Annotated in this window: 52 protein-coding genes and 1 tRNA gene (1 of these 53 only partly in view); 27 read left to right on the plus strand and 26 right to left on the minus strand. The window is 72.4% G+C overall.

Annotated features, from left to right (window positions below; genetic code table 11):
* Positions 1 to 428: 428 nt before the first annotated feature.
* Positions 429 to 1,175: a GntR family transcriptional regulator gene (locus tag ABZ915_RS19420; RefSeq protein WP_361804122.1), complete on the minus strand. Its 747-nt coding sequence runs from the start codon at positions 1,173 to 1,175 to the stop codon at positions 429 to 431.
* Between the two features lie 27 nt (positions 1,176 to 1,202).
* Positions 1,203 to 2,528 carry a homogentisate 1,2-dioxygenase gene (gene hmgA / locus ABZ915_RS19425; RefSeq protein ID WP_361804125.1) on the minus strand — a complete coding sequence of 442 codons (1,326 nt, stop codon included), beginning with the start codon at positions 2,526 to 2,528 and terminating at the stop codon, positions 1,203 to 1,205.
* A gap of 191 nt (positions 2,529 to 2,719) precedes the next feature.
* Here hmgA and ABZ915_RS19430 point away from each other — a divergent pair, with 191 nt between their 5' ends.
* Together ABZ915_RS19430 and ABZ915_RS19435 are read left to right on the plus strand one after the other, a co-directional pair.
* Complete coding sequence (locus ABZ915_RS19430; protein WP_361804128.1) at positions 2,720 to 3,292, plus strand: hypothetical protein; 573 nt, start codon at positions 2,720 to 2,722, stop codon at positions 3,290 to 3,292.
* A gap of 78 nt (positions 3,293 to 3,370) precedes the next feature.
* Positions 3,371 to 3,991, plus strand: coding sequence for a TetR/AcrR family transcriptional regulator (locus ABZ915_RS19435; RefSeq protein ID WP_361804131.1), 621 nt, complete (start codon positions 3,371 to 3,373; stop codon positions 3,989 to 3,991).
* A 50-nt stretch (positions 3,992 to 4,041) separates the two neighbouring features.
* On the opposite strand, the gene ABZ915_RS19440 is transcribed toward ABZ915_RS19435, so the two are convergent.
* The gene (locus ABZ915_RS19440) at positions 4,042 to 4,257 is read right to left on the minus strand and encodes a hypothetical protein (RefSeq protein ID WP_361804134.1); all 216 of its coding nucleotides are present in this window, start codon (positions 4,255 to 4,257) and stop codon (positions 4,042 to 4,044) included.
* Between the two features lie 112 nt (positions 4,258 to 4,369).
* Here ABZ915_RS19440 and ABZ915_RS19445 point away from each other — a divergent pair, with 112 nt between their 5' ends.
* The 8 genes from ABZ915_RS19445 (at position 4,370) to ABZ915_RS19480 (ending at position 15,920) form a co-directional block, all read left to right on the plus strand.
* Positions 4,370 to 6,610, plus strand: coding sequence for a molybdopterin oxidoreductase family protein (locus ABZ915_RS19445; RefSeq protein WP_361804137.1), 2,241 nt, complete (start codon positions 4,370 to 4,372; stop codon positions 6,608 to 6,610).
* 121 nt (positions 6,611 to 6,731) lie between these two features.
* Positions 6,732 to 8,135 (plus strand): CitMHS family transporter, encoded by a 1,404-nt coding sequence (locus ABZ915_RS19450; protein WP_361804140.1) that lies wholly within the window; start codon positions 6,732 to 6,734, stop codon positions 8,133 to 8,135.
* A gap of 29 nt (positions 8,136 to 8,164) precedes the next feature.
* On the plus strand, positions 8,165 to 9,412 hold the full coding sequence (locus tag ABZ915_RS19455; protein WP_361804143.1) for an MFS transporter: 1,248 nt from the start codon (positions 8,165 to 8,167) through the stop codon (positions 9,410 to 9,412).
* Positions 9,413 to 9,514: 102 nt separating this feature from the next.
* Positions 9,515 to 10,249 (plus strand): hypothetical protein, encoded by a 735-nt coding sequence (locus ABZ915_RS19460; protein WP_361804146.1) that lies wholly within the window; start codon positions 9,515 to 9,517, stop codon positions 10,247 to 10,249.
* Positions 10,236 to 10,880 carry a class F sortase gene (locus ABZ915_RS19465; protein WP_361804149.1) on the plus strand — a complete coding sequence of 215 codons (645 nt, stop codon included), beginning with the start codon at positions 10,236 to 10,238 and terminating at the stop codon, positions 10,878 to 10,880. The genes ABZ915_RS19460 and ABZ915_RS19465 overlap by 14 nt, the downstream gene beginning before the upstream one ends.
* A 1,096-nt stretch (positions 10,881 to 11,976) precedes the next feature.
* The gene (locus ABZ915_RS19470) at positions 11,977 to 13,317 is read left to right on the plus strand and encodes an ATP-binding cassette domain-containing protein (RefSeq protein ID WP_361804152.1); all 1,341 of its coding nucleotides are present in this window, start codon (positions 11,977 to 11,979) and stop codon (positions 13,315 to 13,317) included.
* 116 nt (positions 13,318 to 13,433) lie between these two features.
* Positions 13,434 to 14,822, plus strand: coding sequence for an aldehyde dehydrogenase family protein (locus ABZ915_RS19475; RefSeq protein WP_361804155.1), 1,389 nt, complete (start codon positions 13,434 to 13,436; stop codon positions 14,820 to 14,822).
* Positions 14,823 to 14,837: 15 nt separating this feature from the next.
* A complete protein-coding gene (locus ABZ915_RS19480) occupies positions 14,838 to 15,920 on the plus strand; it encodes a zinc-binding dehydrogenase (RefSeq protein ID WP_361804158.1) in 1,083 nt (360 codons plus the stop codon).
* A 4-nt stretch (positions 15,921 to 15,924) separates the two neighbouring features.
* Here ABZ915_RS19480 and ABZ915_RS19485 read toward each other — a convergent pair whose 3' ends face one another.
* From ABZ915_RS19485 to ABZ915_RS19495, 3 genes are all read right to left on the minus strand, one after another.
* On the minus strand, positions 15,925 to 16,869 hold the full coding sequence (locus tag ABZ915_RS19485) for a DMT family transporter (RefSeq protein WP_361805105.1): 945 nt from the start codon (positions 16,867 to 16,869) through the stop codon (positions 15,925 to 15,927).
* Positions 16,870 to 16,934: 65 nt separating this feature from the next.
* Positions 16,935 to 17,645, minus strand: a complete 711-nt coding sequence (locus tag ABZ915_RS19490; RefSeq protein ID WP_361804161.1) for a winged helix-turn-helix domain-containing protein — start codon at positions 17,643 to 17,645, stop codon at positions 16,935 to 16,937.
* A gap of 61 nt (positions 17,646 to 17,706) precedes the next feature.
* A complete protein-coding gene (locus tag ABZ915_RS19495) occupies positions 17,707 to 18,348 on the minus strand; it encodes a TetR/AcrR family transcriptional regulator (protein ID WP_361804164.1) in 642 nt (213 codons plus the stop codon).
* Between the two features lie 93 nt (positions 18,349 to 18,441).
* On the opposite strand from ABZ915_RS19495, the gene ABZ915_RS19500 reads away from it, so the two are divergent.
* From ABZ915_RS19500 to ABZ915_RS19510, 3 genes are all read left to right on the plus strand, one after another.
* Positions 18,442 to 19,593, plus strand: coding sequence for an acyl-CoA dehydrogenase family protein (locus ABZ915_RS19500; protein WP_361805108.1), 1,152 nt, complete (start codon positions 18,442 to 18,444; stop codon positions 19,591 to 19,593).
* A gap of 61 nt (positions 19,594 to 19,654) precedes the next feature.
* The gene (locus ABZ915_RS19505; RefSeq protein ID WP_361804167.1) at positions 19,655 to 19,900 is read left to right on the plus strand and encodes a YiaA/YiaB family inner membrane protein; all 246 of its coding nucleotides are present in this window, start codon (positions 19,655 to 19,657) and stop codon (positions 19,898 to 19,900) included.
* Between the two features lie 103 nt (positions 19,901 to 20,003).
* Positions 20,004 to 20,627 (plus strand): TetR/AcrR family transcriptional regulator, encoded by a 624-nt coding sequence (locus ABZ915_RS19510; protein WP_361804170.1) that lies wholly within the window; start codon positions 20,004 to 20,006, stop codon positions 20,625 to 20,627.
* Positions 20,628 to 20,642: 15 nt separating this feature from the next.
* On the opposite strand, the gene ABZ915_RS19515 is transcribed toward ABZ915_RS19510, so the two are convergent.
* Positions 20,643 to 21,104: a MaoC family dehydratase gene (locus ABZ915_RS19515; RefSeq protein WP_361805111.1), complete on the minus strand. Its 462-nt coding sequence runs from the start codon at positions 21,102 to 21,104 to the stop codon at positions 20,643 to 20,645.
* A gap of 117 nt (positions 21,105 to 21,221) precedes the next feature.
* On the opposite strand from ABZ915_RS19515, the gene soxR reads away from it, so the two are divergent.
* Complete coding sequence (soxR, locus tag ABZ915_RS19520; protein ID WP_361804173.1) at positions 21,222 to 21,686, plus strand: redox-sensitive transcriptional activator SoxR; 465 nt, start codon at positions 21,222 to 21,224, stop codon at positions 21,684 to 21,686.
* A 51-nt stretch (positions 21,687 to 21,737) separates the two neighbouring features.
* On the opposite strand, the gene ABZ915_RS19525 is transcribed toward soxR, so the two are convergent.
* The gene (locus ABZ915_RS19525) at positions 21,738 to 22,805 is read right to left on the minus strand and encodes an RNA ligase (ATP) (protein ID WP_361804175.1); all 1,068 of its coding nucleotides are present in this window, start codon (positions 22,803 to 22,805) and stop codon (positions 21,738 to 21,740) included.
* Positions 22,806 to 22,962: 157 nt separating this feature from the next.
* Positions 22,963 to 23,565, minus strand: a complete 603-nt coding sequence (locus ABZ915_RS19530) for a hypothetical protein (protein ID WP_361804178.1) — start codon at positions 23,563 to 23,565, stop codon at positions 22,963 to 22,965.
* Between the two features lie 260 nt (positions 23,566 to 23,825).
* On the opposite strand from ABZ915_RS19530, the gene ABZ915_RS19535 reads away from it, so the two are divergent.
* Positions 23,826 to 26,609 carry a penicillin acylase family protein gene (locus tag ABZ915_RS19535; RefSeq protein WP_361804181.1) on the plus strand — a complete coding sequence of 928 codons (2,784 nt, stop codon included), beginning with the start codon at positions 23,826 to 23,828 and terminating at the stop codon, positions 26,607 to 26,609.
* 22 nt (positions 26,610 to 26,631) lie between these two features.
* On the opposite strand, the gene ABZ915_RS19540 is transcribed toward ABZ915_RS19535, so the two are convergent.
* Complete coding sequence (locus ABZ915_RS19540) at positions 26,632 to 27,945, minus strand: serine-threonine protein kinase (RefSeq protein ID WP_361804184.1); 1,314 nt, start codon at positions 27,943 to 27,945, stop codon at positions 26,632 to 26,634.
* 81 nt (positions 27,946 to 28,026) lie between these two features.
* On the minus strand, positions 28,027 to 29,256 hold the full coding sequence (locus tag ABZ915_RS19545) for a DUF1343 domain-containing protein (protein ID WP_361804187.1): 1,230 nt from the start codon (positions 29,254 to 29,256) through the stop codon (positions 28,027 to 28,029).
* A 122-nt stretch (positions 29,257 to 29,378) separates the two neighbouring features.
* Here ABZ915_RS19545 and ABZ915_RS19550 point away from each other — a divergent pair, with 122 nt between their 5' ends.
* From ABZ915_RS19550 to ABZ915_RS19560, 3 genes are read left to right on the plus strand one after another with little or no spacing between them, the layout of a single operon-like run.
* Positions 29,379 to 30,152, plus strand: a complete 774-nt coding sequence (locus ABZ915_RS19550) for an SDR family oxidoreductase (RefSeq protein WP_361804190.1) — start codon at positions 29,379 to 29,381, stop codon at positions 30,150 to 30,152.
* Positions 30,149 to 31,816: an AMP-binding protein gene (locus tag ABZ915_RS19555; RefSeq protein ID WP_361804193.1), complete on the plus strand. Its 1,668-nt coding sequence runs from the start codon at positions 30,149 to 30,151 to the stop codon at positions 31,814 to 31,816. Before ABZ915_RS19550 ends, ABZ915_RS19555 begins: the two co-directional genes overlap by 4 nt.
* A gap of 25 nt (positions 31,817 to 31,841) precedes the next feature.
* Positions 31,842 to 32,435, plus strand: a complete 594-nt coding sequence (locus ABZ915_RS19560) for a TetR/AcrR family transcriptional regulator (RefSeq protein WP_361804196.1) — start codon at positions 31,842 to 31,844, stop codon at positions 32,433 to 32,435.
* A 66-nt stretch (positions 32,436 to 32,501) separates the two neighbouring features.
* Here the strand turns inward: ABZ915_RS19560 and ABZ915_RS19565 are convergent, their stop codons facing one another.
* Both ABZ915_RS19565 and ABZ915_RS19570 read right to left on the minus strand, forming a co-directional pair.
* Entirely contained in the window at positions 32,502 to 33,725 is a 1,224-nt protein-coding gene (locus ABZ915_RS19565) for an acyl-CoA dehydrogenase family protein (protein WP_361804199.1), read from the minus strand.
* A 5-nt stretch (positions 33,726 to 33,730) separates the two neighbouring features.
* Positions 33,731 to 34,753: a phosphotransferase family protein gene (locus ABZ915_RS19570; RefSeq protein WP_361804202.1), complete on the minus strand. Its 1,023-nt coding sequence runs from the start codon at positions 34,751 to 34,753 to the stop codon at positions 33,731 to 33,733.
* A gap of 280 nt (positions 34,754 to 35,033) precedes the next feature.
* Between ABZ915_RS19570 and ABZ915_RS19575 the strand changes: the two genes are divergently transcribed.
* Positions 35,034 to 35,993: an NADP-dependent oxidoreductase gene (locus ABZ915_RS19575; protein ID WP_361804205.1), complete on the plus strand. Its 960-nt coding sequence runs from the start codon at positions 35,034 to 35,036 to the stop codon at positions 35,991 to 35,993.
* Positions 35,994 to 36,014: 21 nt separating this feature from the next.
* Here ABZ915_RS19575 and ABZ915_RS19580 read toward each other — a convergent pair whose 3' ends face one another.
* Genes ABZ915_RS19580 through ABZ915_RS19595 form a run of 4 tightly spaced genes read right to left on the minus strand, consistent with a single transcriptional unit; the run spans position 36,015 to position 38,212 of the window.
* The gene (locus ABZ915_RS19580) at positions 36,015 to 36,329 is read right to left on the minus strand and encodes a DUF202 domain-containing protein (RefSeq protein ID WP_361804208.1); all 315 of its coding nucleotides are present in this window, start codon (positions 36,327 to 36,329) and stop codon (positions 36,015 to 36,017) included.
* Positions 36,326 to 36,718 carry a DUF202 domain-containing protein gene (locus ABZ915_RS19585; RefSeq protein ID WP_361804211.1) on the minus strand — a complete coding sequence of 131 codons (393 nt, stop codon included), beginning with the start codon at positions 36,716 to 36,718 and terminating at the stop codon, positions 36,326 to 36,328. The genes ABZ915_RS19580 and ABZ915_RS19585 overlap by 4 nt, the downstream gene beginning before the upstream one ends.
* Before the next feature lie 21 nt (positions 36,719 to 36,739).
* Positions 36,740 to 37,255, minus strand: a complete 516-nt coding sequence (locus ABZ915_RS19590) for an NUDIX domain-containing protein (RefSeq protein ID WP_361804214.1) — start codon at positions 37,253 to 37,255, stop codon at positions 36,740 to 36,742.
* A 45-nt stretch (positions 37,256 to 37,300) separates the two neighbouring features.
* Entirely contained in the window at positions 37,301 to 38,212 is a 912-nt protein-coding gene (locus ABZ915_RS19595; RefSeq protein WP_361804217.1) for a DMT family transporter, read from the minus strand.
* Positions 38,213 to 38,760: 548 nt separating this feature from the next.
* Here ABZ915_RS19595 and ABZ915_RS19600 point away from each other — a divergent pair.
* The 3 genes from ABZ915_RS19600 (at position 38,761) to ABZ915_RS19610 (ending at position 41,149) form a co-directional block, all read left to right on the plus strand.
* Positions 38,761 to 39,699: a hypothetical protein gene (locus ABZ915_RS19600; protein WP_361804220.1), complete on the plus strand. Its 939-nt coding sequence runs from the start codon at positions 38,761 to 38,763 to the stop codon at positions 39,697 to 39,699.
* Between the two features lie 114 nt (positions 39,700 to 39,813).
* The gene (locus ABZ915_RS19605; protein ID WP_361804223.1) at positions 39,814 to 40,539 is read left to right on the plus strand and encodes a molybdopterin-dependent oxidoreductase; all 726 of its coding nucleotides are present in this window, start codon (positions 39,814 to 39,816) and stop codon (positions 40,537 to 40,539) included.
* Positions 40,523 to 41,149, plus strand: a complete 627-nt coding sequence (locus ABZ915_RS19610) for a cytochrome b/b6 domain-containing protein (protein ID WP_361804226.1) — start codon at positions 40,523 to 40,525, stop codon at positions 41,147 to 41,149. Before ABZ915_RS19605 ends, ABZ915_RS19610 begins: the two co-directional genes overlap by 17 nt.
* Here ABZ915_RS19610 and ABZ915_RS19615 read toward each other — a convergent pair.
* Complete coding sequence (locus tag ABZ915_RS19615) at positions 41,146 to 42,069, minus strand: NAD(P)-binding domain-containing protein (RefSeq protein WP_361804229.1); 924 nt, start codon at positions 42,067 to 42,069, stop codon at positions 41,146 to 41,148. The genes ABZ915_RS19610 and ABZ915_RS19615 overlap by 4 nt on opposite strands.
* A 59-nt stretch (positions 42,070 to 42,128) precedes the next feature.
* On the opposite strand from ABZ915_RS19615, the gene ABZ915_RS19620 reads away from it, so the two are divergent.
* A complete protein-coding gene (locus ABZ915_RS19620) occupies positions 42,129 to 42,575 on the plus strand; it encodes a MerR family transcriptional regulator (protein WP_361804232.1) in 447 nt (148 codons plus the stop codon).
* Between the two features lie 63 nt (positions 42,576 to 42,638).
* On the opposite strand, the gene ABZ915_RS19625 is transcribed toward ABZ915_RS19620, so the two are convergent.
* From ABZ915_RS19625 to ABZ915_RS19635, 3 genes are read right to left on the minus strand one after another with little or no spacing between them, the layout of a single operon-like run.
* Positions 42,639 to 43,403 (minus strand): SDR family oxidoreductase, encoded by a 765-nt coding sequence (locus tag ABZ915_RS19625; protein WP_361804235.1) that lies wholly within the window; start codon positions 43,401 to 43,403, stop codon positions 42,639 to 42,641.
* Between the two features lie 10 nt (positions 43,404 to 43,413).
* The gene (locus tag ABZ915_RS19630; RefSeq protein WP_361804238.1) at positions 43,414 to 44,811 is read right to left on the minus strand and encodes a gluconate:H+ symporter; all 1,398 of its coding nucleotides are present in this window, start codon (positions 44,809 to 44,811) and stop codon (positions 43,414 to 43,416) included.
* Between the two features lie 60 nt (positions 44,812 to 44,871).
* Positions 44,872 to 45,393, minus strand: a complete 522-nt coding sequence (locus ABZ915_RS19635) for a gluconokinase (protein WP_361804241.1) — start codon at positions 45,391 to 45,393, stop codon at positions 44,872 to 44,874.
* Positions 45,394 to 45,534: 141 nt separating this feature from the next.
* Between ABZ915_RS19635 and ABZ915_RS19640 the strand changes: the two genes are divergently transcribed.
* Positions 45,535 to 46,236 (plus strand): FCD domain-containing protein, encoded by a 702-nt coding sequence (locus ABZ915_RS19640; protein WP_361804244.1) that lies wholly within the window; start codon positions 45,535 to 45,537, stop codon positions 46,234 to 46,236.
* A 5-nt stretch (positions 46,237 to 46,241) separates the two neighbouring features.
* Here the strand turns inward: ABZ915_RS19640 and ABZ915_RS19645 are convergent, their stop codons facing one another.
* The 4 genes from ABZ915_RS19645 to ABZ915_RS19660 form a co-directional block, all read right to left on the minus strand.
* Positions 46,242 to 46,439 carry a hypothetical protein gene (locus ABZ915_RS19645; RefSeq protein WP_361804247.1) on the minus strand — a complete coding sequence of 66 codons (198 nt, stop codon included), beginning with the start codon at positions 46,437 to 46,439 and terminating at the stop codon, positions 46,242 to 46,244.
* Positions 46,436 to 46,816 (minus strand): YchJ family metal-binding protein, encoded by a 381-nt coding sequence (locus tag ABZ915_RS19650; protein WP_361804250.1) that lies wholly within the window; start codon positions 46,814 to 46,816, stop codon positions 46,436 to 46,438. The genes ABZ915_RS19645 and ABZ915_RS19650 overlap by 4 nt, the downstream gene beginning before the upstream one ends.
* Positions 46,817 to 46,840: 24 nt before the next feature.
* Entirely contained in the window at positions 46,841 to 48,184 is a 1,344-nt protein-coding gene (locus ABZ915_RS19655) for a M1 family metallopeptidase (RefSeq protein WP_361804253.1), read from the minus strand.
* A 74-nt stretch (positions 48,185 to 48,258) separates the two neighbouring features.
* Positions 48,259 to 52,125 (minus strand): Pls/PosA family non-ribosomal peptide synthetase, encoded by a 3,867-nt coding sequence (locus ABZ915_RS19660; protein ID WP_361804256.1) that lies wholly within the window; start codon positions 52,123 to 52,125, stop codon positions 48,259 to 48,261.
* Positions 52,126 to 52,411: 286 nt separating this feature from the next.
* Here ABZ915_RS19660 and ABZ915_RS19665 point away from each other — a divergent pair, with 286 nt between their 5' ends.
* Positions 52,412 to 53,527 carry an NADAR family protein gene (locus tag ABZ915_RS19665; protein ID WP_361804259.1) on the plus strand — a complete coding sequence of 372 codons (1,116 nt, stop codon included), beginning with the start codon at positions 52,412 to 52,414 and terminating at the stop codon, positions 53,525 to 53,527.
* A 35-nt stretch (positions 53,528 to 53,562) separates the two neighbouring features.
* Here ABZ915_RS19665 and ABZ915_RS19670 read toward each other — a convergent pair.
* A tRNA-Leu gene (locus ABZ915_RS19670) sits at positions 53,563 to 53,650 on the minus strand.
* Positions 53,651 to 53,849: 199 nt separating this feature from the next.
* On the opposite strand from ABZ915_RS19670, the gene ABZ915_RS19675 reads away from it, so the two are divergent.
* Positions 53,850 to 55,175 carry a M20/M25/M40 family metallo-hydrolase gene (locus ABZ915_RS19675; RefSeq protein ID WP_361804261.1) on the plus strand — a complete coding sequence of 442 codons (1,326 nt, stop codon included), beginning with the start codon at positions 53,850 to 53,852 and terminating at the stop codon, positions 55,173 to 55,175.
* A 146-nt stretch (positions 55,176 to 55,321) separates the two neighbouring features.
* Positions 55,322 to 55,532, plus strand: partial view of a chaplin ChpH gene (chpH, locus tag ABZ915_RS19680; protein ID WP_320773918.1) — the 5' portion only. It continues 23 nt past the right edge of the window; the window shows 211 of its 234 coding nt (coding positions 1-211); the start codon lies at positions 55,322 to 55,324; its stop codon lies beyond the right edge, outside the window.

The raw sequence follows: 55,532 nt of genomic DNA on the forward strand, positions 1-55,532 counted from the left end.
TTCGCGCGGGCGCGGCCCGTCACGACGATCCCGCGGGCGGCTGAGGGCCCTCGCGGCCTGCGCGCGGGCGCCACCGGCGTGACGAATCCGTAGGCGGCCGACGGCCCTCGCGGCTTCTGAGCGGCGTGACCCGGCGTGATGGATTCGCAGGCGTCCGACGGCCCTTGCGGCCTCCGTGCGGGCGCGGCCCGCCACGCCGAACCCACAGACGTCCGACGGCCCTCGGGCCTCTGCGTGGGCGCGACCCGGCGCGACGAATCCGCAGGCGGTGGACGGCCCTCGCGGCCTCCGTGCGGGTGCGACCCGCCGCGCCGAACCCACAGAGGTCCGACGGCCCTCGGGCCTCCGCGCGGGTGCGACCCGGCGCGACGAGCCCGGTGAACCCGCAAGGCGGCCGGCGGTACCTCGCGGCCCCGTCAGCGGAGCGCTTACGCGTCCAAGGTCACCGTGAAGGAGAAGCGGTCGCCCCGGTAGTGGATGACCGCCACGTCGAGGGCGCGGCCCTCGGTGTCGTAGGTGATGCCCGTGTAGTGCAGGATCGGGCTGAGCAGGGGGACTTGGAGCAGGCGCGCGGTGTCGGGGTCGGCCAGCCTGGCCTCCACGGTGTCCGTGATGCGGCTGATGTCCACCCCGACGACGTCCCGCAGCACCTTGGTCATCGGCCAGCGCACCAGGTCGTCCACGTCGATGCGCTCGGCCAGTTCGGGACGGATGTGGTTGCGGGCGTGGTTGGTCGGCTCGCCGGTCTTCTCGTCGCTGCGCAGCCGGTGGTACGTCGCCACCTCGGCGAGATCCGGGAAGTACTCGGCGAGTTCGGCCGGCACGGGCGTCCTGCCGTGGTCCAGCAGCTCGGTCGTCATGCCGGACTGCTGGGCCACGATCGCGTCCACCGAGCCCAGCAGCCGCACGGGAGCACCACGCAGGGCGTCCGGCTCGATGAACGTGCCGCGCCGGCGGTGCCGGGTGATCAGCCCCTCGTCCTCCAGCTCCTTCAGCGCCTGTCGCATGGTCAGCACGCTGACCCCGTAGTGCTCCGCCAGCCGCTCCTCCGTGGGCAGACGCAGCGGGTCCCGGGGCGAGCGGCCGAGGATCGACGCGCGCAGCGACTGCGACACCTGGTACCAGAGCGGCAGCTTGCGGTTCAGGACGATGGAGTCGGGGGCGAAGGAGGTCACGGGGCCATCCGTACCTGGAGCAAATCCTCAGTGCAAGGGGCGGAAGTGCCGCTCGAGGCCCTGCCACACGTCGTCGTACCCCTGCTGGAGGTGGTCCGCCCGCTCCGCGTGGGGCGTGAGCGTCACCGGCCAGCGCGTCTCGAACATGAACGCGAGCCCGTCGTCGATCTTCTGCGGCTTCAGCTCGGCCGCGCTCGCCCGGTCGAAGGTCTCCCGGTCCGGGCCGTGCGCCGACATCATGTTGTGCAGCGAGCCGCCGCCCGGCACGAAGCCCCCTTCTCCGGCCGTCTTCGCGTCGTAGGCGCCCTCGATCAGGCCCATGTACTCGCTCATCACGTTCCGGTGGAAGTACGGCGGCCGGAAGGTGTCCTCGCCCACCAGCCAGCGCGGCACGAAGACCACGAAGTCGACGCCGGCCAGTCCCGGGGTGTCCGAGGGCGAGGTCAGCACCGTGAAGATCGACGGGTCGGGGTGGTCGTAGGAGATCGTGCCGATGACGTTGAAGCGGCGCAGGTCGTAGACGTACGGCACGTGGTTGCCGTGCCAGGCGACCACGTCGAGCGGCGAGTGGTCGTAGCCGGTCGTCCAGAGGTTGCCGCAGAACTTGTTCACCACCTCCACCGGCCCCTCGACGTCCTCGTACGCGGCGACCGGCGCCCGGAAGTCCCGGGCATTGGCCAGCCCGTTGGCCCCGATCGGGCCGAGGTCGGGGAGGCGGAAGGGGGCGCCGTAGTTCTCGCAGACGTAGCCCCGGGCGGAGCTGTTGAGCAGCTCCACCCGGAAGCGCACCCCGCGCGGCACCAGCGCCACATCTCCCGGCTCCGCGTGCAGCAGCCCGAACTCCGTGCGCAGCAGCAGCCCGCCGTGCTCCGGCACGATCAGCAGCTCCCCGTCGGCGTCGCTGAAGACGCGCTCCATCGAGGAGTTGGCGCGGTACAGGTGCACGGCCATGCCCGCGCGCTGGGCCGCGTCGCCGTTGCCGCCCAGGGTCCACAGGCCCGCCACGAAGTCCGTCCCGGCCGGCGGCTCGGGCAGCGGGTTCCAGCGCAGCCGGTTCGGGTCCGGCACGGTCTCGGTGAAGGGGGCCGTGCGGATCGCGCCGTTGTCGGTGCGGAGGAAGGAGGGGTGGGCGGCCGAGGGGCGGATCCGGTACAGCCAGGAGCGGCGGTTGTGCGCCCTGGGCTCGGTGAACGCCGAACCGCTGAGCTGCTCCGCGTACAGGCCGAGCGGTGCTCGCTGCGGCGAGTTGCGGCCCTCGGGCAGTGCGCCGGGCACCGCCTCCGAAGCGTGCTCGTTGCCGAATCCGGACAGATAGGTCAGTGCCTCCGCGGTCTTCCGCGCGTCCCCGCTCATGATCGCTCCCTTGCGAACCTGATTCCTATGTATCACCGTAGGATTGCGTTTTCGCGGGCGCAAGGGGAACCGGCGTCCTGCGGGGGTTCCACGTCCTCCGGGGGGCCTACGGGGGTCCTCCCGGAGGGGTAGGGCCGGAACCAGACTTCAGAAGGATCCGCGTTCCGGCGTGCTGTTCTAGAGTCCCGGGCATGTCGTGGAAGCGGGGGCTGCTCGTTGCGCTCGTCGTCTGTGTTCCGCTGCTGCTCGGACCGGCGGCTTGCGGCACGAGTGACGCGAACGAGAGGAAGGACGGGGAGTCGCCATCACCGGTGGGCAGACTCCTCGACGGGACGGACCGGGAGGGACGGCACTACCGTGAGGTCGGCAAGGACAGGGCACCCGAGGTCGGTATCGAGGTGATGCCCGACGCCGGCGGCAGCTGGGACGTCCGGCTGACCGTCCGCAACTTCCGCTTCTCCGCGCCGGGTGCGAAGGCGGAGGCGGTCGCCGGGCGGGGACTGGCCTGCCTCTTCGTCGACGGCGGCCAGATCACCCGGCTGCGCACCCCCGGGTACCGGCTCGCCGCCCGTCTCGTCCCGCGCGGCACCCACCACGTCACCGCCCGCCTGTACGCCGACGACGGCACGGTGTGGGCGGTGCACGGCAAGCCGGTGGAGAGCACGGCCGACATCACGGCGTCCGGGGCGGAGTCGTCGCCGGAGTCGGCACCGGAAACGTCGCCGGAGTCGGCACCGGAAACGTCGCCGGAGTCGTCGCCGTGACCCGGGCGAGATGAGTGCATCGGCCATCCGTCTCCGTACCAGGGGGCGAGGTTCACCGGAGTCCGGCGGGAAGGCATCATGAAGCCCGTGCCCCACGATGCGACATCGCTGCGCCGTGCGCCCGTGCAGCGGCGCAGCGCCGAACGGCTGACCAGGATTCTCGACGCCTGTGCCGACCTCCTCGACGAGGTCGGCTTCGACGCCCTGAGCACGCGGGCCGTGGCGCTGCGCGCCGGTGTGCCCATCGGTTCCGTCTACCGTTTCTTCGGCAACAAGCGGCAGATGGCCGACGCACTCGCGCAGCGCAACCTCGAGCGGTACTCCGAGCGTGTCACCGAGCGCCTGAGGGGCGCGCGCCGGGGGGACTGGCGGACGGCGATGGACGCCGTCCTGGACGAGTACCTGGCCATGAAGCGCACCGCGCCCGGCTTCTCCCTCGTGGACTTCGGCAACCAGATACCGGTCGGCGCCCGGCACGCCGAGCCCAACCACCGCGTCGCGGACCGCCTCACCGACCTCCTCTCCGGCTATCTCGGCCGCGACCCCGACGACGACCTCCGCCGCACCTTCCTGGTGGCCGTGGAAGCCTCCGACACCCTGGTCCAGCTCGCCTTCCGGGTGGACCCGGACGGCGACGAGGCGATCATCGGGGAGATACGGGAACTGCTGAGGGCGTATCTGGGGCGAGTGCTGGACTGAGGTGCCGCCCCCTCAGGGGGGGCGTCCGGTCCGGGCGGGCGGCACGCCGCTCAACGCCGATGCCGCCGTGGACGCAGCGCGCCGAGCGTCGCGCAAGCCAGTGCTCCGAGCAGCATCCAGCCCCACGGCACCCAGCCCCACGGCACCCCGCCCGGCCGACGCGTGAGCGTGGCGTACGCGAAGGTGCCCAGGCTGCCGCCCGCCAGGAAGAACGAGAAGTTACGCAGGGCCGACCGCCATCTGGGGCGGTCCGTGTCCGAGGTCATGCCGCATTGTCCATGCTCGCTCCTTCACCCAGCCCCTCCCCATCGTGCATACCGGTCGGTATGCTCGGCCCAGCCGAGGCGTCAGCGCCGCCGCCACCCATCGGGAGGACCCGTGTCCCGCACCGCCCTGCGAATCTGCCCCCTGTGCGAGGCCACCTGCGGCCTGACGCTCACCATCGACGGGACCCGGGTCACCGGCGCCCGGGGTGACCGCGACGACGTGTTCAGCAAGGGGTTCATCTGCCCCAAGGGCGCCTCCTTCGGTGCCGTCGACGGCGATCCCGACCGGCTGCGCACGCCCCTGGTCCGCAGGGACGGCGAGCTGCGCGAGGCGAGCTGGGAGGAGGCCTTCGACGCCGTCGCCGCGGGGATCCGGCCCGTCGTGGAGCGGTACGGGGCGGACTCCGTCGGCGTGGTCCTCGGCAACCCCAATGTGCACACCATGGCCGGCGGCCTCTACCCGCCCGTCCTCGCCGGCGCGCTGCGCACCCGCAGCCTGTTCACCGCCTCCACGGTCGACCAGATGCCCAAGCACGTCTCCAGCGGGCTGCTGTTCGGCGACGCCAACGCCATCCCCGTGCCGGACCTCGACCGCACCGACCACCTGCTGCTCATCGGCGCCAACCCGCTGGAGTCCAACGGAAGTCTGTGCACCGCCCCCGACTTCCCCGGCAAGCTCAAGGCGCTCAAGGCCCGCGGCGGCACGCTCGTCGTCATCGACCCGCGCCGCACCCGCACCGCCAAGCTCGCCGACCGGCACATCGCGATCCGCCCCGGCACCGACGCGCTGCTGCTCGCGGCGATGGCGCACGTCCTGTTCGAAGAGGCCCTCGTCGACCTGGGGGACCTGGCACCGCACGTGGCCGGGGTCGGCGAACTCGCCGAAGCCGTACGGGACTTCGCCCCCGAGGCGGTGACCGAGGCCTGCGACGTGCCGGCCGCGGAGATCCGTACCCTCGCCCGCGAACTCGCCGCCGCCCCCACCGCGGCCGTCTACGGCCGCATCGGCAGCTGCACCGTCCCGCACGGCACCCTCGCCAGCTGGCTCGTGGACGTCCTCAACATCCTCACCGGCAACCTCGACCGCCCCGGCGGTGCCCTCTTCCCACAGGCGGCGACCGACAGGACGCCCCGTCCCGCCGGACCCGGCCGCGGCTTCGCGCTCGGCCGCTGGCACTCCCGGGTACGCCGGCACCCCGAGGCGAAGGGCGAGTTGCCGCTCTCCGCGCTCGCCGAGGAGATCGACACCGCCACCGAGGAGGGCGAGCCGGTCCGCGCCCTCATAGCCGTCGCCGCCAACCCCGTGCTGTCCGCCCCGGACGGCGACCGGCTCGACAAGGCCCTGGACTCCCTGGACTTCATGGTCAGCGTCGACCCCTACCTGAACGAGACCTCGCGCCACGCCCACGTCGTGCTGCCCCCGCCCCCGCCCTCGCAGAGCCCGCACCACGACTTCGCCTTCAACACCCTCGCCGTACGCAACCAGGTCCGCTACACCCGCCCGGCAGTCCCCCTGGAGCCCGGCCGGATGGCCGAGACCGAGATCCTGGCCCGGCTGATCCTCGCCGTGACCGGCATGCACGGCGCCGACCCGGCGGTCGTCGACGCCATGGTGATCGACCAGACCCTCGGCAAGGCCGTCCAGGACCCCCACTCCCCGGTGCACGGCCGCGACCCGAAGGAACTCGCCGATGGGCTCACCGGCGACACCGGCCCCGAACGGCGCCTCGACATGATGCTGCGCCTCGGCCCCTACGGCGACGGCTTCGGCGCACGACCGGACGGGCTGAGCCTGGCCCAGCTCCTCGAACACCCGCACGGCATCGACCTCGGCCCGCTGCGCCCCCGGCTGCCGCAGCCGCTGAGGACCAGGAGCGGCAAGGTCGAGCTGCTCCCGCGGCCCATCGCGGACGACCTGCCGCGCCTGCGCGAGGCCCTGCGCGAGCGCGCCGACGGACTGGTCCTGGTCGGCCGCCGCCATCTGCGGTCCAACAACAGCTGGATGCACAACGTGCCCGCCCTCACCGGCGGCACCAACCGCTGCACCCTGCACATCCACCCGGAGGACGCCGAACGCCTCGGCGTGCGGGACGGGGCGGCGGTACGCGTCAAGGGCGCCGGGGGAGAGGTGACCGCCCCGGCCGAGGTCACCGACGGCGTGCGCCCCGGCGTGGTGAGCCTGCCGCACGGCTGGGGGCACGACCGCCCCGGCACCCGGATGAGCCACGCCGCCACCGACCCCGGCGTCAACGTCAACCAACTCCTCGACGGCAGCCTGCTCGACCCGCTGTCGGGCAACGCGGTGCTCAACGGCGTGCCCGTGGCCGTCACCGCGCTCGTCACATCGCTGTGACCTGGAGTTTCGCGCTTATTGCTCGCACGTCAACGTCTTGTTAACGCCGTTTGAAGGGACCTAACGTCAACGCACCGCCTGCCCGGTGGAATGTTCAAGGGCGAACGTTAGGTATCCATTCATGCTGACCATCCTCGGCTTCGCCATGATCGCGACCTTCCTGGTCCTGATCATGCTGAAGAAGATGTCGCCGATCGCGGCGCTCGTGCTGATTCCCGCGCTGTTCTGCGTGTTCGTCGGCAAGGGCGCCAAGCTCGGCGACTACGTCCTCGACGGCGTCACCAGTCTCGCGCCCACCGCGGCGATGCTGATGTTCGCGATCGTCTACTTCGGTGTGATGATCGACGTCGGCCTCTTCGATCCGATCGTCCGGGGGATCCTCAAGTTCTGCAAGGCCGACCCCCTGCGGATCGTCGTCGGCACCGCCGTCCTCGCCGCGATCGTGTCGCTGGACGGCGACGGCTCGACCACCTTCATGATCACCGTCTCGGCGATGTACCCGCTGTACAAGCGCCTGAAGATGAGCCTGGTCGTGATGACCGGTGTGGCCGCCATGGCCAACGGCGTGATGAACACGCTGCCCTGGGGCGGCCCGACCGCCCGCGCCGCGACCGCGCTGAAGCTCGACGCCAGCGACATCTTCGTGCCGATGATCCCCGCCCTCGCCGCGGGCCTGCTGTTCGTCTTCGCCCTCGCCTACGTCCTCGGCCGCCGCGAGCGCAAGCGGCTCGGCGTGCTGACGCTGGACGAGGCGCTGGAGCCCCAGGAGACCGAGACCGTGCTGGTCGGCGCGGGCGGCCCCGGCGGCAAGGAGCGCAGGGCCACCGGTGGTTCCGGCGCCGGCACGGACGCGGACCTCCCCGAGGAGCCCGAGGACGAGGGCTTCCAGGGCCTCGACCCGGACCGGCCCACCCTGCGCCCGAAGCTCTACTGGTTCAACGCGCTGCTCACGGTCGCCCTGCTCACCGCCATGATCATGGAGTGGCTGCCGATCCCGGTGCTGTTCCTGCTGGGCGCGGCCCTCGCGCTGACCGTCAACTTCCCGAACATGCCCGACCAGAAGGCCCGCCTCGGCGCGCACGCCGAGAACGTCCTCAACGTCTCCGGCATGGTCTTCGCCGCCGCCGTCTTCACCGGCGTCCTCCAGGGCACCGGCATGGTCGACCACATGGCCACGTGGCTGGTGGGCAACATCCCCGACGGCATGGGCCCGCACATGGCCTTCGTCACCGGTGTGCTGAGCATCCCGCTCACGTACTTCATGTCGAACGACGGCTTCTACTTCGGCATCCTCCCGGTGCTCGCCGAAGCCGGCCACGCGCACGGCGTCTCCTCCCTGGAGATCGCCCGCGCCTCCCTCGTCGGCCAGCCGCTGCACATGTCCAGCCCGCTCGTCCCCGCCGTGTACGTGCTGGTCGGCATGGCGAAGGTGGAGTTCGGCGACCACACGCGGTTCGTGGTCAAGTGGGCGGCGCTCACCTCGCTGGTGGTACTCGGCGCGGGAATCCTGTTCGGCATCATCTGATCTCCCGACCTGATCTGGAGGAAACGTCCATGGCGCCCGGTGGGAACCGCGGCTGGCTGCTCCGCCTCGTCATCGCCTTCGGCTTCGCGCAGGGGGCGGTGTCCATGGCCCGGCCCGCCGTCTCCTACCGGGCCCTCGCACTGGGCGCGGACGAGCGGGCGGTCGGTGTGATCGCGGGTGTGTACGCCCTGCTGCCGCTCTTCGCGGCCGTACCGCTCGGCCGCCGTACCGACCACGGCCGCTGCGCGCCCCTGCTGCCCGTCGGCGTGGTCCTGATATCCGGCGGCTGCGTCCTCAGCGGCCTGGCCGGCTCGCTGTGGGCGATGGCCCTGTGGAGCGGGGTGATGGGCCTCGGTCACCTCTGCTTCGTGATCGGCGCCCAGTCGCTGGTGGCCCGGCAGTCCGCCCCGCACGAGCAGGACCGCAACTTCGGCCACTTCACCATCGGCGCCTCGCTCGGCCAGCTGGTCGGGCCCGTCGCGGCGGGCGCGGTGATCGGCGGTCCCGACATGGCGGGCTCCAGCGCGCTGGCCCTCGTGGTGGCGGGGGCGGGCGCGGCGGTCGCCTTCACCTCACTGTGGCGCATCGAGGACCGTACGGCCGTCACGTCCCGCGGCGGGCGGGGCGAGCGGGTGCCGGTCGGCCGCATCCTGCGCGCCAGGGGGGTGCCGACGGGGATGCTCATCAGCCTCTCCGTGCTGTCGGCCACCGACATCCTCACCGCCTACCTGCCGGTGGTCGGCGAGCACCGGGGCATCGCGCCCTCGGTGGTCGGCGTCCTGCTCAGCCTGCGTGCCGGCGCCACCATCGCCTGCCGTCTCGTCCTCACCCCGCTGCTGCGGCTGCTCGGCCGCTCCCTGCTGCTGACCGTGACCTGCCTGCTGGCGGCCGTGCTGTGCGCGGGTGTCGCGCTGCCGGTGCCGGTGTGGGGGCTCGGCCTGATGCTCGTCGCGCTCGGCTTCTGCCTCGGGGTCGGTCAGCCGTTGTCCATGACGACGGTCGTCCAGGCCGCCCCCGACGAGGCCCGCTCCACCGCGCTCGCGCTGCGCCTGACCGGCAACCGGCTCGGCCAGGTCGCCGCGCCCGCCGCCGCGGGCCTGGTCGCCGGGGTCGCGGGGGTGGCCGCGCCGTTCGTGATGCTGGGGGCGTTGCTGCTGCTCTCGGCGGGTGGTGCGCTGCGTGGTCCCGGGGCCTCGGAGGCGGTGCCCCGGACGGCGGAGCCCGTGGCGAGGGAGGGCCGTACGGGGTCTGCCTTGCGCCGGTCGGGCGATACCTGACGGCGCGTCGGGCGCCGCTGCCGCGGGGGCCCGGGTGGTTGTGAAAGAGAGTCAGATGAAAGGTCGATTTGTATGAAAATCGTCTGACTCGGAGGAGTACCCATGCCCACGTTGACACTCCCACCTGCCGTCGGCACCCGGCTCGGCGTCGGTGCCCTCACCGTCCTCACCGCGGCGGGAGCCACCTGGCTGGCGGCGCCGAGCGCCGTGGCCCAAGGGGAGGCGGGTGACATCCGGATCCACCGGGTGGGCGTGCCCTTCGGCGTCTCGAAGGACGACCCCGTGGTCTGCCGGTTCTACCTCGACGCCGCCAACTTCGACACGTTGCCGAGCGTCGCGTACACCATTGTGGCCCAGCCGCCGCTGCCCACCAGTGCCACCGTGACCGGGACCATCGCGCTCGGTCCGGGCTCCGGTGCCGGGCACACCGACCCGTTGGGACTGGCGGACGGGCAGTACCGGCTCACCTGGACCGCGGGTGCCACGCCGAGGGAGAAGATCTTCCGGGTCGACTGCCACGGCCAGCCGGACCACGGGCCCGGAGGGGACCCCGGCCGCATCGAGGACCACGGGCACGACGGGGCGGCCGCCCCGCACGAGGGTGACGGTCCGCACGACGACGGCGACGGGCCGCGTGACGGTGGCGGGCAGCGCGATGGCGACGGGCAGCGCGACAGTGACGGTCCGCGGGGCGGTGTCCACGCGGGCGGCGGTGGTCTCGTCGACACGGCCGGGGCGTACACCCCGCTGACCGCGGCGGCCGCCGTGGGTCTGGTCGTGGTCAGCGGCGCCGTGTACTTCCGGCTGATCCGCCGGCGCCCCAATGGTGCCGCGTAGGCGCAGACGCAGGCCCTGGCACCGGACCCGCGCCTACCGTCTGGCCAGGACGGCCGTGCTCGTCACCGTCCTGGTGACGGTGGTCCGGTGCGGCGGGCACGAGGGGCCGGCCGGCCCGGCCGGGGCCGGCGGGCTCACACAGGCCGGGCGGGCCGCGCCTCCGCCCCAGCCCCTGCCCCGTTCGCCCGCGACCACCCTGCGGGTGCCCTCGCTGGGAGTGGACGCGCCGATCGTCGGCGTACGGCTCGGTGCCGACCGCCGGCTGGAGACGCCGCCGCTGGACAGGCCCAAGCTCGTCGGCTGGTACCAGGACGGGCCGACCCCCGGTGAGACGGGCACGGCCGTCGCCGTCGGCCACCGGGACACCCGGACCGGTCCCGCGGTCTTCGCCGCCCTCGCGCAGGTGCCGCCGGGCAGTCGCATCGAGGCCGGGCGCGCGGACGGCCGTACGGCCGTCTACACCGTGGACCGCGTCCGGGTCTTCGACAAGGACGACTTCCCCGACAAGGAGGTGTACGGCCCGAGCCGGCGCCCCGAACTGAGGGTCCTCACCTGCGGCGGCCTCTACAACCGCAGAACGGGCTACACCAGCAACGTGGTCGTCTTCGCCCACCTGACCGCAACGCGGTGACCTCCGGCGGTTCACGGCCACCGGGCGCCGGCCACGGCTGGATGCGGGGCCCGCACCGGGTGTCTGCCGACGGTTCCCGGTAGGTTTCGCGCCTGCGCTGCGGCCACCCCAGGTTCCTCGCCCCCGCCGCCCCTACCCACCCCCATCCCCAGGGGCTCCGCCCCTTCACCCCCGCCAGGGGGCTCCGCCCCCTGCCCCCCGGGAAGCTCCCGTGGGGCTGTGTCCGTGCACCCGCCGGGGCTGCCGCCCCCAAGCCCCTGCGGGGCTCCGCCCCTGTACCCCGCCGGAGGCTGCACCCCCTGAACCCCCGCGGGGCTCCGCCCCAGCCCCCACCGGGGCTGCGCCTCCTGACCCCCCCGGGGTTGCCGCCCCCAAGCCCCTGCGGGGCTCCGCCCCTGTACCCCGCCGGGGGCTGCGCCTCCTGAACCCCCGCGGGGCTCCGCCCCAGCCCCCACCGGGGCTGCGCCTCCTGAACCCCGCCGGGGCTGCCGCCCCCAAGCCCCTGCGGGGCTCCGCCCCTGTACCCCGCCGGGGGCTGCACCCCCTGAACCCCCGCGGGGCTCTGCCCCAGCCCCCACCGGGGCTGCGCCTCCTGAACCCCGCCGGGGTTGCCGCCCCCAAGCCCCTGCGGGGCTCCGCCCCTGTACCCCGCCGGGGGCTGCGCCTCCTGAACCCCCGCGGGGCTCCGCCCCAGCCCCCACCGGGGCTGCGCCTCCTGAACCCCGCCGGGGCTGCCGTCCCCAAGCCCCTGCGGGGCTCCGCCCCAGTACCCCGCCGGGGGTCAGGGGGCGGAGCCCCCGGACGGGGTCGAAGGGGCGGAGCCCCTGGAGGACGGGGAGGGTAGGGGCGGCGGGGGCGAGGAACCTGCCGCTGACCGCAGCGTCGCCGGTGCCAGGGCTCCCGGTGGCCGCGGCGGGCCGGCCGGCGGAGGGGCACGCTGCCGCGCCGCAGGGGTACGGGCTGAATCGGGGCGTCCGCTTTCTCGCCTGGCGGTACGGCTCGCCCGATCTCGGCCGTTCTCTTCCCCCAGGTGCACACATTCCGTTAACTTCCGTGACTCACAGGCCTCTTACGACCGCCCCCGGGGACAGCTGCCATGACACGCGCCATCTCCCTGCACGACGTGAGCAAGACATACGCGCGAGGTGTCCGCGTGGTGGACCGGCTGTCGCTGGACATCGCGCCGGGGGAGTTCCTCGTGCTGCTCGGGCCGTCCGGCTGCGGCAAGTCCACCGTGCTGCGGATGATCGCCGGGCTGGAGGAGATCGACGAGGGCGAGCTGCTGCTCGACGGCGAGTACGCCAACGACCTCGCCCCGTCCGACCGGGACATCGCGATGGTCTTCCAGAACTTCGCGCTCTACCCGAACATGACCAGCCGCGACAACATCGGCTTCCCGCTGCGCATCGAGACCCCCGGCGCGGACCCCCGTACCCGCGTGGACGCCACCGCCCGCATGCTCGGCATAGAGGACCTCCTCGACCGCTTCCCCAGCCAGCTCTCCGGCGGCGAGCGCCAGCGCGTCGCCATGGGCAGGGCCATCGCCCGTCATCCCTCCGCCTTCCTGATGGACGAGCCCCTGTCCAACCTCGACGCCAAGCTGCGCAACCACCTGCGCGCCGAAATCTCCCAGCTCACCCGCGAGTTGGGCGTCACCACGGTGTACGTCACGCACGACCAGGCCGAGGCCATGTCGCTCGGCGACCGGGTCGCCGTCCTGCGCGGCGGTCTGCTCCAGCAGGTCGGCACCCCGCGCGAGGTGTACGCGCTCCCGCGCAATGTCTTCGTCGCCGCCTTCATCGGCACCCCCCGCATCAATCTGATCCGCGGCCTGATCCGCGCCCCGCTGGACGGCGCGATGACCATCAGCCTCGGCAAGCAGGCCCTGCCCCTGCCCGAACCCCTCTGCCTGGACCACCGTCTGCTGCGCGTGCAGCAGGGCCGGGAGGTGATCGTCGGCCTGCGCTCGGAGGCCGTCCGCATCGCCAAGCACAAGGCCGCCCGCCCCGGGGAGGTGCCGATCACCGGCCTGGTGCGGCACCTGGAGTTCCAGGGGCACGAGATGCTGGTCCACTTCGACACCGGCTCACGCCCCGCCGTCGTACCGGAGCTGGAGGCCCCACGCCCGGTCGCCCGCCCCTCGCGGCGCCGCCGCAGGGAGGGCCCCGGCGTCCTGGACCGGCTGAGGGAGCGGGCGAGCTCGCTGCGCGCCGGCCCGGTGGTGGTCCTGGAGCCCCCGGCCGACGCGGACCCCGGCCCCGAGCCGCCGGAGGGCCGGCTGCCCGGCGACCTGGTCGTGCGCACCACCCCCGACCTCCAGCTCCGCCACGGCATGCAGATCCCCCTGCTCGTCGACCTCGCCCACCTCTTCGTCTTCGACCAGCACGGCGACCGGATCTCCCCGTCGCCCGCACGATTGCCGGACCTGGAAGAGTGAGCCCCCGGAAAGGGCGTGCTGGCGCGCGAAAACTATCGCCGCTAGTTTGTGAGTCGTACGGCGGCCCACGAGCCGGAAGACAGGCCACGCCACGCCCCCCGCCGGGAGGAAGCAGCATGAAGCCACACGACCGCCTATACATCGACGGCGCCTGGCGCCCCGCCGTCGGCAGCGATCTGATCGAGGTCGTGAACCCGGCCGACGAGCAGGTCATCGGTCATGTCCCGGCGGCTTCCGCGGAGGACGTCGACAGCGCCGTACGGGCCGCCCGCAGAGCCCTTCCGGACTGGGCCGCGACACCCCCGGCCGAGCGGTCCGCCCGACTGGCCGCGCTGCGGGACGTGCTCGTGGCTCGCCAGGAGGAGATCGCCGAGACGGTCACCGCCGAACTGGGCTCGCCCCTGAAGCTGTCGCAGGCCGTCCACGCGGCCGTGCCGGTCGCGGTCGTGGGCTCGTACGCCGAACTGGCCGCCACCCACCCCTTCGAGGAGAAGGTCGGCAACTCGACCGTCCACCTCGAACCGATCGGCGTGGTCGGCGCGATCACCCCCTGGAACTACCCCCTGCACCAGATCGTCGCCAAGGCCGCCCCGGCGCTGGCCGCGGGCTGCACGATCGTCCTGAAGCCCGCCGAGGACACCCCGCTCACCGCCCAGCTCTTCGCGGAGGCCGTGCACGAGGCGGGCGTACCCGCCGGGGTGTTCAACCTGGTCACCGGTCTCGGCCCGGTCGCCGGCCAGGCCCTCGTCGAGCACCCGGGCGTCGACCTGGTCTCCTTCACCGGCTCCACCGCCGTCGGCAGGCGGATCGGCGCGGTGGCCGGCGGCGCGCTGAAGAAGGTCGCCCTCGAACTCGGCGGCAAGTCCGCCAACGTGATCCTTCCGAGCGCCGACCTTGCCAGGGCGGTCAACGTCGGCGTGGCCAACGTGATGACCAACTCCGGCCAGACGTGCAGCGCCTGGACCCGCATGCTGGTGCACACCGACCGGTACGAGGAGGCCGTGGAGCTGGCCGCGACCGCCGCCGCCAAGTACGGCGACCGCATCGGCCCGGTGGTGAACGCCCGGCAGCGCGACCGTGTGCGCGGCTACATCGAGAAGGGCCTCGCCGAGGGCGCCCGCCTGGTGGCCGGCGGCCCCGAGGCCCCGCGCGAGCGCGGCTACCACGTCAGCCCCACCGTCTTCGCCGACGTCACCCCGGAGATGACCATCGCCCAGGAGGAGATCTTCGGCCCGGTCCTCACCGTCCTGCGCTACGAGGACGAGGAGGACGCCCTGCGCATCGCCAACGGCACGGTGTACGGTCTCGCGGGCGCCGTCTGGGCGGGCGACGAGGCCGAGGCGGTGAGCTTCGCCCGCCGGATGGACACCGGCCAGGTCGACATCAACGGCGGCCGCTTCAACCCGCTCGCCCCCTTCGGCGGTTACAAGCAGTCCGGGGTCGGCCGCGAACTCGGCGCCCACGGACTCACCGAATACCTCCAGACCAAGTCCCTCCAGTTCTAAGGAAGTCCGCGAGCCATGGCCGTACGAGCCGCCGTCCTGCCCGCCATCGGCGCACCCCTGGAGATCACCGGCATCGAGCTCCCGGACCCGGGCCCCGGGCAGGTCCGCGTCCGCCTCGCCGCCGCCGGCGTCTGCCACTCCGATCTGTCCCTGTCCGACGGCACCATGCGCGTACCGGTCCCGGCGGTCCTCGGCCACGAGGGCGCCGGCACGGTGGTGGCCGTGGGGGAGGGCGTCACCGGCCTGGCCCCCGGCGCACCGGTGGTCCTCAACTGGGCGCCGTCCTGCGGCAGTTGCCACGCCTGCACGCTGGGCGAGGTCTGGCTGTGCGCCAACGCCCTGAACGGCGCCGCCGACGTGTACGCCCGTACCGCCGACGGCACCGAGCTCCACCCCGGCCTGAACGTCGCCGCGTTCGCCGAGGAGACGGTCGTCCCCGCGTCCTGCGTACTGCCCCTCCCGGACGGTGTCCCGCTCACCGACGCGGCCCTCCTCGGCTGCGCCGTCCTCACCGGCTTCGGCGCCGTCCACCACTCGGCACGGGTGCAGCCGGGCGAGACGGTCGCGGTGTTCGGCGTGGGCGGCGTCGGCCTCGCCACCCTCCAGGCGGCCCGGATCGCCGGAGCCGCGCGGATCGTCGCCGTGGACGTCTCCCCCGGGAAGGAGGACCTGGCCCGCGGCGCGGGCGCCACCGACTACGTCCTCGCCTCCGAGAACACCGCCCGCGAGATCCGCGCCCTCACCGGCAAGCAGGGCGTCGACGTCGCCGTGGAGTGCGTGGGCCGCGCGGTCAGCATCCGCGCGGCCTGGGAGTCCACCCGCCGGGGCGGCCGTACGACGGTCGTCGGCATCGGCGGCAAGGACGAGCAGGTCACCTTCAACGCCCTCGAGATCTTCCACTGGGGCCGTACCCTGTCCGGCTGCGTCTACGGCAACTGCGATCCGGCCCGTGATCTGCCCGTGCTCGCCGAGCACGTACGGGCGGGCCGCCTGGACCTCGGCGCGCTGGTCACCGAGCGGATCGGTCTCGACGGCATCCCGGCCGCCTTCGACAACATGCTGGCGGGCAAGGGCGGCCGGGCACTGGTGGTGTTCTGACCGGTCAGGACACCCGCTCGGGTCGCTGCTCCGGCTCGGCGGCAGCGGCCCGGGGCGCCCGCGCCCGGGACCGGGACACCGCCACACCCGCCAGACACAGCACGCCGCCCGCCAGCGTCAGCAGCCCCGGCACCTCGCCGAGCGCCAGCCAGGACATCAGCACGACCAGCGCGGGCACCGCGTACGTGGTCGCGCCCATACGGCTCGCGGTCGTCCGGGCGAGGGCGTACGCCCAGGTCGTGAAGGCCAGCGCGGTCGGGAAGACGCCCAGGTAGACCATGTTGAGCGTGGCCGACAGCGGGGCGCCGGCCGCGTCGTGCACCAGCTGCCCGGCGAACGGCAGGCAGACCACGGCCCCGACGAGACACCCCCACGTCGTCACCTGAAGCGCGCTCGCCCCGGCCAGGGCGGGCTTCTGGGCGACCACCCCGGAGGCGTACGCGACCGCCGCGAGCAGGCACAGTGCCACCCCGAGCAGCGAGGAACCGCCCCCGCCGGACATCGACAGCCCCACGGTCACCGCACCGGCGAACGACACCGCCATGCCCGCCAGCAGCCGCGGCGGCATGGGATCGCCGAGCAGTCGCGCGCCGAGCAGGGCGATCAGCAGCGGGCCGACGTTCACGACCAGGGCGGCCGTACCGGCGTCGACCTGCTGCTCGCCCCAGTTGAGGACCACCATGTAGCAGCCGAACCAGAGCAGCCCGGATATCGCGATCCCGCGCCAGGCCGACCTCGGTGGCAGCCCCTCCCGCCGGACGAGGCAGATCAGCCCCAGCGCCAGCGCTCCGGACAGCAGCCGCCCGAGCGCCAGCGCGCCCGGTGAGTACGCGGCACCCGCGCTGCGGATCGACACGAAGGCGGAGGCCCACAGCACGACGGTCGTGACGGCCGCGCCGGCGGCGAGCACCTCGGGGCGGCGGGCGTTCGTGGACGGGGTGGCGTTCATCATGCTCCTGAGGCTAGGAGGAGGGGCGGGGTGCGGGCTCGCGGATTTCGGACGGGCAGCCGGGCTCAGCGCAGCGCGCCCTCCGTCATCCCCAGCAGTTCGGACAGCGCCCGCTCGCCCGACGGAGTCACCTTCACCGCGCGCTCCGTGCCGATGCGCACGCACCAGCCCGTGTCCAGGGCGTGCCGGCACAGGGCCGCGCCCGCGACGCCCGCGAGGTGGGGGCGGCGCTCGGTCCAGTCGAGGCAGGCGCGGGCCAGCGGCCGGCGGCCCCCGCGCTCCAGGCCGATGCCGACCGAGCCGAACCACTCCAGCCCGGCGTCGGTCAGGGCGAACCCGGTCTCCTGTTGCAGCAGCCCGCGCGCGGTGAGCGCGTCGGTGACCGCGATGCCCAGCCGGCCGGCGAGATGGTCGTAGCAGGTGCGGCCCCGGGCCATGGCCGACCCGGCGCTCGACTCCCGCAGGGTGTGCGGGCGCCGGGCGGCGGCGGGCGTGACCTGGGCGGCCAGGTCCTCCACCAGTTGCGCGACCCGCGGGCCGGCCAGCCGGACGTACCGGTGCCGGCCCTGCCGTTCCTCGGTGAGCAGCCCGCCGGCGACCAGCTTGCCCAGGTGCTCGCTGAGCGTCGACGCGGCGACCCCGGCGTGCCGGGCCAGCTCACCGGCCGTCCAGGCCCGACCGTCCAGCAGCGCCAGCAGACACGCGGCCCGCGTCTCGTCGGCGATCAGCCCGGCGAGCGCCGCGAGGCCCGGTGCCTGGGGGTCCTTGGTGGTCATGCCTCCCAGCATGCGGCACGGACACTTCGGTGGCCGCCGAAGTGTCGCTCGCCCTGCTCGGCTACTCGGCCCGGCCGACCTGCTCGTACTGCCGCACCAGCCCGTCCAGCAGTGCCGTCAGGCCCGTCTCGAAGGCCCGCTCGTCGATCTTCTCCGGCTGGTCGGCGAGCAGATGGGCCTGGCCGAGGCGGGGATAGTCCGCGGGGTCGTACGCGCTCTCGTCGTCCACGAAGCCGCCGGCGAAGGAGCCCAGCGCGGAGCCCATGATGAAGTACCGCATCAGCGCGCCGATGGAGGTGGCCTGCGCCGGGGGCCAGCCCGCGTCCACCATCGCGCCGTAGACGGCGTCGGCCAGGCGCAGCGCGGCCGGACGGCGGCCGGGGCCGCGGGCCAGGACCGGGACGATGTTCGGATGGTCGCGCAGGGCGGCCCGGTAGGAGACGGCCCAGTCGTGCAGCGCGGTCCGCCAGTCCCGGCCGTCCTCGAACATCGACAGATCGACCTGGGCGCTCACCGAGTCGGCCACCGCCTCCAGGATCTCGTCCTTGGTGCGGAAGTGGTTGTAGAGCGAGGGTCCGCTCACGCCCAGTTCGGCGGCGAGCCGGCGGGTGGAGACGGCCGACAGGCCTTCCGCGTCCACGAGTTCCCGCGCCGTCACGACGATCCGGTCGGGGCTGAGGAGGGGCTTGCGCGGTCGGGCCATGGCGCACATAGTAGGGCTGCGCACTGAAACTAGCAGTGCTAATTTAAATGTGCGGCTTTCAAAAGTGTGGCTTTCAAGTGAGGTGATCTCGTGGTGTACCTGGGGCTCAGTGAGGAGCAGACCGCGGTCCGGGAACTCGCCCAGGACTTCGTGGCACGTGAGGTCACCCCGCACGTGGTCGCCTGGGACCGGGCCGAGGAGGTCGACCGCGGCATCGTGAAGCAGCTCGGCCGGCTCGGCTTCCTCGGTCTGACCATCGACGAGGAGTACGGCGGCTCCGGCGGCGACCACCTGGCGTACTGCCTGGTCACCGAGGAGCTGGGCCGCGGCGACTCGTCCGTGCGCGGGATCGTCTCCGTCTCGCTCGGCCTGGTCGCCAAGTCGATCGCCGCCTGGGGCGACGAGGAGCAGAGGCGGCGCTGGCTGCCAGGGCTCACCTCCGGCGAGTACGTCGGCTGCTTCGGTCTGACCGAGCCGGGGACCGGGTCCGACGCGGGCAACCTCGCCACCCGGGCGGTCCGTGACGGCGGCGACTACGTCATCAACGGCACCAAGATGTTCATCACCAACGGCACCTGGGCCGATGTCGTCCTGCTCTTCGCCCGCTCCACGGACGCCCCCGGCCACAAGGGCGTCTCCGCCTTCCTCGTGCCCACCGACACCCCGGGCCTGACCCGCCGCGCCATCCACGGCAAGCTCGGCCTGCGCGGGCAGGCGACCGCCGAACTGGTCCTCCAGGACGTGCGGGTGCCCGCCTCCGCGATGCTGGGCGAGGAGGGCAAGGGCTTCTCCGTCGCCATGTCCGCCCTCGCCAAGGGCCGGATGTCGGTCGCGGCGGGCTGCGTCGGCATCGCCCAGGCGGCGCTGGACGCGGCGGTCCGCTACGCCGGGGAGCGCGAGCAGTTCGGCCGGAGCATCGCCCACCACCAGCTCGTCCAGGAGCTGATCAGCGACATCGCCGTCGACGTGGACGCGGCCCGGCTGCTGACCTGGCGGGTCGCCGACCTCGTCGACCGTGGCCTGCCCTTCGCCGTGGAGTCCTCCAAGGCCAAGCTCTTCGCCTCCGAGGCGGCCGTCCGCGCCGCGAACAACGCCCTCCAGGTCTTCGGCGGTTACGGCTACATCGACGAGTACCCGGCGGGCAAACTGCTGCGCGACGCCCGGGTGATGACCCTCTACGAGGGCACCAGCCAGATACAGAAGCTGCTCATCGGGCGGGCGCTGACGGGCGTTTCGGCGTTCTGAGTACCGACCTGAGTACTTCGGCGGATGTGGCGTGGGCCACGTCCGGCCGATGCTTCTCCCCATGAGTGACACATCGGGCAAGCAGCAGAACACGGCCGCCTTCTACGGCCAGGCCGTCGCGTCCTTCTCCATCGCCATGGCGGCGACCGCGATCGGCATCTTCAAGCTGAGCGCCGACGCCTGGGTGCGGGCCTTCCTCGGTATCGCCGTCCTGTACCTGGTCACCTCCGCCTTCACCCTGGCCAAGGTGATCCGGGACCGGCAGGAGTCGGCCGAGCGGACGTTCAGCCCGTTCGAGAAGCTCTGAGGAAGCCCCGAGAAGCTCTGAGAAGCCCTGAGCGGGCACACTAAGCGCTCGCTCAGCTTCGGCGGTATGGTGGAGCTCCTGTACCGAGAGGGGCGAGCGAGCGATGAGTACGGCTCAGGAGACGACCGGCGGCGAGATCGAGCCGTGGGAAGAGGTCACCCCTGACGCGGCGCGGCGCCTGCTCGTCGCCGCCGTGGAGGCCTTCGCCGAGCGCGGCTACCACGCGACGACGACCCGCGACATCGCCGGCCGCGCCGGCATGAGCCCGGCCGCGCTCTACATCCACTACAAGACGAAGGAAGAGCTCCTCCACCGCATCAGCCGGATCGGCCACGACAAGGCACTGGAGATCCTGCGCACGGCGGCCCGGGGCGAAGGCAGCGCCACGCAGCGGCTCGCCGAGGCGGTGAGCTCCTTCGTGCGCTGGCACGCCGGGCGGCGGACCACCGCCCGGGTCGTGCAGTACGAACTGGACGCGCTCGGGCCGGACGCCCGCGCCGAGATCCTCGGGCTGCGCCGCCAGGTGGACGCGGAGGTGCGCGGGATCATCGACGAGGGCGTGGCCTCCGGCGAGTTCCAGGTGCTCGACGTGCACGGCACCACCCTCGCGGTGCTGTCCCTGTGCATCGACGTCGCCCGCTGGTTCAACGTGGACGGTCCCCGCACGCCCGAGGAGGTCGGCGCGCTCTACGCCGACCTCGTGCTGCGGATGGTCGGGGCCGGGTAGGGCCGCTCGGCCCGCTCAGAGGTAGTAGCGGGACACCGACTCCGCGACACAGACCGGCTTGTCGCCGCCCTCGCGCTCCACGGTGAAGGCCACGCTGACCTGGACGCCGCCCGTGACGTCCTCGACGCCGGTGATCTGCCCGGTGGCGCGCAGCCGGGAGCCGACGGGCACGGGGGCGGGGAAGCGGACCTTGTTCGTGCCGTAGTTGACGCCCATCCTCACGCCCTCGACCTGGATCAGCTGGGGGCCGAAGAGCGGCAGCAGCGACAGGGTCAGGTACCCGTGGGCGATGGTCGTCCCGAACGGGCCCGCGGCGGCCTTCTCCGGGTCGATGTGGATCCACTGGTGGTCGCCGGTGGCGTCCGCGAAGAGGTCGATCCGCTTCTGGTCGACCTCCAGCCAGTCGGTGTGGCCCAGCTGCTCGCCCACGGCCGCCTTCAGCTCGTCGGGGGAGGTGAAGATCCTCGGTTCCGCCATGTCCAGGGCCTCTCGCGTCACGGTGTCGATGGCATGCCTAAGCGACTGCTTAGCATGGTCGGTACGGGAAGCGATGTCAACGACGGGCCCGCGGCGGGGGTCGGTAGGGTCGGGGGAGTGCCCCAGATCCCCGAGAAGATCCACGAGCTGACCGTCGGCCAGTTGTCCGCGCGCAGTGGTGCCTCCGTCTCCGCCCTGCACTTCTACGAGTCCAAGGGCCTCATCAGCAGCCGGCGCACGCCCGGCAACCAGCGCCGCTACACCCGCGACGCGCTGCGCCGCGTCGCCTTCGTGCGCGCCGCCCAGCGCGTCGGCATCCCGCTGGCCACGATCCGCGAGGCCCTCGCCGAACTCCCCGAGGAGCGCACCCCCACCCGCGAGGACTGGGCCCGCCTCTCCGAGGCCTGGCGCTCCGAACTCGACGAGCGCATCAAACAGCTGAGCCGCCTCCGCGACCACCTCACCGACTGCATCGGCTGCGGCTGCCTCTCCTTCAGCGCGTGCGTCCTGTCCAACCCGGACGACGCCTTCGGTGAACGCCGGGCGGGCTCCCGGCTGCTGCTGGAGTCTCCCCAGGGCTGAAGGAGGGCATGGGCCGGGGACGGCCCGCGTGGCCGCGGGCCGCCGGCCGGCTCACTCGTACTCCGTCCCGCCCTTCCGCGTCAGATAGGCCGGGCTGACCGCCTTGGCGATCGTCCGTCCCCCGGTCACGGGGCTGTACCGCTCCGCCGCGGGCCGGATCACGACTCCCTCCCGCAGGTGCAGCTCCCGCCCGGACACGGTCTCCCGCCCGCCGGCGAGCTCCAGCACCCGCTCGATGTCGTACGCCCCCTCGAACAGCCTTGGCACCAGAGGCAGTTCCCCCTCCAGCAGCTCCACCGCGTCGAGCCAGCGCACCGCCCCGCCGACCTCGGCCGACACGTCGAACGCCGCGTACCCGAGCGTCTCCCGCCGTCCGTCGGCCCCGTACGTCAGGTCCTGCACGCCCGCGCCGTACACCTCCCCGAAGATCCCGACCCGCCGCGCCCCCAGCCGCCGGGCGAGCCGCGCGGCGACCTCCGCGACGCCGTGGCCGCGCACCGCCCGCCAGTACAGGTTGCGCGGGTCCTCCTTGAGGGCCAGGGACCGGGTGCCGAAGCCCTTGGAGGACACGTACACGCGGTCCTCGTCGGCCACGTACGTCAGCAGGCAGGCGGAGCCGTGCAGCTTCTCGGTGAGCACCACCGGCTCGCCCGGAGTGAAGATGTCCGGGTAGCGCTGGATGTTCTCGATGTCGACCCAGGGCAGCAGCTCGGGCGCGGACTCCACATCGCCGTCCATGGTGGGCGGGACCGGCGGCACCCACTTGGTGATGCCCAGCAGCTCCGCGAAGTCGGTGCCCTCGGCCGCGGCCCGCGCCAGGTCGACGCCGGTCAGCGCCTTGGGCCGGCACACGATGCCCTGCGACACCTCCCCGCGCAGCCGCACCGCCTTGACCCGGTCGTGGTTGCCGCCCGCGAGCCGCCCGGTCAGTCCCAGCTCCTCGATCAGCCGCGCCGGGAGCACGGACTGCTCGGGGATGTAGACGGCGGCCTCACCGGTGCGGTACGCGCCCTTGGCGACGACGGCCCGGTACAGGCCCACCTGGGCCAGTTCGAGCGCGTCGGCGTTGGGGTGGTCGTGGACGGTCAGCACTTCCGCGGTGACGCGCAGCGTCGACATCGGGGCTCCTGGGTGCTCAGGCGGGTTTCATCGACCCCAACTGTCCACACAGGAAAGGGATGGAGCGACCGTATTCGGGCCTGCTAGGGTCCCCGCCGTCGACAACGGCCCCGGGGCAGAAAGGGGGGTGCGGCATCCCCTGCACACCCCCGCTCGGTCAGGCCGATATGAGCAGCCGCCCGCGCCTGGCGTACGCCAGGGACTCGGAGGTGAGCACGGGGCGGGGGACGAGGATGCCGCAGTCCGCGCAGACCGGGCCCGACGAGGGTTCGTGGTCCAGGTCGTACTTCCAGACGAGGCGTTCCCCGTCGCACACCGGGCAGGCCGAGCCCGGTTCGCGCTCCAGGGCGGCGATCAGCCGCCGCAGCACCTCGGCGAGGGGTTCATCGGGGTGGACGCGGGGGTCGTCGCACCAGGCGACCCCGAAGCCGCCCCAGGTCAGCCGGTGCCAGTCGTCCACGCTGCCGGGCCGGCGCAGCCCGTCGTGCTTCTCCTTCTTGCGGCGCTCGGCGAAGTCCACCTCATAGGCGAGCCAGACCGCGCGGGCCTCCTCCAGCTCATCCAACGCGGCCACGAGCCGCGCCGGATCGGGGGAGCGGTCCTCGGGACCGAACCCGGCCCGGGAGCACAGATGGTCCCAGGTCGCCCTGTGCCCGTAAGGGGCGAACCGCTCAAGGCACTTGCGCAGTGAGTACCGCCGCAGCGCCAGATCGCACCGCGGATCGCGCACCTGTCTCGCCAGACTCCGGAAACCGGCCATCGCCCTGCACCTCCGTCACACCTGTACCTGTACTTCGGTCACTTCGGCGTCGTCGTACGGAGTCCTCGTACCGACGTCGACGAGTAGACGTATCGACACACGATCCGGCTCCATACGTTTTCCGATGCCCTCCCATAAGGCGCCCCGGGTTGACCGCTTTGCGAAACCCGAAGGCCACTCCAAAAAGTGACGCATGTTCATCTTCAATCTCGGGGATACCGGCGGTAACGTCTGCGCACCCCCACTCCCCAGGAGCTGCCATGGCACGGCGCGTCCCACGCACCACACTCGACAGACTGAGAACTCCTCGCAGGTTCCCCGGGTTCCTGAAGTCGGCATCGATATGCGTCCTCATCGCCGGTCTTCTGTCTCCGCTGACCCAGGTGACCGCCAGCGCGGCCACGGCCTCCAACGACTACTGCGGCGGCCAGTGCTCCGACATCCTGCCGCCCGGCGAGAACGGCAACGCCACCCTCGCCCAGATCCTGCTCAACCAGGCGTTCGGCACTCAGCCCAGCCACGCCGAAGACCAGCTCGGCCCCTACGCCAACCTCGCCAACGGCTACTCGACCCTCACCGACTCCACCATCAATACGTTCTTCAACGACGCTTCGTTCGGCGTGCCCTCCGACCAGGTCGCCTCCACGGAGAAACCGGCCGGCCGCGGCGACGTGACGATCGTCCGCGACAAGAAGACCGGTGTGCCGCACATCACCGGTACCACCAGATACGGGACCGAGTTCGGTGCCGGCTATGCCGCCGCTGAGGACCGGCTGTGGCTCATGGACGTCTTCCGGCACGTCGGCCGCGGCCAGCTGACCACCTTCGCGGGCGGCGCCGCGTCCAACCAGGGCCTCGAGCAGGAGTTCTACCGCAACGCGCCGTACACCGAGGCCGACCTCCAGGCCCAGATCGACAACGCCGTCGCGAAGAACGGCGCCCGCGGCCAGCAGGCCCTCGACGACGCCAACGCCTACCTGGCCGGCATCAACTCCTACATCGACGCCTCCGACAGCGGCCGTTACTTCCCCGGCGAGTACGTCCTGACCGGCCACAAGGACGCCATCACGAACGCCGGCACCATCGACCACTTCAAGATCACCGACCTGGTGGCGCTGGCCTCCGTCATCGGCTCGCTCTTCGGGTCCGGCGGTGGCGGCGAGGTCAACAACGCCCTGTCCCTGATCGCCGCCCAGTCCAAATACGGTGTGGCGGAGGGCACCAAGGTCTGGGAGTCCTTCCGCGAGCGCAACGACCCCGAGGCCGTCCTCACCGTCCACAACGGCGAGAGCTTCCCGTACGCGTCCAAACCGGACGCCGCCCAGGGCGAGGCCCTGCCCGACGCGGGCTCGGTGACCCAGGAGCCGCTGGTCTACGACCGGACCGGCAGCGCGGCCACCGCCAGTGCCACCAGCACCTCCGCCACGGCGGCGAAGACGACCCTGAGCTCCGCCAAGCGCGGCATGTCCAACGCCCTGGTGGTCAGCGGCAAGTACACCAAGAGCGGCCACCCGATCGCCGTGTTCGGACCGCAGACCGGCTACTTCGCCCCGCAGCTGCTGATGCTCCAGGAGATCCAGGGACCGGGCATCAGCGCCCGCGGCGCCTCCTTCGCGGGCTTGAGCATGTACGTCGAACTCGGCCGCGGCCAGGACTACTCCTGGAGCGCGACGACCTCCGGCCAGGACATCATCGACTCCTACGCCGTCGAGCTGTGCCAGGACGACTACCACTACCTGTACCACGGCACCTGCACGGCCATGGACAAGGTGGAGCAGGCGAACGCCTGGAAGCCGACGACCGCCGACGGCACCGCGGCGGGCTCCTACACGATGCGGGTGTGGCGCACGAAGTACGGACCGGTGGAGTACCGGGCCACGGTCGGCGGCAAGAAGGTCGCCTACACCACCCTGCGCTCCTCCTACCTGCACGAGGCCGACTCGATCATCGGCTTCCAGATGCTGAACGACCCGGACTTCGTCAAGGGTCCGGCGGACTTCCAGACCGCCGCCCAGCACATCAACTACACCTTCAACTGGTTCTACGCCGACTCCCAGCACACCGCGTACTACAACAGCGGCGACAACCCGGTGCGCGCGAGCGGCGTCGACGCCGAGTTCCCGGTGTGGGGGCAGGCGGCGTACGAGTGGAAGAACTGGGACCCGGCCACCAACACGGCCGACTACACCCCGGCCTCCGCCCACCCCAACTCCATCGACCAGGACTACTACGTCTCCTGGAACAACAAGCAGGCCAAGAACTACACCACCGCCTCCTGGGGCGACGGGTCCGTGCACCGCGGCAACCTGCTCGACGACCGGGTGAAGAAGCTGGTCGCGGCAGGCGGGGTGACCCGTACCGCGCTGGTGAAGGCCATGGCGGACGCGGCCCTCGCCGATCTGCGGGCCGAGGACGTGCTGCCGAAGCTGCTGAAGGTCGTGGGCAGCTCCACGGTCACGGACTCCACGGCCGCGGCGGCGGTGAGCAAGCTCCAGGCCTGGGTGACGGACGGCGCCAGGCGCACGGAGACCTCGGCGGGCTCCAAGACGTACGCCGACGCCGACGCCATCCGGATCCTGGACGCCTGGTGGCCGCTGCTGGTGAAGGGCGAGTTCGAGCCCGGCCTGGGCAGTGATCTCTACACCGCCTTCACCGACAACCTGCCCGTCGACGAGGCGCCGTCCGCCGGGCACGGTCCCACCGGTTCGCACGCCGGAAGCTCCTTCCAGTACGGCTGGTGGAGTTATGTCGACAAGGACATCCGGGCGGTGCTCGGTGAGTCCGTGCAGGGCGGCCTCTCGCAGAAGTACTGCGGCGGCGGCAGCCTCAGTTCCTGCCGGGACATCCTCATCAGCACGCTCAAGACGGCGGCCGGAATGACCGCGGCCCAGGTCTACCCCGGCGACGACCAGTGCTCGGCGGGCGACCAGTGGTGCGCCGACTCGATCGCCCAGCGCGCCCTCGGCGGCATCAAGCACGGCAGGATCAGCTGGCAGAACCGCCCGACCTTCCAGCAGGTCGTGGAGTACACCTCGCACCGGTGACACCGGCGTGCCGGCGGCGGGGTCAGGTGACGCGCCCCGCCGCCAGCACCACCCGGGCCAGCTCCGGGTGCACGATGTCGCTGTGCGCGCCCGCCGGCGGGCCGCCGTTCCGGACCACCGCCGCCGCGTCGACGTTCACGCACCCCGAGCCGGGCAGCGGACCGCCCAGCGCCTCGGCCAGCGTCAGCGCGCGCGTGCCCGGCACGGCCTGCACCCCGTCGTGGCCCATCGCGCCCCACTCGGGGCCCAGTACGTGCCCGATGTCGAAGCACGCCACCGACCGCGCGTCGTCCGCCATGCGGGAGGCCAGCGGGTAGAACGTGCCCAGGGCCGCGTCGAAGTGCGAGTAGCAGCACACCACCGGTCCGTCGACGCGCTTGTGCAGATCCCGCAACGCCCCGGCCGCGTGCGGGTCGTGCGGCAGTTCGGCCGCGAAGGCGTAGTGCGAGAAAGCCCCTTGGAGCAGCGTCACGGACTTCACGGCGCGCACCCCCTGCGGCAGTCCGCGCAGCGCGAAGGACACCAGCCGGCCGCCGAAGCTGTGCCCCACCAGGTGCACCCGCACCCCGGGCGCCGCACCGGCCAGCCGCCCGATGGCCGGCCCCAGTCCGTGCTCCCCGACGGTGCCGGCCCGCCGCTTCATCGCGTAGTACGTCGCCTGGCGCAGCAGCTCACGCGCCCCGTGCCACGGATTGGGCAGCGAGAACCCCTCGGCCGGGCCCGAGGACTCGAGTGCCGCCAGGGCCTGCCCGAACTCCTCGCACGCCGCCGCCGTGTCCCCGCGGAGCATGCCGGGCTCGCCGTCCGCCGCGGTGTCCGTCGCGCACAGCGCCTGCGGCCCGTCCGAGGCCACCTCGACCAGGAGCCGCACCAGCCGCCCGAACTCCTCCAGCGCCGCCTCCTCACGGGGCTGCCGGTCCAGCAGGGCGGCGATCCGGTCGACCACCGTGGTCCGGTCCGGGAAGGTCCGCAGCAGCGCCTGCCGGGTGTCCTTGTCGAGCGCGGGGAGCGGCGCGGCCTCGGCCGCCACGGCCGCAACGGACCTGGGGAAGTCCGGGATCGGCTCGTCCGAGAACCGCATCGAGGGCCACACCACGCCCACGTACCCGATCCGGGCCCTCGGCGCGAGCCCGGGAATCGGTGCGAAGAAGCGGCGGTAGAGCTCGGTCGCCTCCGAGCGGTCGTTGTTCCAGCCGTGCGAGAAGACGATCAGGTCGTGGACGCCGTGGCCCGTGACCTCGGCGAGCAGCCGGTCCCGTTCCCGGCCGTCCACGTCCCCGTCCGCGTCGAAGGTCAGCTCCCAGTAAGGAGTCACACTCATCGCAGGATCCGCCATGACAGGCCCCCTCGTCCCCCGAAGTGGTGCGATGTGGGCGCATCGTCCTACCGGAGGACGGGGTTGGCCATACGTCGCGGCTCACCGGTAGCGGAGGTACTCCTTCCGGGTCCGCCGGAACGCCGCCAGCTCCTCCTGCCAGGCGCCGACGACCTCGTCCGTGCCCGCGCCGGCGTCGATCATCGTGCGGACCAGCGTGGAGCCCGTGAGCTTGTCGATCCAGTTGTCGGAGCGCCAGCCGAAGCCGCTCCAGACCCGCTTCGCGGTCACCAGGAGCGCGATCCCGGTCCGCACGGGGTCGAACGCGGCCCGGTCGTGCACATGGATCTGCACCCCGCCGACGGTCTTGCCCTGGAACTTGGAGAACGTGGGCGCGAAGTACGCCTCCCGGAAGCGCACGCCCGGCAGCCCCAGTCCGTTCACCGCCGCCGCCCACCGCCCGTCGATGCCGTCCGCGCCCAGCAGCTCGAAGGGCCGGGTCGTGCCGCGGCCCTCCGACAGGTTCGTCCCCTCGAACAGGCAGGTCCCCGAGTACACCAGCGCCGTGTCCGGTGTCGGCATGTTCGGGCTCGGCGGCACCCAGGGCAGCCCGGTGGCGTCGAAGAACTCCGACCGCCGCCAGCCCGTCATGAGTACGGTCTCCAGCGCGACCCGGCCGCCCAGGAACTCGGCGTCGAACAGCCGGGCGAGTTCGGCCACCGTCATCCCGTGCGCCTGCGCGATCGGCTGCCGTCCGACGAAGGTGGCGAACTCCCGGTGCAGCACCGGCCCCACGGCTGACCGCCCGGTCACCGGGTTCGGCCGGTCCAGCACCACGAACCGCTTGCCCGCGAGCGCGGCGGCCTCCATGCAGTCGTACAGGGTCCAGATGTACGTGTAGAAGCGCGCCCCGGCGTCCTGGATGTCGAAGACGACGGTGTCCACGCCCGACGCGGTGAAGACGTCGGCCAGCGGCTGCCCGCTCTTGAGGTACGTGTCGTAGACCGGCAGCCCGGTCGCCGGGTCGTCGTAGCGGCCCTCGGAGCCGCCCGCCTGCGCGGTGCCCCGGAACCCGTGCTCGGGACCGAAGACCGCCGTCAGCCTGACGCGGGGGTCCGCGTGCATGACGTCGACGATGTGGCGGACGTCCCGGGTGACGCCGGTCGGGTTGGTGACGATGCCGGCCTTCTGGCCGGACAGGAGGGTGTAGCCGTCGGCTGAGAGGTGGTCGAATCCGGTGCGCACACGCTTGCCGGGTTCGGTCGCGACGGGTGCCGCGGGCACTGCTGCCATCGTGGCCGATGCGAGAAGGCTCCGTCTGGCCAGGCGCATGGGTGACCTCCGTGAGGGGGGAAGGTACATGCCGAGTGTGGCCGGGTCACCCTTCCGTTTACACATACCGACTGGTTAGTCTGACGCGGCAGAGCCGAGTCGCGTCGTGTCGAAGGAGACCGATGGTGGAAGCCGTGCAGGATGCGGGAGTGGTCGTCACCGGAGCGGGTGGCGGCATCGGGGCCGCGCTGGCCCGCAGGTTCGCCGCCGAGGGAGCCCGGGTCGTGGTCAACGACCTGGACGCCGGGCGGGCCGAGGCCGTCGCCGAGGAGATCGGCGCCGTCGCGGTCCCGGGCGACGCCTCCGCGGTCGTCGGCGACGCCCGGGACGCGCTCGGCGGCACGGTCGACGTCTACTGCGCCAACGCGGGTGTCGCGTTCGAGGACGCGGGTGCCGGCGAGCCGCTCGACGAGCGGTCCTGGGCGCTGTCCTGGGACGTCAACGTGATGGCCCACGTCCGCGCGGCCCACGCGCTGCTGCCCGAGTGGCTGGAGCGCGGTCGCGGCCGGTTCGTCTCCACCGTCTCGGCCGCAGGGCTCCTCACCATGATCGGCGCCCCCTCCTACAGCGTCACCAAGCACGGCGCGCTGGCCTTCGCCGAATGGCTGTCGCTCACCTACCGCCACCGGGGCCTGAAGGTGCACGCGATCTGCCCGCAGGGCGTCCGCACCGACATGCTGGCCGCGACCGGCAGCGCGGGCGACATCGTGCTGAAGCCCACCGCGATCGAGCCGGAGGACGTCGCGGACGCCCTGTTCAAGGGCATCCAGGAGGACCGCTTCCTGATCCTGCCGCACCCCGAGGTCGCCGAGTACTACCGGGCCCGGGCCGCCGACCCCGACCGCTGGCTCGGCGGCATGAACCGCCTCCAGCGCCAGTGGGAGGAGACCCGGTGACCGGCTCCCGTTACGCCGCCAAGCCCTGGCTGGGCCTCCTCGACGACGCCCAGCGCGCCCCGATCGACCCCGCCGCCTCCCTCGTGCACGCCCTGCGCCGCGTGGTCGCCGAGACCCCGGACCGCACGTTCCTCGCCTACTTCGACGCCCGCCTGACCTACCGCGAGGCCGACGAGCTCAGCGACCGTGTCGCCGGGCACCTCGCCGCCCGCGGCCTGGGGTGCGGCGACCGGGTCGCCGTCCTGCTCCAGAACTCCCCGCACTTCGTGCTCGCCCTGCTCGGCGCCTGGAAGGCGGGCGCGACCGTCGTCCCCGTCAACCCCATGTACAAGTCAGGCGAGGTCTCCCACGTCCTGCGGGACGCGGAGGTGACCGCACTGGTCTGCGCCGACCGGGCCTGGGAGTCGTACCTGCGGGACACGGCCGCCGGCTCGCCCGTGCGGATCGTGCTCACCGCCTGCGAGCTGGACTTCCAGACCCGCGACGACGCGCGCGTGCTCTCCTTCGAGCGGCTGCCCCAGGCCCCGGACGCCGACGACCTCGCGACCATCGCCCGGCAGGGCGACAAGGCACCCGAGAACCGTGACCCGGCCCCGGACGACATCGCCCTGATCAGCTACACCTCGGGCACCAGCGGCACCCCCAAGGGCGCCACCAACACGCACGGCAACATCATGTACAACGCCGAGCGCCAGCGGACCGGCCTCGGCCTGCCCGACGCGCCGGTCTACTTCGCGCTGGCGCCCCTGTTCCACATCACCGGGATGGTCTGCCAGCTCGGCGCCTGCCTGAACAGCGCGGGCACCCTGGTGCTGGCCTACCGCTTCGAACCCGGGGTCGTCCTGGACGCGTTCGCCGAGCACCGGCCGCACTACACCGTCGGCCCCTCGACCGCCTTCATGGCACTGACCGCCCACCCGGACGTCACCCCGGACCACTTCTCCTCCTTCCGCAACATCTCCTCGGGCGGCGCGCCCCTGCCGCCCGCCCTGGTGGAGAAGTTCCGGGCGGGCTTCGGCCCGTACATCCGCAACGGCTACGGGCTGACGGAGTGCACCGCGCCCTGCGCGAGCGTGCCGCCCGGCCGGGAGGCACCCGTCGACCCGGTCTCCGGGACGCTGGCCGTCGGGGTGCCCGGCCCCGACACGGTGGTCCGGATCGTCGACGACCAGGGCGCGGAGGTGCCCTTCGGCGAGCAGGGCGAGATCCTCGTGCGCGGGCCGCAGGTCGTGCCCGGCTACTGGCGGCGGCCCGACGCCACCGCCGAGACCTTCCCCGGCGGCGAACTGCGCACCGGCGACATCGGCTTCATGGACGAGCAGGGCTGGCTGTACGTCGTCGACCGCAAGAAGGACATGATCAACGCGTCCGGCTTCAAGGTGTGGCCGCGCGAGGTCGAGGACGTCCTCTACACCCACCCGTCAGTGCGCGAGGCGGCCGTGGTCGGGATCCCGGACGGCTATCGTGGCGAAACCGTCAAGGCGTACATCAGCCTGCGTCCCGGCGCCGAGACGGACCCCGGCGCACTGGCCGCCTACTGCAAGGAGAGACTGGCGGCCTACAAATATCCGCGTCAGGTGGAGATCCTGCCCGACCTGCCCAAGACGGCGAGTGGGAAGATCCTGCGTCGGGAACTGCGCTCCCGCGCGCACGACAGTCAGTAGAACTACAGAAAGGCAGGTGGCGGCAGTGCCCAGGACGACGGACGGAGACGGAACCCCCGTCCCGCAGCGGTTGCTCGCCGCCGCCACTCGGCTCTTCGCCGAGCAGGGCTATGACCGCACCTCGGTGCAGGAGATCGTGGAGGCGGCCGGCGTCACCAAGGGGGCGCTGTACCACTACTTCGGCTCCAAGGACGACCTCTTGCAGGAGGTGTACGCGCGCGTGCTGCGGGTGCAGCAGGAGCGCCTGGACGCGTTCGCGAACGCCGACGAGCCCATCGAGAAGCGGCTGCGGGGGGCGGCGGCCGACGTGGTGGTCACCACCATCGAGAACCTCGACGACGCGATGATCTTCTTCCGCTCCATGCACCACCTGAGCCCGGAGAAGAACAAGCAGGTGCGCGCCGAGCGCCGGCGCTACCACGAACGCTTCCGTGCGCTGATCGAGGAAGGCCAGCGGGAGGGCGTCTTCTCCACGGCGACCCCCGCCGACCTCGTGGTGGACTACCACTTCGGTTCCGTCCACCACCTGTCCACGTGGTACCGGCCCGACGGCCCGCTCAGCCCCCAGGAGGTCGCCGACCACCTCGCCGACCTGCTGCTGCGGGCGCTGCGCCCCTGACAGCAGCAACGCACTTGTAAGGGGCGGTCGCCACGGCGACCGCCCCTTACACATGCCTCCCGTGCCTTACAGGTACTTCTTCAGCTCCCGCCGCGCCAGCGACCGCTGGTGCACCTCGTCGGGGCCGTCCGCGATCATCAGGGTGCGGGCGGCCGCGTACAGCTCGGCCAGCGGGAAGTCCTGGCTCACACCGCCCGCGCCGTGCAGCTGGATCGCCCGGTCGATGATGTCGACGACCGCACGGGGTGTGGCGATCTTGATGGCCTGGATCTCCGTGTGGGCGCCCCTGTTGCCGACGGTGTCCATCAGCCAGGCGGTCTTGAGCACCAGCAGCCGCAGCTGCTCGACCGTCACCCGGGCGTCGGCGATCCAGTTGTGGACCACGCCCTGCTGAGCGAGCGCCTTGCCGAAGGCCGTGCGGGAGACGGCCCGCCTGCACATCAGCTCGATCGCCCGCTCGGCCATGCCGATCAGCCGCATGCAGTGGTGGATGCGGCCGGGACCGAGCCGGGCCTGCGCGATGGCGAAGCCGCCGCCCTCCTCGCCGATCAGGTGGGACACCGGCACGCGCGCGTGGTCGAAGACCACCTCGGCGTGGCCGCCGTGGGAGTGGTCCTCGTAACCGAAGACCCGCATCGCGCGCTTGACGGTGACGCCCGGGGTGTCGCGGGGGACCAGCACCATGGACTGCTGGCGGCGGATGTCGGCCCCGTCCGGATCGGTCTTGCCCATCACGATGAAGATCTTGCAGTCCGGGTTCATCGCCCCGGAGATGTACCACTTGCGCCCCGTGATGACGTACTCGTCTGCACCGTCGGAGGCTCGCTCGATGAGCGTGGTGATGTTGGTCGCGTCCGAGGAGGCCACCTCCGGCTCGGTCATCGCGAACGCCGAGCGGATCTCACCGGCGAGCAGCGGCTCCAGCCACTGCTTCTTCTGCTGCTCGTCGCCGAACTGCGTCAGCACCTCCATGTTGCCCGTGTCGGGGGCGGCGCAGTTCAGCGCGGTGGGCGCGAGGTGCGGGGAGCGGCCGGTGATCTCGGCGAGCGGCGCGTACTGGAGGTTCGTCAGCCCCGCTCCGTACTCGGCGTCGGGCAGGAAGAGGTTCCACAGGCCCTGCCTGCGGGCCTCCGCCTTGAGCTCCTCCACCACGGCCGGGGTGTCCCACGGCGAGGCCAGCGCGGCCCGCTGCTCCTCGGCGACCGGCTCGGCCGGGTAGACGTACTCGTCCATGAAGGCGAGGAGCTTGGCGCGCAGTTCCTCCGTGCGCGCGTCGAACGCGAAGTCCATACCGGTCAGCCTTCCTGAAGAGTGGTCAGTCCGTGGTGGATGAAGACGGGGACGAGCTCGCCGATGCGGTCGAAGCCGCGCCCGACCGTCTGGCCCAGCGTGTACCGGTAGTGGATGCCCTCCAGGATCACGGCGAGCTTGAACCAGGCGAACGCCGTGTACCAGGAGACGGCCGAGACGTCCCGTCCCGAACGCGCGGCGTACCGCTCGATCAGCTCGGCCGGGGACGGGTGCCCGGGGGCCTCGGCGGTGGTGGAGACCGGCGACTGGGGCGCGCCCAGCGGCTGGCTGTACATCACCAGCAGGCCCAGGTCGGTGAGCGGGTCGCCGAGGGTGGACATCTCCCAGTCGAGGATCGCCCTGATCGTGTCGTCCGGGCCGATCAGGACGTTGTCGAGGCGGTAGTCGCCGTGCACGACGGTGGGCGCGGGGGAGTGCGGCAGCTGCCGGCCGAGAGAGGCGTGCAGCTCGTCGATGCCGGCCAGCTCGCGGTTGCGGGAGGCGTCCAGCTGCTTGCCCCAGCGGCGCAGCTGCCGGTCCAGGAAGCCCTCGGGCCGGCCGAAGTCCGCCAGGCCCACCTCGGCGGGGTCCACCGCGTGCAGCTCCACCAGGGTGTCGACGAGGGACAGCACCGCGTTCCGGGTGCGCTCCTCGCCCAGCGGGGCGAGCTGGTCCGCGGTGCGGTAGGGGATGCCCTCGACGAACTCCATCACGTAGAACGGGGCCCCGAGCACATTCTCGTCCTCGCACAGCAGCACCGGCCGCGGCACCGGTACGTCCGTCGGGTGCAGCGCGCTGATCACGCGGTGCTCGCGCTTCATGTCGTGCGCGGTGGCCAGCACATGGCCCAGCGGGGGTCGGCGTACGACCCACTTGGAGGTACCGTCGGAGACCGCGTAGGTGAGGTTCGACCGTCCGCCCTCGATCAGCCGGCCGCTCAGCGGGCCGGTCACCAGGCCGGGCCGCTCCCGGTCGAGCAGGCCGCGCAGCCGGTCGAGATCGAGTCCGGGCGGGTGGTCGGGGCTCATACGTCGCTCCTACGTACGGGTGAACAGGATACGACTCATGATGCCGACCGGTCGGTATGTCGTCCAGTAGGAGGGCCGAACGTGACCGGTGCCACGATAGCCAGTGGTCGATAGCCAGTGGTCGTCCCGGCGGCTGGTGAAGTGCGGTCATGGCGCCCACCTTCACGGGTAAGGGATGACGTGGACGTTGACGTCGACGACACCACGGGCCGCCACGCGAACGACCCATATCGGGTCATCCCGCTTGCGTGGCGTCCGCGAACCCCGGAGGGTCGGTGACATGAAGGGCATCCACTACAGCCGCTACGGCGGAGCCGAGGTCCTCGAGTACGGCGAACTGCGCGACCCCAAGGTCGGTCCCGACTCGGTGCTGGTGAAAGTGCGCGCGGCGGCCGTCAACCCCGTCGACTGGAAGTGCCGCGAGGGCTATCTGGACGCCGTCCTGGACGCGGTCTTCCCCGTCGTCCCCGGCTGGGACGTCTCCGGTGTCGTCGTGCAACCGGGAGCGGCCGTCACCGAGTTCGCCGTCGGCGACGAGGTCGTCGGCTACGTCCGCGAGGACTTCCTCTCCCGGGGCACCTTCGCCGAGTACGTGGCCGCCCCCGTGCGCACCCTGGCCCGCAAGCCGCGCAACCTCACCTACGAGGAGGCGGCCGGGCTGCCGCTGGCGGGACTCACCGCCTATCAGGTGCTCGTCAAGACGCTGGAGGTCAAGCGCGGCGAGACCGTCCTGGTGCACGCGGCCGCCGGCGGGGTCGGCTCGATCGCCGTCCAGCTCGCCGCCCACTTCGGGGCCCGGGTCATCGGCACGGCGAGCGAGCGCAACCACGACTTCGTGCGCGGCCTGGGCGGCGAACCGGTGTCGTACGGCGAGGGCCTGGGCGAACGGGTGCGGGGCCTCGCCCCGGAGGGTGTGGACGCGGTCTTCGACACCGTCGGCGGCGACGCGCTCAAGGCCTCCGCCAACCTGCTCGCCCCCGAGGGCCGGCTGGCCTCGATCGCCGACCCGGACGTCGTCGGCTACGGCGGCCGCTACTGCTTCGTACGCCCCGACGCGGAGGACCTGGGCCGTCTGTCCGAACTCGCCGAACAGGGCGCGGTGTCGGTGCATGTGTCCGAGGTCTTCCCGCTGGAGCGGGCGGCGGACGCGTACCGGCTGAACCAGGAGGGCCGGACCCGGGGCAAGATCGTGGTGACCGTGGACTGGCCGGAGGAGCCGGAACCGGATTCCGGGCAGTAGCGGGCTTCGGGCACACCGGCCCTAGACGACGAGCGCGGCGGCGCACACCGCCATCGCCACCGTGCACAGCACCGCCGCCAGGGCGTGGCGGGGGGCGAGCGCGGGCGTCCGCTCGGCCGGGCTCGCGAGCGCGCGGATGCGGTGGTGCGCGACCAGCAGGAAGCCCACCCAGAGGGCGCCGCACAGGGCGCAGGCCACGATCCCGGTGGCCGACGCCCCGCCGCGCAGCGCGGCCCGCAGCGCCAGCACGGAGGCGACCGCGTACGACAGCGTCGTGCGCCGCCAGGCGAGCCGGGTCCGCTCCGGTTGCAGCCCGGGGTCCCGCTCGGTGGTCACCCGGCCCACCCGGCCAGCACGACCACGACCATGGCGATGGCCACCACCGCGACGACCAGGCTCAGCACGGCGGGGAAGCGGGAGGCGGGCAGGTCCTCGCCCCGGCGCATGGCCCGCTCGCAGCGCACCCAGTGGTTCACCGCCCGGAGCGAGCACAGCACACCCGCCGCGAGCAGGGCCAGCGCCAGCCCGACGCGCCAGCCCCAGCGCAGGTCGGGCAGGAACTGGTCCACCGCGAACCCGCCGCCGATCAACGCCAGCGCGGTCCGCAGCCAGGCCAGGAAGGTGCGCTCGTTCGCCAGCGAGAACCGGTAGTCGGGCGTACTGCCTTCCTCCCGCACCTGCTCCGGGGCGAACCACAGCCGGACGTTGCGTACGAATTCGATCACGTGGCCGACCCTACCGGGGCCTCACCGGGCCGCTCGGAACGCCCTCAGCCGCTCGTACGCCGCCAGCCCGTCCGGCACCCACTCCCACGCGCCGAGCCGCCGCTCGACCTCCTCCTCGGGCAGGAAGTCGTACCAGGCCACCTCCTCCACCTGCGGCCGCACCGGCGTCTCGCAGCGGACCTCGTACACCGCCGACCACCAGCTCCGCCCGGCCCCGTCGTCGTACAGGAACTTGAACAGGAACGTCGGCCGGGGCAGCCCGCTCACCCCCAGTTCCTCCTCCGCCTCCCGCAGCGCCGCGTCGTCGTAGGACTCGCCCGCCCCGACGACGCCCCCGACGAACATGTCGTGCAGGGAGGGGAACACCAGCTTGGTCGGCGTACGCCGGTGGACGAAGAGGCGGCCGGCGGAGTCCCGGGCCTGGATGAACACGCAGCGGTGGCGCAGTCCGCGCGCGTACGCCTCCCCGCGCGGATACTGCCCGGTGACCTGGTCGTTCTCGTCGACGATGTCGAGGATCTCGTCAGCAGCGCTCATGGCCCCCATGAAAGCAGGGCGGCCCCGCCGGGGAGCCGGGCCGGGTCAGTGCGGCTGGAGATCCCGCGCGCGTTCCTGTTCCGCCGTACCGCGCGGCATCGCCGGGTGCAGCCCCAGCAGCATGATCCCCGTGACGATCGCCGCGAGGCCCGCCGCCTCCCAGGCCAGCGCCCCGGTGTCGGTGCGCAGCCGGTCGCCGAGGAAGCCCACCCCGCACAGGATCCCGGCCAGCGGCTGGGTCGCGGTGAGCGCGGGCAGTGACATCCGCAGCGGGGCGGTCTCGAACGCGCTCTGCACGAGGAGCAGTCCGGTCACCCCGAGCGCGACCACCCCGTACGGCTGCCAGCCGGTGAACACCTCGGTGAGCCCGCCCTCGGAGAAACGCTCCCCGCTCACCCGGGTCAGCGCGTCCTGCACGCCGTACAGAAGCCCGGCCGCGCAGGCGAGCAGGACCGGGCCCCAGCTCAGTCTCGAGCGTTTGGCGTACGTCGTCAGCACCAGGGCGACGCCGACCATGACGCCGATGATCAGCCAGTGCCGGAACGGGTCGGTGACGGCGGTCCCGCCGCGCGGCTGACCGGCCACGATGAACGCGGTCACCCCGCCCGCGAGGAGCGCGAGCCCCGCCCAGCCCTGGTGGCCGAGGACCTGCCGGGTCCGGTACCGGGACAGGGCGAGGGCGAACAGCAGGTTCGTGGCGAGCAGCGGCTCCACCAGGGAGATCTCACCCTGGCCCAGGGCGATGGCGCCCAGGACCATGCCGGCCACCATCAGTCCTATGCCGCCCAGCCAACTGGGCACTCTCATCAGGTCGAGCAGCAGCCGGAACGACAGGAAGTCGCTGAGCGGTGCCTTCTGGGCGGCGGCCTGCTGGAGCACGAACCCGAAGCCCAGGCAGCAGGCCGCGCTCACGGCGAGAATCAGAACCAGAACCGACACGCTGCGTACCTCGATCATCCGGCCGGGCCACGGAGTGCGTAGTGGCCGACTGTAGCGCTCCCGGGTCGACGTCGCCCCTGGGAGTACCCGGAACCGGGCAGTTGACTCGGTCACGCTGCCCGGGGGACGCGTGGGCGGCCGCGGGACCGTACTGCCATGGTCCGTTGGCCGGGCCGGTGGGCGCCACGGCACGCGCCACAGGGTGACCTGCGACGCGGTGTCCCGGGAGTGCTCGCGGGGGCCGAGTGGATCACAACTGGCCCAGGGGAAAAGGTTGTTGACGCGTGTAACACCTTGGCGTCGCTTGACGGAACTGTTGGCTGAGGGTTTGCTGTGGGTGATCGGTCGATGCCGGCCCGCCATCCACCCGGGCGCCGACGACGAGCCCCGCCCCCGAGGAAGGCCCCCCGCTGTCCCCAAGCCGCTCCCGCACACCCCGGGCCACCACCGACACGGCCGTCCTCACCACCGCGCCCACCGGCACGCGGCCCGCCGACCGGCCGGACCCCACGCCCGCCCCGCCCCGCGAGGCCGCCGAGCCCGCGTACGGCAGCGGGAGGGAGAGCGTGCCGGAGTCCGCCCCGGCGCCCGACCGGGGCGCCGCCCCGGCCTTCGATCCCGCCCACGACGACACCGAACTGGTCGCCGCCCGCGCCGCCCTGGCGCAGGGCCGTCGTCAATCCGCCCGCGCGCTGCTGCAACGCACCCGGGACGACTGGGACCGGCGCGGACACCGCATCGCCGTCCTCGCCCAGAACCCGTACGCCGCCGCCTGGGCCCGCGACTGGCTGACTGCCGAGCCGCGGTCCGCCGACGCCGCCGCGCTCCTCGCCCTGGCCCTCGTCCACCGCGCCCTGCGGGGCAAGGAGGGGCGCGGCCCGGCCCGGGACGCCTGCCGTGCCGCGGCCGCGCTGGCCCCCGCCGACCCCACCCCCTGGCTCGGCCTGCTCTTACTCGAACGGGCCACCGGCAGCGACGACACGGTGGCCCGGATCTTCGGCGAGGTGCGCGACCGGCACCCCGAGCACCACCACGCCCACCACCTGATGGTCGCCCGGATCGCCGAGCGCGACACCGGCCCCGGACCGGATTCGCTGCACGAGGTCTACGACTTCGCCGACCACGTCGCCGCCCGGGCCCCCGCCGACTCCCCGCTCGCCCTCCTGCCCGTCGTCGCCCGCGCCGAGCGCTACCGCGTACTGGCCACGGCCGGCCTGGAGCCCGCCGACCCGGCCGGCTCCGCCCACTGGACGGGGAGCCGCGCCCGGCAGGCGACCCGGGCCGCGTTCGACTGGTGGCTGGAGTGGGAGCACGACGACCACCCGCGCCGTCACGTCGACCTGAACTTCCTCGCCCACGCCATGGCCTGCCAGGAGCGGACCGCCGAGGCCGCCGCCCTGTTCCGGCGCATCGGCCGGTACGCCACCCCGGCCCCCTGGTCGTATCCGCACCACGACCCGTGCACCGCCTTCCGCACGGCTCGCGGCCGGGTCCTCGGCAGCTGACGCGGCTCGCGTCCGACGCTTCTCCATGAGACGTACATGAGAAGTGATTACGGAATCCTGACGGGAATCCGTGATCCCTGGCCCGCCGGGCCGCAGGAGTGCTCGAATGAAAAGGTGAACTCCGAACAACCCGAGGACGAGGGCCGCCCCATCGGCCGCCGTGTCTTCCTCGGCACTCTCGGCCTGGGCGCCCTGGGCGTGGTCGCCGCGCCCACCCTTCAGCGTGGCATGGAGTCCTTCCTCGGCACGGTGTCCGGCAAGGACCCGACGGGCCTGACCGGCCTCCTGCCCAACGGCGGCGGCTTCCGCTACTACTCGGTGGCCGCCTCCGTCCCGCACAAGGGCCCCACGGACTACCGGCTCAGGATCGACGGCCTCGTCGACCACCCCCGCACCTACACCCTGGCCGACCTGCGCGCCCTGCCGCAGACCCGGCTGGTCAAGGACGTGCAGTGCGTCACCGGCTGGCGCGTCCCGGGCACCCCCTTCGAGGGCGTCCGCCTCGCGCACCTGCTGGACACGGCAGGGGTGCGCGAGGGAGCGAAGGCGATCCGGTTCACCTGCTTCGACGGCACGTACACCGAGAGCCTCACCCTCGGCCAGGCCCGCCGCCCCGACATCCTGGTCGCCCTGCGCATGCAGGACAAGGACATCGGCCACGACCACGGCGGCCCGGTCCGCCTGTACGTGGCGCCCATGTACTTCTACAAGTCCGCCAAGTGGCTCTCCGGCATCACCGTCACGGACCGCGCGCAAGAGGGCTACTGGGAGAAGCTGGGCTACGACGTCGACGCCTGGGTGGGCCGCTCGAACGGACGGACCGATGAGCCTACGAGCTGAGACCCCCGCCCCGCCGAGCGCGCGGATCCACCGCTTCGGCCGGGCCCAACGATGGGTGCACCGGGCGACGGCCGTGCTGATGGGCGTGTGCGTCGCCACGGCGGCCTGCCTCTACATCCCCCAGCTCGCCATCCTCGTCGGCCGCCGCGAGCTGGTCGTACGCATCCATGAATGCGCCGGCCTCGCCCTGCCCGTGCCGGTCCTGCTCGGCCTCGCCTCCCGCGCCTTCCGCGGCGACCTCGGCTTCCTCAACCGTTTCGGCCCGCACGACCGGATCTGGCTGCGCGCCGCGCTGCGCCGCGACCGGCGGCCCGAGGCCCGCCCGGCGGCCAAGTTCAACGCCGGGCAGAAGATCTACGCGGCCTGGATCGCCGGGGCGACGCTGGTGATGCTCGGCACCGGCCTGATGATGTGGTTCACCCACCTCACCCCGCTGATGTGGCGCACCAGCGCCACCTTCGTGCACGACTGGCTGGCCCTGACCATCGGCGTGGTCCTCGCCGGTCACGTCGGCATGGCCGTGGCCGACCCCGAGGCCCGCCGCGGTCTGCGCACCGGGACGGTGAGCCGGGAGTGGGCGGAGCGCGAACACCCGCTGTGGCGGCCCTAGCCTTCGGCCCGTTCACCCTGTTCGGCCTGTTCGGCGTGCTGGACGGTGGCCAGCCTGGCCAGCCCGTCGTCGCCGTGGCCCGCGGCCACCAGCCGGTCGGCGGCCCGCCTCGCCGACGCCAGCGCGCCCACGTCCAGGCCGTGCGCGGCGGCCGTGCCGACCAGGTGCGTGAGCGCCGTCGCCGCCGAGGCGACGGTGGAGCGCTCGCCGGGGAATCGTCCCGCGGCCAGCTGCTCGGCCCAGCGCGGCGCCATCTCCGTCAGGAGGCCCCCGATACCGGCGGCGTACGGGGCCAGTTCGCCGGGAGCGATGCCCTCCGCGCGGGCCAGCGCGAAGGCGTGCGCCAAGCCGTTCACGGAGGTGGCGAACAGATCCAGCAGCGCCACCTCGTGGGCCACGGCCCGGCCCGGGTCCGCGCCGACGTACCCGCCCACGCCCCCGAGCGCGGCGACGACCTCCCGCACGGTCTCGTAGGCCGCCGCCTCACCGCTGTAGAGCACCGCGGCCGACGGTGTCCCGATGGCCGGGGTCGGGGAGAGGATCGCGCCGTCCAGATAGCGGATGCCGTGCCCGTCCGCCCACCGGGCCAGCTCCCGGGCCTGCGTCGGCTCCCCGCTGCCGAGGTTGACCAGCACGCGACCGGTCCAGTCGTCCGGCGGCGGGTCGAGGACCGCCCGTACGGCGGCGTAGTCCCGCAGACAGGCGACGATCACCCGCCCGCCCCGCACCGCCTCCTCGACCCCGCCGGCGACGACGGCGCCCCGGCGGGAGAGGCCGTCGGCCCGGCCCGGGGTGCGGTTCCACACCGTCAGCGGGTTTCCGGCGTCCAGGAAGGCGGTGGCCAGGGCGTGTCCCATGGGGCCAAGGCCCAGGAGAGATACGGGAGTCGAAGTGGTGGTGGCCGGCGTCGAAGTCGTCATGCGGCGATGCTGGACCATCACGTTGACGTGAGAGTCAAGTCCCTGTTGCACTCGGTCCCATGAGGATCGGGGAGCTTTCCCGGCGCACCGGCGTGAGCCCGCGCGCCCTGCGCTACTACGAGGAACAGGGGCTGCTGACCCCGGCCCGCCGGCCGAGCGGGTACCGCGAGTTCGAGGAGCGGGACGTCGCGACCGTCCGCCGCATCCAGATACTGCTCTCCGCGGGGCTCGGCACGTCCGCCATCGCTGAGATCGTGCCCTGCGTCGACGACCCGGACGTCGTCCTGGTCGGCAAGTGCCCCGAACTCCTGGACGGCATAGCCCGGGAACGGGACCGGATCACGGCGACGATCGAGGAGCTGACCGCGGCCCGCGACATCCTGGACTCCCTGGTCGGCCGCCCCCTGGAGGTCGCGCCCCGAAGCCCTGCGGCATCACGCGGGCCCGGTTCCGGCCCGCCGGCGCGCACGCGGTCGACGCGGCGGCGGCCGGCGCCACCGCGCTGACCAGTTCGTCGAACCGGTGTGAGCGCACGGCTCAGCGAACTCGGCCGATGACGGCCGGCAGGTTCACAGCACGCTCGTCATTCCGCCGTCGACGTACAGCACCTGCCCGCTGACGAAGTCCGCCGCGGGGGAGGCGAGGAACAACAGCCCGCCCACCAGGTCCTCGGTGCGGCCCCACCGGCCGGCCGGGGTGCGCCGCCGTACCCAGGCGCTGAACTCCTCGTCCTCGACGAGGGCTTGCGTCAGCTCGGTCTCGATGTAGCCGGGGCCGAGGCCGTTGACCTGTACGCCGTGCGGGCCCCAGTCGGCGCACATGCCCTTGGTGAGCATCTTCAGCGCCCCCTTGGCCGCCGCGTACGGCGCGATACCGGGGCGGGCCACCTCGCTCTGGAGCGAGCAGATGTTGATGATCTTGCCATGGCCGCGTGCCGTCATCCGCCGGGCGGCCTCCCGGCCCACCAGGAACGCGCTGGTGAGGTTGGTGTCCAGGATGCGGTGCCAGTCGGAGTCGGTGAACTCCAGCAAGGGCGCGCGCAGTTGCATGCCCGCGTTGTTGACCAGGATGTCCAGCGGGCCCACCCGCTCCTCGACCTCCGCGATTCCGGCGGCCACCGACGGGCCGTCGGTCACGTCGAACGCGGCCGTGCGCACCCGGTCGCCGGGCAGTGCGGCGGCGGTCTCGGCGAGCCGGTCGGCGTCCCGTCCGTTGAGGACCACCGTGCACCCGGCCTGAAGCAGGCCGCGGGCGAGGGCGAGCCCGATGCCCCGGCTGGAGCCGGTGACCAGGGCCGTGCGGCCGCCGATGTCGAAGAGGGGGTGAGCCGTCATCGCCGTACTCCTAGATCACGAGGGACAACAGCAGGACCAGTCCGCCGCCGACCACCGAGATGATCGTCTCCATGACCGACCAGGTCTTGACCGTCTGACCGACGCTCAGCCCGAAGTACTCCTTGACCAGCCAGAACCCGGCGTCGTTGACATGGCTGAAGAACAGCGAGCCGGCGCCGATGGCGAGGACGAGCAGGGCGGTGTGCGTGGTCGACATGTCGGCCGCCAGCGGGGCGACCAGGCCGGCCGCCGAGACGGTCGCCACCGTCGCCGAACCGGTCGCCAGCCGGATCGCCACCGCGATCAGCCAGGCCAGCAGCAGCGCCGGGATCGACCAGTCCTTGGAGATGTCCAGGATCATCTGGCCCACACCGCAGTCGATCAGCGTCTGCTTGAAGCCACCGCCCGCACCGACGATGAGCAGGATGCCCGCGATCGGCATCAGGCCCTTCTCGACGGTCTGCGAGATCCGCTCCTTGGAGAACCCGGCCGGCCGGCCGAGCGTGAACATGCCGACGATGACGGCCGCGAGCAGGGCGATCAGCGGGGAACCGACGACGTCGAAGACGCGCTGGGTGGTGTTCGCGGGGTCGTCCACGACGAGGTCGACCAGCGCCTTGGCCAGCATGAGGACGACCGGCAGCAGCACGGTGGCCAGCGTGGGCACGAAGCCGGGACGCCGCTGAAGATCCTCGGAGGCGCGCGGCGGCAGCATCCGGTCCGGCACCGGTACGTCCACCCAGCGGGCGGCGACCTTGGAGAACAGCGGGCCGGCGATGATCACCGTGGGGACGGCGACGAGGAGGCCCAGCGCCAGCGTCACGCCGAGGTTGGCCTTGACGGCGTCGATCGCGACCAGCGGGCCGGGGTGCGGCGGCACCAGCCCGTGCATCACGGACAGGCCGGCCAGCGCCGGGATGCCGATCCGCATCACGGAGTAGTTGCCGCGCTTGGCGACCATCAGCACGACCGGGATCAGCAGCACGATGCCGACCTCGAAGAACAGCGGCAGACCGATCACCGAGGCGATCAGCACCATCGCCCACGGCATCGCCCGGCCGCTGGCCTTGGCGAGGATGGTGTCGACGATCTGGTCCGCGCCGCCGGAGTCGGCGAGCAGCTTGCCGAGTATCGCGCCGAGGGCGATCAGCACACCGACGCCGGCCACCGTGGTGCCCAGGCCGGTGGTGAAGCTGAGGATGGCCTTGTCCAGGGGCGCCCCGGCGACGGCCCCCAGCGTCAGTGACCCGATGGTCAGCGCCAGGAAGGCATGAAGCTTGAACTTGGTGATGAGCAGGACGATGACGGCGATGCCCACCAGGACGGCGATGCCGAGCTGGGCGTGGCCGGCCGAGGTGATCGGCGCGGGCGCGTCCGCTGCCAGCATCTCGACGCTGAGTCTGGTCACGGTTTCCCTTGCGGTTACGGGGGACGGGGGAGGGGGTGGGGGGTTATCGGGTTACCGGGGTCACCGGGCGGCCGGGTCGGGGAGCTCGTCGAGCGCCGTCACGGCCCGTTCGCTGATGGCCTCCGGGCTGCCGGAGACTTCGACGACGACACCCGCCTCGTCCGCCTGGAGCGGCTCGAGGGTGGCGAACTGGGAGTCGAGCAGCGCGGTGGGCATGAAGTGGCCCTGACGGTGCGTCATGCGGTCCTCGATCAGCGACCGGTCGCCCGCCAGGTGCACGAACACGATGCCGGGAGCCGCTGCCCTGAGCCGGTCGCGGTACGACCGCTTCAGCGCCGAGCAGCTGACCACCCCGCCGAGCCCGGCCCGCCCGTGCGCCCAGGCGCCGATGGCGTCGAGCCACGGCCACCTGTCGGCGTCCTCGAGCGGAGTGCCGGCCGCCATCTTGGCGATGTTGGCCTCCGGGTGGAAGTCGTCGCCCTCGGCGTAGGGGACGCCGAGCCGGGCGGCGAGCAGCGGACCGATCGTGGTCTTGCCCGTGCCGGCGACGCCCATCACCACGACGACGTGGGGGGTACGCATCTCTGCCTCGCTGTCTTCGTCGACATCTGGCGTCATCGGACGCCGACGGACACTGAAACCGATTAGGTACGACTAATTCAAGAGTCTGTGACAAATAAGTCTGACTTTTTGGCTCAGTGATCCACCGCGTACGCTGAGTGCATGAGCACACCGGGCCGAGGGCTGCACGGCCATGTACTGGACACCCTCGGCCCTGCCATCACCGCGGGCGAGTACCCTCCCGGCAGCGTTCTGCGCACGGACGAGCTCGCGCAGCGCTTCGACGTGTCACGTTCCGTGATGCGCGAGGCGGTGCGCGTACTGGAGTCGATGCACCTGGTCGAGTCCCGCCGCCGGGTGGGCGTGACGGTCCGCCCCAAGGCCGAGTGGAACGTCTACGACCCGCAGGTCATCCGCTGGCGTCTGGCGGGCGCCGACCGCCCGCACCAGCTGCGCTCGCTGACCGTCCTGCGCTCCGCGGTCGAACCGGTGGCGGCGGCCCTCGCCGCGAGGAACGCCACGGCCGAGCAGTGCGCCGAGCTCACCGAGTGCGCCCTCGGCATGGTGGCCAACTCACGCGGCCGGCGGCTCGAGGGGTACCTCGTCCACGACGTCGCCTTCCACCGGGTGATCCTCACCGCCTCCGGCAACGAGATGTTCGCCCGCCTCGGCGAGGTCGTCGCGGAGGTCCTCACGGGCCGCACCCAACACGAGGTCATGTTCGAGGACCCCGACCCGGCCGCCGTCACCCTCCACGTCCAGCTCGCCGAAGCGATCCGCGCCGCCGACGCCACCCGCGCCGAGCAGCTGACCAGGGAGATCACCACCGGTGCCCTCCACGAACTGGACATCCTGGCGCCCTGACCCGACTAGGGGTAGTGCGCGGACACCACGACGTAACCGCATGCGACGACCGCGCCCAGGAGGACGACGGCGACGGCGGTCAGCGCGCAGCCGAACAGCCCCGAGAGGCCGGTGACCGCCGCCCAGCCGAACCGCGTCGCGCGCTCGGCCCGCCGGACCGCGTCGCGGTGAGCGGCGTCGTCGTACCAGTCCCGGTCGGTCATTCCAGGAATTCCCCGTCGACGTACACCCACGCCCCGTCCACCCGCTCGAACCGGCTCCGCTCGTGCAGCGCACCGCCCCGGTAGGAAGCCCGGAAGGTCACGGTCCCGGTGGAGTGGAAGGCCGACCCGTCACGGGTGTCCAGCACCTCCAGCCCGGTCCACCGCATCCCCGGATCGAGGTCCAGCCGCGCGGGCCGCGTCCGCGGATGCCAGGTGCGCAGCAGATAACCCGCGTCACCCTTCACGAACGCGCTGTACCGCGACCGCATCAACGCCTCGGCACTCGGCGCGGCGGCACCGGAGTGATAGCGGCCGCAGCACTTCTCGTACGGCTCGGACAGCCCGCACGGGCAGGAACGCGAGGTCATGGACGCCATTGTCGCAGCACCCTTCAGCACACTTCAGACGGCGACCCGCGCGTCCGGCAGGGGCAGCGGCGGCAGCCGGGTCTCGTGCAGCCAGGCGGTGAACAGGTCGTGCAGCGGCTCGTCCGCGAACCGCGCGGCGTGCGCGGTGAAGGACGCCGTCGACGCGGAACCACCGCGGTGCAGCCGCGTCCACTCGCGCAGCATCCGGAAGAACGCCTCGTCACCCAGCGCACAGCGCACCGCGTGCACCGCGAGTCCGCCGCGCTCGTAGAGCCGGTCGTCGAACATCAGCTTGCGGCCCGGGTCGGCGAGCCGCAGGTCCTGCGGCAGCGAGGACAGCAACCGGTGCGCGGAAGCCGCGTGCTGATGGGCGCCGCGGCCGCCCGAGCGCTCCGACCACAGCCACTCCGCGTACTTGGCGAAACCCTCGTTCAGCCAGATGTGCCGCCAGTCGGCGATGGACACGCTGTTGCCGAACCACTGGTGCGCCAGCTCGTGCGCGACCAGCCGCTCCGAACCCCGCGCCCCGTCCACGTGGTTGGCGCCGAACAGCGACAACCCCTGTGCCTCGACGGGCACATCGAGCTCCTCCTCCGTGACCACCACCGCGTACTCGTCGAAGGGGTACGGACCGAACAGCTCCTGGAACAGCTCCATCATCGCGGGCTGGCGGGCGAAGTCCCGGGAGAAGGAGGGCAGCAGATGCGCCGGTATGTGCCCGTGCTGCGGGACACCCTCCGGCCCCGGGTCGCCGAGCAGCACCGTCTGGTACTTGCCGATCGCCAGCCCGACGAGATAGCTGGACGTCGGCGCGGACTGCTCGTACACCCACGTGGTCGTCGAGGCCTTCGTCGTACGGGTCAGCAGACGCCCGCCCGCCACCACCGCGTACGCCGACGGCGTGGTGATCGAGATCTGGTACGACGCCTTGTCGGAGGGCCGGTCGTTGCACGGGTACCAGGACGGCGCGCCCACCGGCTGGCTCGCCACCAGCGCCCCGTCCTCCAGCTCCTCCCAGCCGATCCCGCCCCAGGGACTGGTGACCGGCTTGGGGTTGCCCGACCAGTGCACCTCGACCGTGAACGCGGCCCCGGCGCGGACCGGCTTCGCGGGACGGACACGCAGCCGGCCGGCCCGGTGCGTGTAGTGCGGCTGACGGCCGTCCACCCGGACCCGGCCCACCCGGAAGTCGGCCAGGTTCAGCTGGAACTCGGTGAGCGGCGAACGGCCCGCGATGGCGTTGATACGGACCGTGCCCGACAGCCGGTTCGGATCCGGGCGGTAGTCCAGCGCGAGCTCATAGCGGTGCACCCGGTACCGGAAGTCACCGTTGTCCGGGAAGTACGGGTCCTGCCCCGCCGACTGCTGAACTGCCACCGCTGTTTCCGCTCCCTGCGCCGCGCTGCCACTCCGTGCCGGTGCCTCGCTCACCGGTCCCGAGTGGCCCGCCCTCAGGGACGCCATGCCTCGATCGGGTTGCCGAGCCAGCGGGTGCCGTCCGGAACGGACTCCGCGGCCATGACGAGCGACGCGGGACCCAGCGTCGTACGGGCCCCGACCGTGCTGCCGGGCAGCACGATCCCGCCAGGGCCCAGCGTCGCGCCCTCACGGAGGACCACAGTATCCGTCCGCAAGATCCGGTCGTGGAAGAGGTGCGTCTGGAGCACACAGCCACGGTTCACGGTGGCCGCGTCCTCCAGGGTCACCAGATCGGTCTCGGGCAGCCAGTAGCTCTCCACCCACACACCCCGCCCGATCCGCGCGCCGAGCCCGCGCAGCAACGCGGTCAGCACCGGTGTACCCGGCACCGAACCGGCCAGCCACGGCACGGCCACCACCTCGACGAAGGTGTCCGCCAGCTCGTTGCGCCACACGAAGCCGCTCCACAGCGGGTGCTCCCCGCTGCGGTGCCGGCCCACGAGCAGCCACTTCGCGACGACCGACACCAGCCCGGCCGCCGCACCCGCCACGAGCAGCACCAGCCCGGACAGCAGCGGAGCCCAGGCGCCCAGCAGGCACAGCGCCGCCACCGTCAGCCCGGCCAGCGCCGCCGAGCACAGCACCGGCACGATCCGGCACAGCTCCACCAGACCGCGCGCCCACAGCAGCCGGGCCGGCGGGTCGTACGTACGGCTCCGGTCGCCGTCGCTCGCGCTGCGCGGCAGCTTCACCGGCGGCAGCCCCAGATAGGAGCTGCCCTTCTTCGCCTTCTTCGGGGTCGCCGACAGCACCCCCACCAGCCCGCCGTCCGGCACGGACCGGCCCGGCGCGGTCATCCCGGAGTTCCCCAGGAAGGCCCGCCGCCCGATCTCCGCGCGCCCGACCCGCAGCCAGCCGCCGCCCAGCTCGTACGGCGCGGTCAGCGTGTCGTCCGCCAGGAACGCGCCCTCGCCGACCGTGGTCAGGCTCGGCAGCGCGAGCACCGTCGACACCTCGGCGCCCCGCCCGATCCGCATGCCGAGCAGCCGCAGCCACACCGGCGTGACCAGCCCGGCGTACAGCGGGAACAGCGTCTCCCGGGACCGGTCCATCAGCTGCGTGACGGTCCACGCCTGCCAGCCGACCCGGCCGTGCGTCGGATGCGTGCCCTCGCGCAGGCCCAGGCTCAGCAGCCGCACGAAGACGAGGATCAGCAGCGCGTACGCCAGCCCGAAGGCGAGCGTGGCCGGGACCAGCGCGAGCGCCGCACCCCGCAGCGCCGCACCGAGCCCGGCGCCGGGCGCCACGAACACCCCGGCCACGGCGAGCGCGGCGACACCCGCGACCACCGGCAGCAGGGTCAGGACGGCACCGGAGACGCCGTACATGAACCGCCAGAACGTCCCCCGCCGCGGCCGGTCCTTCGGCCAGTTCCGCTTGGCCTTGCCGAGCTTCACGGCGGGCGCGCCCGCCCAGCGCTGACCGGTCGGGATCTGGCCGGTGACCGCCGAGCCGGGCGCCACCTCGGCCCGCTTGCCGACCCGGGCACCCGGGAAGAGCATGCTGCGGGTACCGACGACGGCGTGCGCACCGACCTTCACCGGGCCGATCTCCAGGCGGTCGCCGTCCAGCCAGTACCCGGACAGGTCGACCTCGGACTCCACGGCCGCGCCCCGGCCCAGCTTGAGCATGCCGGTGACCGGCGGCAGCGAGTGCAGGTCCACGTCCTGCCCGACCTTGGCGCCCAGCGCCCGCGCGTACCGCTCCAGCCAGGACCCGGTCAGCGAGGTCGCCCCGCTGAACTCGGCCAGCCGCTCGGCGGTCCACAGCCGCAGGTGCACGCCGCCGCCGCGTGCGTAGCGCCCGGGCCGCACACCGCGCAGCAGCAGCCGCGCCCCGCCCGCGGCGATCGCCAGCCGGCCCGGCGGGCTGAACAGCAGGACGGCACCGGCCGCGATCAGCCACCACGGGGCGGTCGGCAGCCAGGAGTATCCGGGCAGCACATTGCCCAGCGCGGCCAGCGCCACGGTCCAGCGCAGCCCCAGCAGCGTGAACAGCGGCACGAGCAGCAGCAGCTGGATCACCTTGGCGCGCGTGGGCACCGGGGCGATCGTGCGGCGGGCGCCGTCGTCCTGCGCCGACTTCTCCAGCCGGCGGGCCAGCTTGCGCAGGGTGGGCTGCTGGTAGAGGTCGAGGACGGCGGCGCTCGGGTAGCGGGTGCGCAGCCGTGTCGTCAGCTGGGCCGCGGCCAGGCTGCTGCCGCCGATCGCGAAGAAGTCGTCCGCGGCGCTGGTCACCGGGATGCCGAGGACCTCGGTCCACTGCTCGGCGAGCCAGGCCTCGGTGCCGTAGAGCTGCTCGGCCGGACCGCCGGTCTCCAGGCCCTCCAGCGGCCAGGGCAGCGCGTTGCGGTCCACCTTGCCGCTGGTCCGGGTGGGCAGGTCGGCGACCGGCGCGAGCAGCGGGACGAGCGCCGCGGGCAGCTCGGCGCGCAGCTTCTCGACGGCCGCCGCCTGGTCCCAGCCCTCCTGCGTGACGATGTAGCCGACCAGGAGCTGGTTGCCGCTGCGGGCGGTGCGCACGGCGGCGGCCGCCCCCGCGACCCCGGGCAGCGCCTGTAGCGCGGCATCCACCTCGCCGAGCTCGATGCGCCGCCCGCCGAGCTTGATCTGCTCGTCGGCCCGCCCGAGGAACACCAGCCCCTCGGGGTCGGCCTTGACCAGGTCACCGCTGCGGTAGGCCCGCTCCCAGCCCAGCGACCGGAGCGGCGCGTACTTCTCCGCGTCCTTCTCGGCGTCGAGATACCGGGCGAGGCCCACCCCGCCGATCACCAGCTGTCCGCTGCCGCCCATCGGCACGGGCTCCCCGGCCTCGTCGACGACGGCCAGCTCCCAGCCGTCCAGCGGCAGCCCGATCCGGACCGGCTCCTCGCCGGACATCAGCGAGGCGCAGGCGACGACGGTCGCCTCGGTGGGCCCGTACGTGTTCCAGACCTCGCGCCCCTCCGTCACCAGCCGCTGCACCAGCTCGGGCGGGCAGGCCTCGCCGCCGAAGATCAGCAGGCGTACGTCGTTGAGGGTCTCCGGCTCCCACAGGGCCGCCAGCGTCGGCACCGTCGAGACGACGGTGATCTCCTGCTCGACCAGCCAGGGCCCGAGGTCTGCGCCGCTGCGGACCTGCGACCGGGGCACCGGGACCAGACAGGCCCCGTACCGCCACGCCAGCCACATCTCCTCGCAGGACGCGTCGAACGCCACCGACAGGCCCGCCATGACCCGGTCGCCGGGCCCGATCGGCTCCTCCGTGAGGAACAGCGCGGCCTCGGCGTCCACGAACGCGGCGGCGCTGCGGTGGGTGACGGCGACGCCCTTGGGCTTCCCGGTGGAGCCCGAGGTGAAGATGATCCACGCGTCGTGCCCGACGCCCGGCCGGGCGGCCGGGACATCGCCGCGGCCGTTGACGGTCAGCTCGTGCCCGGCCCCGACGACGGCCCGCACCTGAGCCTCCCCGAACACCAACTCGGCCCGCTCGTCCGGGTCCTCGGCGTCCACGGGAACGTAGGCCGCACCCGCGGCGAGCACGGCGAGGATCGCGATGTACAGATCGTTGGTGCCGGACGGGACCCGGACGCCCACCCGGTCACCGCGGCCGACCCCGGCGGCGCCGAGCCGGTGCCGCAACCGCTGGACCTCGGCAGCCAGTTCACGGTAGGTGAGCTGCGTCGTGCCGTCGTCCAGGGCGAGTTCGTCCGGGTACGACCGTACGGACGCGTCGAAGATGTCCACGAGCGTGCGCGGCGAGGCCGCCTGTCCCCCGGAGAAGCGTGCCGTGTCTCCGAACCGTTCGCGGATCTCTTCGTCGAGCAGGCCAAGAGCACTGCTCTCGTGTATGGCTGCCATCGGTCCTCGCGTCTCGATCCCGGAAGCCTCCGGGGCGCTGGCGGGCCCGCAGGTCTGCCTGGGGTTGTCCGTGTCCAGCTCCGTAACAAGCCGGATATATTAGTACGACGCTAGGCTCCGGGCCTGGTCACGGCCACTTGGGTGGGCCGTTCGGGGGATACGTGAGGGCCGCTCAGGAGCCGGTGACCTGGCGGTCTTCGGTCAGGACGAGAGATGGCCCACACAGGGCGCCCAGGACCGCGAAATACCCGTCGCGCAGCCGGGAACGGACCACGACAATGACGCGATGACCGGCAGACGCATCACCTACCGAACGGCAGACGGCAAGCGAGTTCCCGGGACCTGGCGACACGTCTTCATCCACAACTTCGACTACCACCTCACCGACTTGTTCATCTACGCGGACGGACTCGTCGACTGCTGGGGCCTGGTGACCCTCGAGGAGTTCGAGGAGAAACTGCGCACCGGCTGGGTCGCCACCGAACTCCCGGAAGGCGCCAGGGCGTCCGGGCACGAGCTGGCCGCCTGGAGGTTCGGCGAGCCGCAGACCTGGCTCACCTCCGAGCTGCTGCTCGCCGAGATACGCGACACCATCGAGCAGCTCAACGGCCGCCCGGATTCGACGGAACGATGCCTCGCGGCCGTCGACGCGTTCCTGGCCGACCGGACCGAGGAGAGGCGGGCCGCGGCACGGGCCGCCTACCTCGCCGTCCCCGAGACACAGCGGCACTACGCGCTCGGTGACATGGACCGCAAGGACCGGCCGCTCCAGGTCCTGGTGGCCGGACCCGGCGGCCGCATGGAGTGGCCCGACGCGGTGGTCACCCAGGAGATGTACGACGAGGCGGTCGCCTACTTCGAGGACCGGGCGAAATGGATCGCCGAACGGCCCTCGCGCGTCCCGGCGGACGGACCCGAGACCGCGGTCGCCCCCGCGATCCACCTCTACGAGAGCCACCCGTTGAAGCCGTCGGACGATCCGGGTGTCAAAGCCCTCCGCAACGACTACCCGGCACCGGTCGACATCGAGGGCGTCACCTACCCTTCCGTCGCCCACGCGTACTGGGCCCTGTCGACCGACGACAGCGACGCGCGCGCGGCGATCACCGAGGCGGACACCTCGTTCACCGCCAAGGGCCTGGCGGCCCGCGCCGGCCGGCGCGACGGCTGGGAGCAGGCCCGCGCGTCCGTGATGGCCGGCCTGCTGCGGGCCAAGTACACCCAGCACCCCGCCCTGGCCCGGATCCTGCTGGCCACGGACGACGCGACCCTCGTCTACGACGACATCGGCTCCGGCTTCTGGGGCGACAACGCCGGCCGCGGCCGGAACTGGACCGGCCGCCTGCTCGAACTCGTCCGCTCGGAACTGCACGCCGGGCGGATGGCCGCGCCACAGCCCTGACATGCGAAAGACCCCTGCTCAGCAGGGGTCTCAGCTGGTGTCCGAGGGGGGACTTGAACCCCCACGCCCGATAAAGGGCACTAGCACCTCAAGCTAGCGCGTCTGCCATTCCGCCACCCGGACAAGGTGTCTGTCGTGCGGGGTTTCCCCCGCGGCGACGAAGGAAACATTACCAGGCTTTCGAGGGTGGCCGATCACACCCCGTTCCCGGCCGCGTCGGACGTGAACGGGGTGTGACGGGCCGGGACCGCTCTTGGGGCCGCGCCGGGCGGGGAGGCAGGATGAGGAGGACCGACCAGCAGGCACAGCGGGAGGAAGCAGCGTGAGCGAGACGGACACGGCCAAGGGCGTCACGGGCGAGGACGAGGTCGTGGACCTCTGCCGCGAGCTGATCCAGATCGACACCAGCAACTACGGCGACCACTCGGGTCCCGGCGAGCGCACGGCCGCCGAGTACGTCGCCGAGAAGCTCGCCGAGGTGGGACTGGACCCGAAGATCTACGAGTCGCACCCCGGGCGGGCGTCGACGGTGGCCCGCATCGAGGGCGAGGACCCGTCCCGGCCGGCGCTGCTCATCCACGGCCACCTGGACGTCGTACCCGCCAACGCCACCGACTGGACCCACGACCCCTTCTCCGGGGAGGTCGCCGACGGGTGCGTGTGGGGGCGCGGCGCCGTCGACATGAAGGACATGGACGCGATGACGCTGGCCGTCGTACGCGACCGGCTGCGCAGCGGGCGCCGGCCTCCCCGGGACATCGTCCTGGCCTTCCTCGCGGACGAGGAGGCGGGCGGCAGGTTCGGGGCGCGGTGGCTCGTCGACAACCACCCCGACCTCTTCGAGGGCGTCACCGAGGCGATCAGCGAGGTCGGCGGGTTCTCGTTCACGGTCAGTGAGCAGCGGCGGCTGTACATGATCCAGACCGCCGAGAAGGGCCTCCACTGGATGAAGCTGACCGTGGCCGGCACCGCCGGGCACGGGTCGATGATCCACCGGGACAACGCGATCACCGAGCTGACGGAGGCCGTGGCGCGTCTGGGCCGGCACCAGTTCCCGGTGCGGGTCACCAAGACCACCCGCGCCTTCCTCGACGAGCTCGGCGACGCGCTCGGCACCGAGCTGGACCCGGAGGACATGGAGTCGACGCTCGCCCGGCTCGGCAGCATCGCCAAGCTGATCGGCGCGAGCCTGCGCAACACGGCGAACCCCACGCAGCTGGGCGCCGGGTACAAGGTCAACGTCATTCCGGGCGAGGCCACCGCGGGCGTCGACGGGCGCTTCCTGCCGGGGTACGAGGAGGAGTTCCTCGCCGACATCGACCGCATCCTCGGTCCGAAGGTGAGGCGGGAGGACGTGCACGCCGACAAGGCCGTCGAGACCAGCTTCGACGGGGCGCTGGTGGAGGCCATGCAGTCCGCGCTGCTGGCCGAGGACCCGGCCGCCAAGGCGATCCCGTTCATGCTCTCCGCCGGCACGGACGCCAAGTCCTTCGACGACCTCGGCATCCGGGGCTTCGGCTTCGTGCCGCTGAAGCTGCCGCCGGAGCTGGACTTCGCGGGCATGTTCCACGGTGTGGACGAGCGGGTGCCGGTGGACGGGCTGAAGTTCGGCGTGCGGGTGCTCGACCGGTTCATCGACGCGTCGTGAGGTATTGGGCCTAGCTATTCGGGCGCCCGTACGAGGTCGACTGAGAAGAGTGAATGCGACGATAAGCTCGTAGCTCCATTACTCCCTCCTCGTTACAGGTAATGCGATCAGCAACACGGGATCGCTTTTGCCAACAAGGAGGAATAATGCTCAAGAAGGTCGTCGCTGCTGCGGCTGCAACCGGTGGTCTGGTTCTCGCGGGCGCGGGTCTGGCCGTCGCCGACTCGGGTGCTCAGGGTGCCGCCGTGCACTCCCCGGGTGTCGTTTCCGGCAACGTCGTCCAGGTGCCGGTGCACGTTCCGGTGAACGTGTGCGGCAACACGGTTAACGTGATCGGGCTCCTGAACCCCGCCTTCG

It is taken from the genome of Streptomyces sp. NPDC046915, from assembly GCF_040644935.1.
GTDB lineage: Bacteria > Actinomycetota > Actinomycetes > Streptomycetales > Streptomycetaceae > Streptomyces.

Bases quoted from the DNA above. Each gene is read 5' to 3' on its own strand.
- ABZ915_RS19490 (WP_361804161.1), bottom strand. From the start codon at position 17,645: ATGACCACCAAGGACCCCCAGGCACCGGGCCTCGCGGCGCTCGCCGGG.
- ABZ915_RS19495 (WP_361804164.1), bottom strand. From the start codon at position 18,348: ATGGCCCGACCGCGCAAGCCCCTCCTCAGCCCCGACCGGATCGTCGTG.
- ABZ915_RS19565 (WP_361804199.1), bottom strand. From the start codon at position 33,725: ATGGACTTCGCGTTCGACGCGCGCACGGAGGAACTGCGCGCCAAGCTC.
- ABZ915_RS19640 (WP_361804244.1), top strand. From the start codon at position 45,535: ATGAGCACACCGGGCCGAGGGCTGCACGGCCATGTACTGGACACCCTC.
- ABZ915_RS19535 (WP_361804181.1), top strand. From the start codon at position 23,826: ATGGCACGGCGCGTCCCACGCACCACACTCGACAGACTGAGAACTCCT.
- ABZ915_RS19620 (WP_361804232.1), top strand. From the start codon at position 42,129: ATGAGGATCGGGGAGCTTTCCCGGCGCACCGGCGTGAGCCCGCGCGCC.
- hmgA (WP_361804125.1), bottom strand. From the start codon at position 2,528: ATGAGCGGGGACGCGCGGAAGACCGCGGAGGCACTGACCTATCTGTCC.
- ABZ915_RS19465 (WP_361804149.1), top strand. From the start codon at position 10,236: ATGGTGCCGCGTAGGCGCAGACGCAGGCCCTGGCACCGGACCCGCGCC.
- ABZ915_RS19450 (WP_361804140.1), top strand. From the start codon at position 6,732: ATGCTGACCATCCTCGGCTTCGCCATGATCGCGACCTTCCTGGTCCTG.
- ABZ915_RS19625 (WP_361804235.1), bottom strand. From the start codon at position 43,403: ATGACGGCTCACCCCCTCTTCGACATCGGCGGCCGCACGGCCCTGGTC.
- ABZ915_RS19530 (WP_361804178.1), bottom strand. From the start codon at position 23,565: ATGGCCGGTTTCCGGAGTCTGGCGAGACAGGTGCGCGATCCGCGGTGC.
- ABZ915_RS19590 (WP_361804214.1), bottom strand. From the start codon at position 37,255: ATGAGCGCTGCTGACGAGATCCTCGACATCGTCGACGAGAACGACCAG.
- ABZ915_RS19665 (WP_361804259.1), top strand. From the start codon at position 52,412: ATGACCGGCAGACGCATCACCTACCGAACGGCAGACGGCAAGCGAGTT.
- ABZ915_RS19570 (WP_361804202.1), bottom strand. From the start codon at position 34,753: ATGAGCCCCGACCACCCGCCCGGACTCGATCTCGACCGGCTGCGCGGC.
- ABZ915_RS19430 (WP_361804128.1), top strand. From the start codon at position 2,720: ATGTCGTGGAAGCGGGGGCTGCTCGTTGCGCTCGTCGTCTGTGTTCCG.
- ABZ915_RS19575 (WP_361804205.1), top strand. From the start codon at position 35,034: ATGAAGGGCATCCACTACAGCCGCTACGGCGGAGCCGAGGTCCTCGAG.
- ABZ915_RS19545 (WP_361804187.1), bottom strand. From the start codon at position 29,256: ATGCGCCTGGCCAGACGGAGCCTTCTCGCATCGGCCACGATGGCAGCA.
- ABZ915_RS19475 (WP_361804155.1), top strand. From the start codon at position 13,434: ATGAAGCCACACGACCGCCTATACATCGACGGCGCCTGGCGCCCCGCC.
- ABZ915_RS19540 (WP_361804184.1), bottom strand. From the start codon at position 27,945: ATGGCGGATCCTGCGATGAGTGTGACTCCTTACTGGGAGCTGACCTTC.
- ABZ915_RS19485 (WP_361805105.1), bottom strand. From the start codon at position 16,869: ATGAACGCCACCCCGTCCACGAACGCCCGCCGCCCCGAGGTGCTCGCC.
- ABZ915_RS19635 (WP_361804241.1), bottom strand. From the start codon at position 45,393: ATGCGTACCCCCCACGTCGTCGTGGTGATGGGCGTCGCCGGCACGGGC.
- ABZ915_RS19610 (WP_361804226.1), top strand. From the start codon at position 40,523: ATGAGCCTACGAGCTGAGACCCCCGCCCCGCCGAGCGCGCGGATCCAC.
- ABZ915_RS19455 (WP_361804143.1), top strand. From the start codon at position 8,165: ATGGCGCCCGGTGGGAACCGCGGCTGGCTGCTCCGCCTCGTCATCGCC.
- ABZ915_RS19645 (WP_361804247.1), bottom strand. From the start codon at position 46,439: ATGACCGACCGGGACTGGTACGACGACGCCGCTCACCGCGACGCGGTC.
- ABZ915_RS19470 (WP_361804152.1), top strand. From the start codon at position 11,977: ATGACACGCGCCATCTCCCTGCACGACGTGAGCAAGACATACGCGCGA.
- ABZ915_RS19480 (WP_361804158.1), top strand. From the start codon at position 14,838: ATGGCCGTACGAGCCGCCGTCCTGCCCGCCATCGGCGCACCCCTGGAG.
- ABZ915_RS19505 (WP_361804167.1), top strand. From the start codon at position 19,655: ATGAGTGACACATCGGGCAAGCAGCAGAACACGGCCGCCTTCTACGGC.
- ABZ915_RS19515 (WP_361805111.1), bottom strand. From the start codon at position 21,104: ATGGCGGAACCGAGGATCTTCACCTCCCCCGACGAGCTGAAGGCGGCC.
- ABZ915_RS19460 (WP_361804146.1), top strand. From the start codon at position 9,515: ATGCCCACGTTGACACTCCCACCTGCCGTCGGCACCCGGCTCGGCGTC.
- ABZ915_RS19550 (WP_361804190.1), top strand. From the start codon at position 29,379: ATGGTGGAAGCCGTGCAGGATGCGGGAGTGGTCGTCACCGGAGCGGGT.
- ABZ915_RS19660 (WP_361804256.1), bottom strand. From the start codon at position 52,125: ATGGCAGCCATACACGAGAGCAGTGCTCTTGGCCTGCTCGACGAAGAG.
- ABZ915_RS19440 (WP_361804134.1), bottom strand. From the start codon at position 4,257: ATGACCTCGGACACGGACCGCCCCAGATGGCGGTCGGCCCTGCGTAAC.
- ABZ915_RS19595 (WP_361804217.1), bottom strand. From the start codon at position 38,212: ATGATCGAGGTACGCAGCGTGTCGGTTCTGGTTCTGATTCTCGCCGTG.
- ABZ915_RS19615 (WP_361804229.1), bottom strand. From the start codon at position 42,069: ATGACGACTTCGACGCCGGCCACCACCACTTCGACTCCCGTATCTCTC.
- ABZ915_RS19650 (WP_361804250.1), bottom strand. From the start codon at position 46,816: ATGGCGTCCATGACCTCGCGTTCCTGCCCGTGCGGGCTGTCCGAGCCG.
- ABZ915_RS19510 (WP_361804170.1), top strand. From the start codon at position 20,004: ATGAGTACGGCTCAGGAGACGACCGGCGGCGAGATCGAGCCGTGGGAA.
- ABZ915_RS19435 (WP_361804131.1), top strand. From the start codon at position 3,371: ATGAAGCCCGTGCCCCACGATGCGACATCGCTGCGCCGTGCGCCCGTG.
- ABZ915_RS19525 (WP_361804175.1), bottom strand. From the start codon at position 22,805: ATGTCGACGCTGCGCGTCACCGCGGAAGTGCTGACCGTCCACGACCAC.